The organism is Streptomyces sp. NPDC102406, from assembly GCF_044765725.1.
In the GTDB taxonomy this organism is placed as follows: domain Bacteria; phylum Actinomycetota; class Actinomycetes; order Streptomycetales; family Streptomycetaceae; genus Streptomyces.
The window spans coordinates 602,395-655,722 of sequence record NZ_JBIWKP010000001.1 but is presented as its reverse complement, the minus strand read 5'-3'; the positions used below and the strand labels follow the sequence as shown (position 1 = coordinate 655,722).

The following is a 53,328-nucleotide window of genomic DNA, read 5'->3' as shown; positions in this document are numbered from 1 at the left end:
GAGTCCATCAGGCGTTCGAACTGCGCGAGAGCGAACCAGGCACTTGGGTCGGTGAAATCGAGATTCACCGACTGGAACATGTAGGGCGAAGCCAGATCAACGCTCAGATCGTAGCGGAGTACGGCGGCGTCCCGGGGCGACTCATCGGATTCACCACACTTCCCTGGCAAGTCGACTTCGAGACCCGGAATCCCGCAGAAGAGCGCTCCCTCAAGATGAAGTGGCTCGACTTCGACGACCCTTCCAACGACCACCTCAAAGAATTCAAGGAGAGCCCCTGGATTCTTGATTTCGAGGGAGGAGAGCCGGTCCTTTGCCTCAACTCCTCTTTGGACGGCTTTCGAGGCGTACTCGAAAATGCCGCCACGCAGGAACAGAAGCTTGTTCGCGAGGTCCTCTCTTCTCAGATTGCCACGGAGACCTGGATTTCTCTTTTCAACTCCGCCACATACTACTGCGAGGTCATTGAGGGCGAACCGGTGTGGCCCGGCGGATGGCAGGAAGACGTTCTGCGGAAAATGCTCCCGGATATATTCCCTGCTATGGGTGCCGACGAAGCCCTCTCGGTGCTCGTCGAGGCCCGCATAAATGGCGAGGACGGAACGAATATCCAGCGGCTCGTCGCGCACGCAGCGGGAATCCAGTCCCGCAAATCTCGAAAGGTTACGACCACGCTCCGGGACCTGCGTCGTATGGCGAACCAGAAGGGTGACAAGTAGAAATGGCCAAGACGTTCGAATGTCCCGCCAGGATCGGACGAATCACGGACTCCGTGGCGAACAAGGCCGTCACTCGAAATCTGCTCGACGGAGGTCCCCTTCCAATCGAGATGTTGGTGCGCGGATCGACCGTGACGGCAGACGAATCACCCCGGTGGGAGGCCGCAGACCTGCGGGGGTTGCTCGAGGAAACCATGTCGCGTTTCCGTGATGAGAAACCTTCCGCCTCCGATGCCTGGCTCGCTCCCCGCCTGCATTACACACTGCGCCTCACCAGGGCGGAGGCAGTCGACACCGCGTTGTGGAACTTCATCGCACTGCGAGTTGCCCCAGATTTCGTGCGTTGGCGGTGGGGGAAAGAGAAGGACGGCCGACTGGTAGTCAGTCAAGCCGCTCGATTCAGTGGACCCTGGTACAAGCAGAGTTTCTCCCTCCTGTGGTGGGCAGCGGAGATATTCCGTGACGGTGAAGACTATAGACCTGTCGAAATCGCGTGCCGGAATCAGGACGTTCTCAACACAGCCCTTCGCCTCAACATCTGTCGTCACCGGCCCACCGCTCAGGCCCTGGTGGAACTTCTCGAGGACGAGACTATTCGCACTGGTCGAGAACTCAATGGACTGGTGCGTGCGGTCACCACTGCCGACAGCACGTTGATGTACGAGCGATTGGGGCCGGACCAGCCCAGGGACCCTTCCATCCTTCAGGAGTGGGTCGAAAGTGGCCACCTGGACAGTGTCTACGACCCGGGACGACTCCCTACAGGACCAATGGATGGATCGGTTCCGTATCGATCTGTGGAAGAACTCGCGAAGCTGTACAAGGAACTTTTCAAGGGCGCGCACGTAAGGGGCAGGAAGAACTGAGCCAAGAGGCTGCAGAAACGTTCCCTGGAAATAATTCCAGCACCTCTATTGATTCAGCGAAGTACTGATCCGAGGAAGACGAAAGAGGGGGATGAAATGCGATTCGTTGACGTATGCTCAGGAGGCGGCGGACTTGCTCTGGGGTTGGAGCAGGCGGGTTTCACTCCGGCACTGTTGGTCGACAACAGCAAGGACGCGTGCAACACGCTTCGCGAGAACCGGCCGGAATGGAAGATTCTCGAGGAGGATTTGATCGATTTCGTTCCTGACGAGCACAAGGAGAGCTACGACGTCGATCTGCTTTCTGCTGGACTTCCTCGCGTAAGCGCAGCAACGGCCGCCAAAAAGGGGGAACTCTACGAAGAGGTAAAGCTGCTGGAAGCCACTGCGCTCCTGGTTCACCCTATCCGCCCCAAGGCCCTCCTGGTCGAGAACTCACCGGACCTGGTGGAATCACCACGTTTCGAATCCGTAAGAGCCGTATTTCATGAGGAGTTGGACCATCTCGGGTACCGGTACGAGTGGTTCGTCCTGAATGCCGCTGACTTCGGAGTACCCCAGGACCGAAAGCAGGGCGTTCTGGTGGCGCTGAGGAAGGACTACTTCGACAGCTTCCTGCCTCCGGCTCCCACGGTGACATCGCACACATCTCTCGGTGAGGCCCTACTGCCGTCAATGTCGTCCAAGGGGTGGCAGGGCGCCGAAGATTGGGCTGCTCAAGCCACAAGCCCCGCGCCCACCCTGATCGGCGGATCCAAGAAACACGGCGGTGCCGACCTGGGACAGACCGGCTCGAAGCGTGCGTGGGCGCGCATGGGGATCTGTGGCCTGTCACTCGGGAACGACGTCCCCGAGCCCAACTTCGACTGGAGGCCCAACGGTGACGGCCAGGCCAAGCTCAGGATCACCGTTGATCAAGCGGCCATCCTGCAGTCCTTCCCGCAGGAGTGGACGATCACAGGGAAGAAGACCGCACGCTTCCGTCAGATCGCTCCGGCATGCCCGCCTCCGGTCGGCAGGGCACTCGGAACTGCCATCGCCGCAGCCCTGAAGAGCTGACGAGGCCCCTCGACGGTCCCTTCCTGTCACTGGTTGGCGGAAGGGGCCGAGCACCTTGCCGCGCCGGCTACACTTCCTCCCCATGACCAGCACTCAGCAACATTCACCCCAACCTGCGGATTTCCACATCGTGGACCTCTTTGCGGGACCTGGTGGCCTCGATGTGGCGGCTGACGTGCTGGGAGTCTCGACCGTTGGCATCGAATTCGACGCCAATGCCTGTGCAACTCGAAAACTGGCGGGGCTGCCGACCGTCCACGGCGACGTTCGCAGTTCGGACCCTATTTACTTCCCTAATGCCAACGTGCTTACCGGCGGCCCTCCCTGTCAGACGTTCACCGTGGCGGGCAATGGTGCGGGACGGCGTGCGCTCGACGATGTACTGAAATTCGTTCAGCGAGTAGTTGACCGCGACGCTCCGCAGAATATCGATCTAGACCTTGCAGAAATGGAAGATGAACGGACCGGTCTGGTCCTGGAGCCTCTTCGATGGGCTCTGAAAGCCATCGACGATGAACGACTCTCCCCTTACGAAGCAATCATTCTGGAACAGGTACCAGCAGTACTTCCCGTCTGGGTGGAATACGCCGAGGCGCTGCGCAATGAGGGGTACTGGGCAACTACTGGGATACTGCGCACAGAACAGTTCGGAGTCCCTCAAACTCGACGTCGAGCCGTACTCATCGCCAGCCGTAGAGATGGGCTGACCGGGCTCTCCGAACAAGCCGTCAAGCTCCCCGAAGCCACACACCAGCCGTACCGAAAAGGCGAGGAGCGCTGGCCTCCCGGCTCCAAACCCGAGCCATGGGTCACCATGGGCGATGTCCTGCCGCATCGCCCCAGCCCCTTCAAAGTGGTCTCCAACTACGGCACAGGCGGTGACCCGAAGGCCCGCGGAGAGCGCTACTCCTACCACCCTGCAGCCACGGTCACGGGGAAGATCTCTCGCAACAGGGTTGTGAAGGACGGCATCGATTTGGAGCGCTTCTCAGCCTCTGAGGCAGGTCTGCTTCAGTCATTCCCTGCCGCATATCCTTGGGCGGGCGGGGACATCCCACAGCAGATCGGCAACGCTGTGCCTCCCAAGCTCGCGCTGCATATCCTAAGTACGGCCTTGGGGTTCGGTATGCCCACTGAGGCCACCCTCGAGAAGCTTGCCTCCTGGCGGCCGCCCGCTTGAGAAGCCGGGACCGGAGCCAGATGATGAGTGCTGCGAGGGTGACGGTGCCGAGGTAGCGGGTGGCGACCGCACGGAAGCCTTTCAGGCGGTTGACGGCACGTTCGACGGTGTTGCTTTTCTTGTAGTGCTCGCTGTCGAACCCGGTGGGCCGGCCGCCGCGGGGTACGGCTGTCTGCCGCAACACGGGCTCGAGTTGGGGGCCGTCTGCATAGTGGCCGGGAGTCAGCCGGAGCGCGAGGGGCGGCCGGCACCGTCCGTCGGCGGCGAGATGGATTTTGGTGGTGAAGCCGCCGCGGGAGCGTCCCAGGCATTCGCCGATGCCACCACCTGCTCCAGTCGAGCGGTCAGTTTCCGCAGGACCGGATCGAGTTGGTTCCTCCCCGCGCGGCCCCCTACTTGAGGGGCCGCAGCCGGCGGGGCCTTCCTCGCACCGGCGGCATGCTGGTGGGCTCGCACTGAAGCGGAGTCCACCGACACGTCCCAGTCGATCTCACTTGCCGCGTCCTGGGCGGCCTGGATCCGTGACAGCAGCATCTTCCAGGTGCCGTCGGCCGACCAGCGGCGATGACGCCTATAGGCGGTCCCCCAGGGACCGAACCGCTCAGGCAGATCCCTCCACTGCACACCCGTCCGCACTCGGTAGAGCGGCCCATGCCTCCAGCCTGTCCCCAACAGCACGGTCCGGTCTGGAGATCCGAGACAGCACCTGGGAAACAGCCGTAGAGTCCGTGAGCACCCCGCCTTGCACCATGGCGGGCTCTACCCCGCACCCCGCGCCGCCCCTAGGGTTCCCGCATGACCAACTACCTCCAGGTCGCCACCGCCACCAGCACCCGGGACGAGGCGGTCCAACTCGTCGAGGCAGTCGTCAGGGGGCGACTGGCCGCCGGTGCTCAGGTCATCGGGCCAGTCGTTTCCGCCTTCTGGCATGACGGAGAGTTCGGCACAGGAGAGGAGTACCGCGTCCTGCTCAAGACCCGTACGGACAAGTATCCGGAGCTGGAGGCGTTCATTCTTGAGCACCACCCCTGGGAGCGGCCGGAGTTGAACGCGGTGGAGTTCGTTGAGACGTCCGAGACGTTTCGTGAGTGGACCGACAAGACTCTCGGCTAGACCCCCATCCGCTCCGCGAGTTCATCCACCTCAGGCACTCCGCGAGATCGGGTTCTTCTCTCAGTACGTGGAACGCTGACCGCGAGCGGGCCGTGGGGCGTCCACACCCCACGGCCCCGCCGTCCCGCCTGATACGGCACTTACTCGGCGGACCGCGCCTCCCGCGCGAAGTGCGGCTCCTGGAGCGCGAGTTCACACCACACCGCCTTGCCCGCCTGCGTCAGCAGAATTCCCCATTCCGCGACGAGGGCAGCGATCAGGTGCAAGCCCCGGCCGCACTCGTCGCCGCACTCCGACCGCGTCACCAATGGGATCACAAGGCTCTTGTCGTGGACCTCGACACGGAGCCAGCCGCCCCTCACCTCCAGGATCAGGGTGGCGGCCGCACCCTCTCCCACGTGGTGCAGAACGTTCGTCGCGAGTTCTGTCACCACGAGTTGCGCTTCCTCGACGATGTCGTCGATCAACCATCGCTCAAGCTGCCTGGTCGCCTCATGCCGCAGTCGTCGCATCTCCAGCGGCACCGCCTCGAACGCCAGGACCCGCCGGGCAGAAGGGGCATCGTCGTTCTCGTTGCCGTTGAACATGGCGGGATCCTCTCTGTGCGGTCACACCTGCGACCGTTCCATCGTCATCACCCAGCGTGTCGATGGAACTTCCAAAATGGAACTCCCACAAAGAGGGGTGCGGGAGCAGACCGCGGCTCATGCGCCCCCGGCGCACGCCTTGTTGCCCCCACCCACTTCTGACCAGCACGATCTAGGCGATCGACAGAGAGGCCTCAGACATGACCGTCGGACCGACGACCCGCCGACGCCAGCTCGGCGCCGAGCTGCGCCGCCTGCGTGAGCGCGGTGGGCTCACCCTCGACGAGGCGGGCGCGCGCGTGGGCTCGTCGAAGGCCACCCTGAGCCGTTACGAAACGAAGGAAGGCAGCGTGAAGTGGCCCGTGGTCGACGCGCTATGCCGCGAGTACGGAGCGACCGACGAGGAACGCGCTGCCCTGGTCGAGCTCGCGAAGGGAGCGAAGATCCAGGGATGGTGGCGCTCCCTGGCCGATCCCATCCCCCAGTCCATGAACCTCATGCTCACACTCGAGGACGAGGCGGTCCGCGAGGACCACTACGCCTCCATGTACATCCCTGGCCTCCTCCAGACCCGCGCCTACTCCGAGGCCGTCCACCGCGCATCGGAGATGCGGTGTCCGGAGCAGGAGGTACAGCACATGGTCGACATCCGCATGAAGCGCCAGGAGTTGTTGCTGCGTCCGGACCCTCCGCACCTATGGGCCGTGATCGATGAAGCCGCTCTGCGTCGGCTCGTCGGAGGGCGCGACGTCATGCGCGAGCAGTTGCGCCGTCTCGCGGAGTCCGCGGATCGGCCCGAGGTGACGGTGCAGGTGCTCCCGTTCGCGAGCGGAGCGCACGCAGCGGCCGTCGGCAGCTTCGTCATCCTGGGCGGCCCTGCACCAGAGCTGGATGTCGTATACGTGGATGTCCTGGGTGGAGGACTGTTCATGGAGAAGCCCAAAGAACTCGAACGCTATAGGTTGGCGTTCCAGTATCTGAGTGCCCAGGCCCTCGGACCTGAGGCCTCTGTGGAGCTCATCCACCGTATAAGCAGGGAGTGTTGATGTCCGCGCCGTACGCGCCGCACTGGTTCAAGTCCTCGTACAGCGGCGGCAGTGGAACCGAGTGTGTGGAGACCGCTCGTACCGTGGACGGAATGCTGGTGCGGGACTCCAAGCGATCAGACGGGCCGCGGGTCCGGTTGTCCGCGGCGGCGTGGTCGAGCTTCGTCGCGGCGTCTCCGAGTTGGTGCAAGTACGTAGGAGTGTGATGCGTCCCTACGAGGCACGGCCGCGAGCAGTCGCAAGGAGGCCCGGGGCGAAGCCGACGTTCAGTAACCTCTTCCGTCTGGCCGAGCGGTCCGCAGTGCACCTTGAGATGCGGGACGCGTACATGCAGTCCGATCCGAGCTACCAGGCCTGGCGGGCCGGTGAGCGTAACCGGGTCGAGGACAACGACCCCGCCGCGCGCGCTTGGTTGCGACTGATGGCAGAGACCACCGGGCGCGGCGTTCGAGTTCGCCGGGCTCGGATCTGCTCGGTACCGGAATCGGACTACATCCGTTTCGAGCATCACGTCACGGATGCCAACGTGCGGGCCGGCGAGGAGGTGCGATGGCTACCGCGGCGGTACGCCTCGGATCTCATGGTTCCGGGGAACGATTTCTGGGTGTTCGACGACCGGCTGGTGGTGTTCCTCCACTTCAGCGGTGATGGCGAGCTGTCGCCGGAAGGGGACGAGGAGCGCACGACCGACGCCGCTCTGGTCAGCATGTGCTCCACCGCGTTCGAGGCGGTATGGGCTCGCGCACTACCGCACGGTAAGCACAAGTTGTCCTGACAGGCACCGAACGGTGAGGCACATCGGGAGCGTAGGCCAGAGTTTGCTCCCCGCAACCCACCTGTGTCACTCTCCGCACAATGGGCGTCACCGCCCGCACGCAGAACTTCACACAGGCGACCCCCGCGAGGCGGCAACCTCCGGGGGTCCGGCACCAGGAGACACAAACTCCCTATGCACATTCATCGTATGCCCCGCCATGAGCGGGACTTCACCGTCCTCGCCAACAAAGCCATCCGCGACCCGCGTCTGTCGCATACTGCGCGCGGCATCCTCGTCTACGTCCTGTCGTTGCCCAGCGGCGCGCAGGTCAACGTCCGTACCCTCAGCGACGGGTTTCCGCAGGGGCGGATCGCTGTGGCCAAGGCCGTCAAGGAGCTGCGGGAGCTGGGGTATTGGGTGACCCGGACCGCGCGGGAGCCCGCCACCCGGCGCATCGTGTCCAGTGTTGATGTGTATGAGGTTCCGCAGCAGCCTGCACAGGCGGGCACGCGCCCGGCGCCCCCAACTCCCGTTGTCACCGAGCCGGTTCCCGGTCGGCCGGGAACCGGCGGACCGGGCAGGTTTTTCCCTCGCGGGAAGGACAACCCCTATAACCAGGGGAAGAAGAACCCTCCCTACCCTCCCGCGCAGGCGCTGGCCGCACAGACTCCGGCCGCACCGGCCCCGACCGCCGCAGCCCCGACCGCCGCAGCCCCGACCGCCGCGGCGCCGTCCGCCCGTGAGGGTGAAGGCGCCCGGATTCTGTGGCGGCTCGGCGACGTCGACGCGCGGCTGCGGTTGTCCGAGCGCGGGGTGCGGGAGCTCGTGCCGGAGGTCGTCGCCTGGCTGGAGCGCGGGGCGTCGGCCGCCGAGGTGATCGACGCCGTCACCGCCGGGCTGCCGGACAGGGTGTACTCGGCCGCGCGGCTCGTCGGCGATCGGCTCACGCGTAAGCGGCCCGAACGCAAGCGGGCGTGGCGGCAGGTCTACGAGTGTCCCGAGTGCCGGGATCCGTTGCCGTGGGGGCAGGAGACGGGCGGCTGCCGGTCGTCCGAGTGCCGGGAGGCGGCGGCGCTCCAGCCCGCGTGACGCAGGTCACAGTCGCACTCCCGTCACATCTTTCCGAGCCGCTCCGTCAGAGGGGTGTAACCAGACGGAACGGCTCAGGGAGATCATCATGGAAGCTCGACTCAACCTCTTCGAGAACGCGGTCGCGGGCAAGTTCATGCGGTACATCAACTCGGCCGGGAAGGTCGTCTCCGACTCCGGGCTGCCGCACGCCACGCAGGAGCTCGTGAAGATCCGGGCCAGCCAGATCAACGGCTGTGGCTTCTGCACCGACATGCACACCAAGGACGCCGCCCACGCCGGGGAGACCGCGCAGCGCCTCCACCTCGTCGCCGCCTGGCGCGAGGCCAAGGTCTTCACCGACGCCGAGCGCGCCGCCCTGGAGCTGGCAGAGGAGGGGACCCGGCTCGCCGACGCGGCCGGTGGCGTCAGCGACGAGGTGTGGGCCAACGCCGCGAAGTTCTACGACGAGGACCAGCTCGCCGCCCTCGTCTCGCTGATCGCCGTCATCAACGCCTACAACCGGCTCAACGTCCTCGTGCAGCAGCCCGCCGGTGACTACGTGCCCGGCATGTTCGGCTGAGCCCGACGAAAGCAGGCCGACGAAAGAAGGACGACGAAAGAAGGACGACGAAATGAAGGCCGACGGAAGCAGGCCGGAGTACGAGGGGTGGAGAGCGGGGTGGGGGCCGCGGCCGTATGTCGCGGGCCGCGGCGTAGCTTCGTAGCCGCACAAACGGCGTCGTACGACGTCAGCGGAGACATTGCCGACCTGCCCGGAGGGTTTTATGGCCGCCACCCGTACACCTACCGCCCCCCTCGCCGCCGCGGGGCTCGTCGGCGGGTACGCCACCGCCCGTTTCACCAGGAAGCGGCAGCTCGGCGGCGTCGTGCTCGCCGCCGCCGGGGCCGCCGCCGCCACGCGGTGGAAGCGGGACGCGGGTGGGGCGGTCGCGGGTGCGCTGACCGGGGCGTACGTCGCCGCGTTCGCCGCGTCGCACCCGCTGGCCAAGAAGGTCGGGGCCTGGCCGGCCGTGTTCGGTGTGGCCGGGGCCGTGGCCGCCGCCTCCTACGTCCTCGCCGACCGCCGCGCCGCTTAGGCTCCGCCCCGGCCCGTGTCGGCACCGGCCACGGGCGCGTGACCCAGGACGTTCACGATCTTGCCCTGCGGGTCGCGGACGAAGAAGCGGCGCACGCCCCACTGCTCGTCCCGCAGGTCACGGACGATGTCGGCGCCCGCGGCGAGCATGGCCGCGTACGCCGCGTCGACGTCGCTCACCTCGACGCTCATGTCCGGCACCGTCGGCGCGGGTCCGCCCTGTTCGACGAAGTTGATCTGGGCCGTGGGGTGCGTGGGTGACGCCATCGTCATCACCCAGCCGAGGTCCATGACCTCCTCGAAGCCGAGCGCCCCGTAGAAGGCGCGGTTGGCGGCCAGGTCCTCCTCGCCGTCGACCGCGACGTTCGGTACGGCCCTGCGGACTTCGTTCATCTCGGCCTCGGTCTCCGCCTCAGTCTCACTCATGCGGTTCATCGTCCCCGGAACGTCGCCCGGTACGCCCCCGGCGACACGCCCAACACCGTCTGGAAGTGCCGGCGCGGTGAGGCGCCGGTGCCGAAGCCGGTCTCCGCCGCCACCCGGTCGACCGTGAGATCCCTCCGCTCCAGCAATTCCCTGGCGCGATCGAGGCGTTGGCGCGCCGGCCACGTCATCGGGGTGCGGTCCGTCTCCTTCCGGAAGCGGCGGGGCCTGGCCGTCCTCCCGGTGCGGCGGGACCACCGTGCGGCGCGCCGCCTCGGCGGCGACGGCCGCGCCGTGGTCCGTGCGGATCACCCGTGCCCCCGCGCCCCCGCGCCTTCGGACAAGGCGCTCACACCTGCGACAGGGGCCGTGCCACGTCCTCCAGGGAGCGCTGTTCGGCCCGCACCGCGAACGCCACCGCGACCAGGCCGGCCAGGCACATGAGTGAGGCGCCGATCTGGAACGCGAGCACCGTGTCGGCGACCTTGCCGCTCTCGGTGAGCTTGGCGAAGATCAGGGGCCCGCTGATGCCGCCCGCCGCCGTGCCGACCGCGTAGAAGAAGGCGATCGCCATGGCGCGCGTCTCCATCGGGAAGATCTCCGAGACGGTCAGGTACGCGCTGGATGCACCGGCGGAGGCGAAGAACAGGACCACCGACCAGCAGGCCGTCAGCGTCGTCGCGGTCAGCGAGCCCTGGTCGAACAGCCAGGCCGTGCCGAAGAGGAGCACACCGGAGAGCAGATACGTCGACGAGATCATGATGCGGCGGCCGACCGTGTCGAAGAGCTTGCCGAGCAGCAGGGGCCCCATGAAGTTTCCGGCGGCGATGACGGCGAAGTAGTAGCCGGTCGAGCCTGTCGGCACGTCGAAGAAGGTGGTGAGGATCGCGCCGAAGCCGAACGTGACCGCGTTGTAGAGGAACGCCTGCCCGATGAAGAGGGCGAGGCCGAGCGTGGTGCGGCGCGGGTAGTCGCGGAAGACGGTGCGGGCGATCTCCAGGAAGCCGATGCTCTTGCGCTGGCGAATGGTGATCTCGCCCGCGGGCGGCGGGAGTTCGTCGCCGCCGTGCTGGGCGCGCACCTGCTTCTCGACGTCCGTGACGAGCGCTTCGGCCTCCTCTCCCCTGCCGTGGATGAACAGCCAGCGGGGGCTCTCGGGGACGTTGCGGCGGACGAGGAGGATGACCAGGCCGAGGACGACACCGAGGGCGAACGTGAGGCGCCAGCCGACGTTCATCGCGAACAGGTCCGTGTCGAGCGCGACGATCGACAGGAGCGAGCCGCCGATCGCACCGAGCCAGAAGCTGCCGTTGATGATCAGGTCGACGCGGCCGCGGAAGCGGGAGGGGATCAGCTCGTCGATGGCCGAGTTGATGGCCGCGTACTCGCCGCCGATACCGAAGCCGGTGAAGAAGCGGAAGAGGAAGAACCACCAGGTGGAGAAGGAGAGCGCGGTGAGGGCCGTCGCCACCAGGTAGACGGCCAGGGTCAGCAGGAACAGCTTCTTGCGGCCGAACCGGTCGGTGAGCCAGCCGAAGAACAGTGCTCCGCTACAGGCGCCCGCCACGTACAGTGCGGCGGCCGTGCCGGTGACCTGCGCGGACGAGATCGGCAGTCCGCTGCCGGACTCCGAGAGGCGGCCCGCGATGTTGCCGACGACGGTGACTTCGAGGCCGTCCAGGATCCAGACGGTGCCGAGTCCGATGACCACCATCCAGTGCCAGCGCGACCAGGGCAGTCGGTCGAGGCGGGCGGGGACGGCGGTGCTGAGGGTGCCGGTGGCCGGCGGGCCGGGCTTTTGGTGCTCCAGGGACATGTACGCCCTCCTCGTTGAGGGGATGGACGTCGTACATGTGCCCCGAAAGCCGGTCCGGCACCACCGACCTGCCCGGTCAGGCCCCGAATGCGCGCGAGACGGTGTGGATGAGCAGGCCGACGAGCGATCCGACCACCGTGCCGTTGATCCGGATGAACTGGAGGTCGCGGCCGATGTGCGCCTCGATCTTGCGGGAGGTGTGCTCGGCGTCCCAGCCCGCGACGGTGTCCGTGATCAGGGAGGTGATCTCGGCGCGGTACGTCGTCACGACGTACACCGCCGCGCCCTCCACCCAGCCGTCGACCTTGGCCTGCACCTTGGGGTCGGTCGCCATCCGCTGTCCGAGGGAGAGCAGCGAGGCCCGTACCCGCATCCGCAGCTCGCTGCGCTCGTCCTCGGCGGCGGCCACGATCATCGAGCGGACCGCGGACCAGGTGGAGGCGATGAGGTCCTGGACCTCGGAGCGGCCGATCACCTCGGACTTCAGGCGCTCCACCCGGGCGCGGGTGTCGGTGTCGGACTGGAGGTCGCCCGCGAAGTCCTTCAGGAAGCGGTCCACGGCGCCGCGTGCCGGGTGCTCCGGCATGTCCCGCATCTCGGTGACGAAGCGGAGGAGTTCCTTGTAGACGCGCTCGCCGACCCGCTTGTCGACGAAGCGGGGGGTCCAGCCGGGGGCGCCGCCCTGCACCGCGTCCATGACGGAGTCGGAGTGCAGGACGAGCCAGTCGTGGGCGCGGGTGCACACGAGGTCGACGACGCGCTTGTGGCCGCCGTCGGCGACGACCTTCTCCAGCATCTTGCCGATGCCGGGCGCGATCTCGGCGTTGTCGGCGCGGCGGGTGATGGCCTCGCCGACGACGGCCTGGACGTCGGAGTCGCGCAGCACGGTGAGGGCGCCCCTGAGGGCCGTCGCCAGCTCCGCCGTGACCCGGTCGGCGTGCTCGGGCTCGGCGAGCCAGGCGCCGAGCCTCGATGCGATGCCGACCGCGCGCAGCCGGTCGCGTACGACGTCCCCGGAGAGGAAGTTCTCCCCGACGAACTCGCCGAGGGAGACGCCGAGTTGGTCCTTCTTCGTGGGGATGATCGCGGTGTGCGGGATGGGCAGGCCGAGCGGGCGGCGGAAGAGGGCCGTGACCGCGAACCAGTCCGCCATCGCGCCGACCATGCCGGCCTCGGCCGCCGCCGCGACGTATCCGGCCCACGCGCCCGCGCCGGAGTGCCCCGCCCAGGTCGCCGCGGTGTAGACGAGCGCGACAAGAACGAGGAGGCCGGTCGCCGTCACCTTCATGCGGCGCACGCCGCGCTGCTTCTCCTCGTCCGCGGGGCTGAACTCGCCGGTGAAGCGGCGGGCGGGACGGGGTTGCGCGCGCGCTTGTGACGCGGTCGAACGGGCATACTGCCCTATGCCCGTTTGGCCCGCTTTATCCGTCGCCGACGCGCCCTTGCCGTCCGGCAGGGACGCGCCCTTCCCGCCCCCGTTCCGTCCACCGCGCCCCATGTCGTCGCCTGTGTCGTTCCCTGTGCCACCGGCCATCCGGCCCGCTCCGTCCCGCTCGTCGTCCGCTTCGCGTCCGTGCGCCGCCGCCCTCGTCGTCGGCGTCGGCGTGCGTGCGCCCTCTGTCATCTCCCTCACACATTGTCCCTTTCTGACCTACTCCCGGAACGAACGACAAGTTCCCGGCGTCTGAACGAGCGGAGGGGGGCAGTGTCGGCCCCCTTGTTCGACGGTCCCGACCCATGCCGCATCATGGGATCATCACACCGGAGCCTCGGGCTCCCCCTGTTCGAGGAGACACACCCCGCATGACCAGGCGTCACGGTTATGCCTTGCTGGCCGCGCTCGTCGCGGTCGCCGTAGTGATCTCGGCCGCGATCTACGTCGGTTTCTCCGGTGTCCTGCGCGGCGACGAAGGGCCCTCCCGGGCGGGCGGCGCTCGTTCCCACGGCTCGGCCGCACCCGCCTCCACCGGCACCTGGGCGGCCACCTGGTCCGCCTCCCCCGCGGGCGCAGAGCCCGGCACGGAGACGACCGGCTTCTTCGGCCGCTCCCTGCGCAACATCGTGCACACCAGCATCGGCGGCACCGGTGCCCGCATCACCCTCTCCAACCTGTACGGGCAGCAGCCCCTCAGCATCACGCACGCCTCCGTCGCCGTCGCCTCGGCGCCCAACGACCCGACGGCGCTCGCCGGGACGGTGCGCCGCCTGACGTTCGCCGGGAACACCTCGGTCGTCATCCCGGCCGGGCAGCAGGTCGTCAGCGACGCCGCCCGCCTCCCGGTACCGCGCGACGCGGACATGCTCGTCACCACCTACTCACCGACCCCGTCGGGCCCCGTCACCTACCACCCGCAGGCCCGGCAGATGTCGTACGTGGCCCAGGGCGACCGCACCGAGGACCCCAGCGGCACGCAGTACACCGAGCAGAGCCCGTACTGGCGCTACCTGACCGCGCTCGACGTGCTGAGCCACGACGCCGAGGGCACCGTCGTCGTCCTCGGCGACTCGCTCACCGACGGCATCACCTCCACCATGGGCGCCAATCTCCGGTGGCCGGACGTGCTCGCCGACCGGCTGCGCACCGAGTCGGGTGCCCCGCGCTACGGCGTCGTGAACCAGGGCATCAGCGGCAACCGCGTCCTGTCCGACGGACTCGGCCGCCCCGCGAACAACCCGAGCGGCCTCTCCCGCTTCGACCGCGACGTCCTCGGCCGCTCCGGGGTCCGCGCCGTCGTCATCGACCTCGGCATCAACGACATCCTGCGCAACCCCCAGCAGACCGACCCCGACAGGATCGTCGAAGGGCTGCGGGAACTGACCCGGCAGGCTCACGCGCGTGGGCTGCGCGTGATCGGGGCGACCCTCATGCCGTTCCAGGGCCACCGGGGCTACGAGCCGCACCTGGAAGCCGTCCGCCAGGGCGTCAACGCGGCGATCCGCGGCGGCCGGGTCTACGACGGCTACGTCGACTTCGACAAGGCGCTCCGCGACCCGTACAACCCGCGCAAGCTGCTCCCGCGCTACGACTCGGGCGACCACCTGCACCCCAGCGACGCGGGGTACGCGCGGATGGCGAACTCCTTCGACCTCGCCTTCCTGAAGGGCTCCGCGGGCGCCGAGCTGTGACCCGCCGCGCCCGGGCACTCAGTCCCGGTCGCGGCGGCGCTCCCGGCGTTCCTCCATGCGGTCGAGGTGGTCCTCCAGGCGCTCCCGATGGCGCTCGAACCGGTCCGCGTGCAACGAGCGGTGCCGGTCCTGGCCGCCCTCCAGCTCCCCCCGCCGACCGGCCCTGCGCTCCAGCTTGCCGCGGCGCCGCTCCGCCTTGAGCCGCTGCCGCTCCGCCCGCGTGACCTTCCGCTCGACCCCGACACCGCCCCAGAACGCGAACCCCGTCACCACCACGCGCGGCGCCCCGGGATCACCGGGCACGCCCTCCTCGCTGTGGTCGAAGCCGCCCATGATGCCGATGCCGCGCACCGCGACCTCGACGCCGGGCGGCACCACCACGTTCACCCCGCCCATGACGGCGACACAGTTGACGACGATCTCCCGGTCCTCGAAGTTCGCCTCCCGCAGATCGATCTCGCCGCCGCCCCAGAACGCGAAGCAGTCGAAGCGCCGCGGCGCCGTCCAGCGCCCCTTGCGCTGGAACCCCGACAGCACACCGACACCCCACGTGGACGTCGACCGGCCGCCGATCCGCGCCGGCCAGTCCACGGCCCCCTCGGGCAGCGGCCCCTTCACCAGATTCACCGGGGCGCTCACCCCGGCGCCGGGCAGGTCGTGCGTGAGCGGCTCCAACTCCCGGTACGTACGCGCCTTGTACGTCGCCTCCAGCCGCTCCTCGAACTCCGCCATGTCGAGCCGGCCCTCGGCGAGCGCGTCCCGCAACCGCTCGGCGACCTGCTCCCGATCGGCGTCGGAGGCCCGCAGATCGGGCGCGGCAGGCACATCGGAGCGCTCGGGCAGCGATTCGTCCGTCATACGTCTCAGCCTACGGGCGCAGCGCCCCCGTGGAAGCGCCCTCGGCGTACATCCTGGCGATCACCGCCTCGATGTCCGGCTCCCGCACCGACAGGTCCACCAGCGGGCAGCGCCGCGCGATCTCGGCGACGAGCGGCGCCGCCGAGCGGTCCGCCGGGAACGCCAGCCACTGCCGCGCCCCCTCCACCTTCACGACCCGCGCGAACTCGACGTCCAGCGGCGGCAGTTCACGCTCCAGGTCGACGACGAGCGTCCGCTCGACGGCCCCGCCGCCCACCTGGTGCAGCCCGTCGAGCTCCCCGTCGTACATGAGCCGCCCGTGGTCGATGACCATGACCCGGCGGCACAACTGCTCGATGTCGGTCAGGTCGTGCGTCGTCAGCAGGACCGTGGTGCCCTTCTCCGCGTTCAGGTCCCGCAGAAAACCCCGCACCTTGACCTTGGAGACGACGTCGAGGCCGATCGTCGGCTCGTCCAGATACAGCACCTCGGGGTCGTGCAGCAGCGCCGCCGCGATGTCGCCGCGCATCCGCTGCCCGAGCGACAACTGCCGTACGGGAACCTCCAACAGGTCGGCCAGTTCAAGGAGTTCGACACACCGGGCGAGATTCTCCTCGTAGCGGGCGTCCGGGATCCGGTACATGCGCCGCATCAGCCGGTAGGAGTCGATCAGCGGCAGGTCCCACCACAGCGTCGTCCGCTGCCCGAACACCACCCCGATCCGGTGCGCGAGCCGTGACCGCTCGCGCGAGGGGTCGATGCCCGCCACCCGCAACCGCCCCGCGCTCGGCGTCAGGATGCCCGTCAGCATCTTGATCGTCGTCGACTTCCCCGCCCCGTTCGGCCCGATGTACCCGACCATCTCGCCGCGCGGCACCGTGAAGCTCAGCGCGTCGACGGCCCGCACCGCACGCCGCTCACGCCGCATGAACCCCACCTTGCGCCGTACGTCGAAGACCTTCTCGACACCGTCCACCTCGATGAACGCCTCACCCTCGACCACCCGTGCCCCCTTCGAGTTCAGCTTCCCGTACTGCGGTACGCGCGCAGGGCCCCCCGCCACGCGAAGCCCGCCGCGCCCAGACATCCGGCCGCCACCAGCGGCGGCGTGAACGCGATCCAGGCCGGCAGATCGAGCGGGTAGGGGCGGCCGAGGATGTAGAGCGCGGGCAGCCAGTTCACGAAGGCCAGCGGCAGCACGAAGGTCACGCCCCGCAGCAGGTTGTCGCCGAAGACCGTCGGCGGGTACGCGAGCATGGCGTTGCCGCCGAACGTCGCCGCGTTCTGCACCTCCGCCGCGTCCTGCGCCACGATCTGGAACGCGGCACCCGCCATGAACACGGCCGTGAAGATCCCCGCGCCGCTCACCAGGAGCACCGGCACGAGCAGCGCCTTCGCCGGGCTCCACGCCACGTCCAGGGCGAGCACCGACCACACCATGACGGCCAGCCCCTGCGTGATCCGACCGAGGCGGCGCAGCGCGAACCGGTCGGCGCCGATCTGCGCCAGTATCGGCGCGGGCCGCACCAGGAACGCGTCGAGGGTCCCGTCCCGCACCCGGCTCCCGATCCGCCCGAGGGAACCCGCGAACAGGTCCGCGAGGCCGAACGCGGCGCCCGAGGTCCCGTAGAGGAAGGCGACCTCGGGCAGCGTGTAGCCGCCGAGCCGGTCGACCTGCGAGAACATCAGCAGGATGCCGACGAACTCCAGACCGGTCAGGGCGAAGTTACCGAAGGCCGTCATCAGGAAGGACGCGCGGTAGGCGAGCGTGGAGCGGATCCACATGGCGCTGATCAGGCGAAACGCCCGCGCCCCGCCGCGGACCTGCCCGAGCGGGCCCGCCCCCGGCTCAGCCACCCTGCACCACCACCCGTCGCGTCGCCGTCACCTGGAGGAGGCGGCCCACGAGAAGCAGACCGGCGGCCCACGCGGCCTGGAAGAGCAGACTGCCCGCCACCCCCCGGCCGTGATACGTACCCATCAGGACGTCCGCGGGCACCTGGAGCAGCGCCGACCACGGCAGGACACGGGCCACGTCGCCGATGGCGCCCGGGAAGACGTTCAGCGGCAGCAGCATCCCGCAGAAGAACGTGGCCGTGATCCCGTACATCTGGGCGACACCGCTCACGTCCATGAACCAGAACGCGGACAGCGCCACCAGATAGCGCAGCGCGAAGCTGACGAGCAGCCCCAGCAGCACCGAGACGAGGAAAGCGAGCCATCTCAGCGGGTCGGCGGGCAGCGCCAGCTCGAAGAGGAGCGCCCCGATCGCCATGGGCACGGCACCGCGCCCCAGCAGTTGGAACACCGCCCGCCCCAGGTCCTGCGCCAGCCACCAGCCCTGGAGGTCGGCCGGCCGGTACAGGTCGACGGCGATGTCACCGCTGCGGATCCGCTCCGCCAGCTCGCTCTCGAACCCCGACGGCACCCCGAGCATCATCACCGAGAACAGCGCCTGCCCGACCCAGACGAAGGTGAGCGCCTGCGCCTGGTCGTACCCGCCCAGGTGGGGCCGCTCGTCCCAGAGCGCGATGTACGTGCACGCGATGATCAGGCCGAAGACCGTGTTGGTGAAGACGCCCGCGAAGGTCGCCCCGCGATACGTGGCGTACCGCCGGAAGGCCCCGGCGGCGACGGCCGCGTACAGCCGCACTGCGTGCACGAACGCCCCCTCGATTCGGCCGAGCGCAGGAGCCTAGCCAGTCCGGGCGACGCCTGCCACGCATTTACTCAGTGATGTAGGAGGCTTATGTGTCATACGAGGCGTACGTGACGTACGACGCGAACCAGGAGTACCCAGGACATGAGCAGCGACGAGCCGCCCCAGCCTGCGCAGCCCGAACCCGACCCCGGACCCGGGGCCACGCCCCGCGCCGGGCGCCCCCGGCGCACGGGATGGCGGCGGCTGATCCCGACCTGGCGGACGCTGCTCGCCACGCTGATCGGGTTCGTCCTGCTGTGCATCGGCCTGTTCGCGCTCGGCTACTTCCTCGTACAGATCCCGCCCGCCAAATCGGCGGCGACCGCGCAGTCCAACGTGTACCTGTACGCCGACGGCACCCAGATCGCCCGCGACGGCGAGGTCAACCGGGAGAACGTACGGCTCGCCCAGATCCCCAAGGCCACCCAGCACGCGGTGCTCGCCGCCGAGGACCGCGACTTCTACAGCGAGTCCGCCGTCGATCCGCAGGCGATGCTGCGCGCGGCCTGGAACACCGTCACCGGCAAGGGCAAGCAGTCCGGCTCGACGATCACGCAGCAGTATGTGAAGAACTACTACCTGGCCCAGGAGCAGACGGTCACCCGCAAGGTCAAAGAGTTCTTCATCTCCATCAAGCTCGACCGGGAGGAGTCCAAGAACGACATCCTGGAGGGCTACCTCAACACGAGCTACTTCGGACGCAACGCCTACGGCGTCCAGGCCGCCGCCCAGGCCTACTACGGCGTCGATGTCGAAGACCTGACGGTCACTCAAAGTGCGTACCTGGCAGCACTGTTGAACGCTCCGAGCGCGTACGACGTGATCGCGCACCCGGAGAACAAGCGCCGGGCCCTCGCCCGCTGGAACTACGTCCTGGACGGCATGGTCAAGGAGAAGTGGCTCAGCGCCGCCGACCGGAACGCGATGACGTTCCCCGTGCCGGACCAGGCCAGGGGCGCCGCCGGACTCTCCGGGCAACGCGGCTACCTCGTCCAGGCCGCCAAGGACGCCCTCACCGGCGCGGGCATCCTCGACGAGGACACCCTCGCCACCGGCGGCTACCGCATCACCACCACCCTGGAGAAGAAGAAACAGGACGCCTTCGTCGACGCCGTCGACGACCAGCTCATGTCACGGCTCGACAAGAAGGCCCACAAGGCCGACCGCAACGTCCGCGCGGGCGGCGCCGCCATCGACCCGGCCACCGGCAAGATCCTCGCCATGTACGGCGGCATCGACTACACGAAGCAGTACGTCAACAACGCGACCCGCCGCGACTACCAGGTCGGCTCCACCTTCAAACCGTTCGTGTTCACCTCCGCCGTCCAGAACGCCTCCACCACCCAGGACGGCCGCACCATCACCCCCGACACCGTCTACGACGGCACCAACAAGCGTCCCGTCCAGGGCTGGAACGGCGGCGCCTACGCCCCCCAGAACGAGGACGACGTCTCCTACGGCCCCATCACCGTGGGCACCGCCACCGACAAGTCCGTCAACGCGGTGTACGCGCAGATGGCCGTCGACGTCGGCCCGGCGAAGGTGAAGAAGACCGCCGTCGCCCTCGGCCTGCCGGCGAACACCCCGGACCTGACCGCGTCCCCCTCCATCGCGCTCGGTCCCGCCACCGCCAGCGTCCTCGACATGACCAAGGCGTACGCCACCCTCGCCAACCACGGCCGGCGCGGCACCTACACACTCCTCGCCCACGTCAGCAAGAACGGCACCGACGTCGACCTGCCCGCACGGACCACCCGGCGGGCCGTCAGCCGCGAGGCCGCCGACACCACCACCGCCGTCCTGCGGTCCGTGGTCGACGGCGGCACCGGCACCGCGGCACGGGCCGCGGGCCGCCCCGCCGCCGGCAAGACCGGCACCGCCGAGGAGGACCAGGCCGCCTGGTTCGCCGGCTACACCCCCGACCTGGCCACCGTCGTCGCCGTCATGGGCCAGAACCCGAAGACCGGCGCCCACACCCCCCTGTACGGCACCGCGGGCCAACCACGCGTCAACGGAGGCGGATTCCCGGCCCAGATCTGGGCCCAGTTCACGAAGAAGGCACTGTCCGGCACCAAGGCCACCGACTTCGACCTCGAAGGAAAGGCGACCGCCGAACGGACACCCTCCCCCGCCAGCTCCGCACCCTCGGCCACCGGCTCCGCCCCCACCACCACCGAGGAACCCGGCGACGACACCAGCGCCCCCACCACCGGCACGAACACCGGCAGCACGGACGAAGGCCGCGACCAAGGAACGACAGACGGCGGCGACACACAGAACCCGACACAAGGCTCGACCGACGACGGCGGCACGACCGACGGCGCCACCACGGACGGCGGACCCGACGGCGGACCCGACACGGGCGGCACGGACTTCGGCGGCGACGCCCCCGGAGCCCCGGGCCCCGGCGGCACCCCCGACCCGCTCAATGGCCTGACGTCGCCTTCAAACCGACGATCGCCACAAGCAGCAGAGCGATGAAGAAGACCCGCGCGGCCGTCGCGGGCTCACCGAGGACCAGCATCCCCACGATCGCCGCGCCCGCCGCCCCGATCCCCACCCACACGCCGTACGCCGTACCGATCGGCAGCGACTTGGCCGCGTAGGACAGCAACAACATGCTGGCGACGATCCCGGCACCGGTACCCACGCTCGGCCACAGCCGCGTGAAACCGTCCGTGTACTTCATACCGATCGACCAGGCGACCTCGAGAAGTCCGGCAATCACGATCAGGACCCAGGCCATGACTGGCACCTCCGTCAGTGGTTCTCAACAGGGGTGCGTCGTCTTTGCGAAACCCGGTACGGCGCGTCTCGTCGGGGTCCTTCCACGGTAACAAAAGGCGGCGGCCCGGCCGGGCGGCGGACCACAGGGCCTACAGGTGACCACAGGGCCTACAGGTACAGCCCCGTCGAGTCCTCCGAGCCCTCGAACCGGTCCGCGGCCACCGCGTGCAGATCCCGCTCGCGCATCAGCACGTACGCGGTCCCGCGCACCTCGACCTCCGCCCGGTCCTCCGGGTCGAACAACACCCGGTCGCCGGCCTCCACCGCCCGCACGTTCTGCCCGACCGCGACGACCTCGGCCCAGGCCAGACGCCGGCCGACCGCCGCCGTCGCGGGGATCAGGATGCCGCCGCCGCTGCGCCGCTCGCCCTCCGTGGTGTCCTGCCGGACGAGCACACGGTCGTGCAGCATGCGGATGGGCAACTTGTCGTCGTGATGGGTCTTCTCGCTCACGCCGACGAACCTACCTGCCCCACAGCCGTCCGCGCGCCCCCGGGTCAGCCCTTGCGCCGACGCGAGGACATCGCGAGGAGCCCCACCACACCGACCACGACGAGCGCGACCGGCACGATCCGCTCCAGACGCGGCGCGCCCTCCTCGGACACGAACTGCCCCTTCACGTCGGAGACGAGCCGGTTGGCACCGACGTACGCCCGTCCGAGGGTGTGATCGACGTTCGACACGATCTTGGCCTTCGCGTCACCGACGATCGTCTTCGGGTGCACCCGCACCCCGATCTCGTCGAGCGTCTCGGCCAGGGTCTCCCGGCGGCGCTTGATGTCCGCCTCGATCTGCGCCGTCGTCCGCGTATCCGGCGTATCCGACGTGCTGGACGTGTCCGACACCGCGCTGCCTCCGTGGTCGCTCCGTACCGCTTACCGGTCTTACGGTCCTGCTTCTGATCCTGTACCGCACCCGTCACCGATGCCGCGTGACGGGTGAGGACAGTCTGTCAGCTCAGCGCCGTACGCACCCCACGGCACCCCTATTACTCTCGACCGGAGTTCACCCACCCCGCGAGGAGAGAACACGACATGAGCGAACGACTTCAGCCCGGCGACACCGCCCCGGCCTTCACCCTGCCCGACGCCGACGGCAACGAGGTCTCCCTCGCCGACCACAAGGGCCGCAAGACGATCGTCTACTTCTACCCCGCCGCGCTTACCCCCGGTTGCACCAAGCAGGCCTGCGATTTCACCGACAACCTCGACGTGCTCGCCGCCGCCGGCTACGACGTCATCGGCGTCTCCCCCGACAAGCCGGAGAAGCTCGCCAAGTTCCGCGAGCAGGAGAACCTCAAGGTCACCCTGGTCGGCGACCCGGACAAGAAGGTCCTGGAGGCGTACGGCGCCTTCGGCGAGAAGAAGCTGTACGGGAAGACCGTCACCGGAGTCATCCGCTCCACGGTGGTCGTCGACGCCGACGGCAAGGTCGAGCACGCCTTCTACAACGTCAAGGCCACCGGCCACGTAGCCAAGATCATCAAGGACCTCGGCATCTGACCGCCGAGTGACCAGCCCGGCCGGGTACCCACGTTCGCTGTGACGAAAGTCCCCTCTCCCGGGGACTTTCGTTTGCGGGCGCCATCATCGAGCAAGTGATCCCCTTGGAAGCGATGTATGTCCACAGAAGGGATCGCCATGTCCACCGACACCGCGGAAGGGCCCCAGTCGCCCGACCCGGAGGCGGTCAAGCGTCACCGGGCGCTGTTCCGCGCCGTCAGACGGCGTAAGAACCCGCCCCTGCGCCGTACCGACATCACCGTCACCGACGACGCGGCGGTGAAGAGGGCGGTCAAGGCGGCCTCGCTCGGCAACGCCATGGAGTGGTTCGACTTCGGCATCTACTCCTACCTCGCGGTGACGATCGGACACGTCTTCTTCCCATCCGGGAACGACACGGTCCAGCTCATCTCGTCGTTCGCGACCTTCGCCGTCTCCTTCCTGGTCCGCCCGATCGGCGGCATGGTCTTCGGCCCGATGGGTGACAAGATCGGCCGCAAGAAGGTCCTGGCGATGACCATGATCCTGATGGCGGTCGGCACGTTCGCCATCGGCCTCATCCCGTCCTACGCCACCATCGGCTTCTGGGCCCCCGTCCTCCTCATCCTCTTCCGCCTCGTCCAGGGCTTCTCCACCGGCGGCGAGTACGGCGGCGCCTCCACCTTCATCGCCGAGTACGCGCCCGACAAGCGCCGCGGCTACTTCGGCAGCTTCCTGGAGTTCGGCACCCTCGCCGGATACGTCGGCGCGGCCGGCCTCGTCACCCTCCTGACCTCCCTGCTCGGCAGCGACGGCATGGAGTCCTGGGGCTGGCGCGTCCCGTTCCTCGTCGCGGGCCCGATCGGCCTCGTCGGCCTCTACCTGCGACTCAAGCTGGACGAGACCCCCGCCTTCCAGAAACTGGCCGACGAATCCGCCCACAAGGCGTCCGAGGCCGCGTCCACGGTCGAGACGACCGCCAAGGGCGACCTCGCCAAGATCTTCCGCGACTACTGGCCGACGCTGGTCCTGTGCATCTGCCTGGTCGGCGCGTACAACATCACCGACTACATGCTCCTCTCCTACATGCCGACCTACCTGTCGGACGAGATGGGCTACTCCGAGACGCACGGCCTCCTCATCCTCATCGCGACGATGATCATCCTGATGTGCGTCATCAACCAGGTCGGCAAGCTCTCCGACCACTTCGGCCGCAAGCCGCTCCTCATGACCGGCATGCTCGGCTTCTTCGTCACCTCGATCCCCTCGTTCCTCCTCGTGAAGAACGGCGCCCTCTGGGCGGTCTCGCTCGGCATGCTCATGCTGGGCCTGTCCCTGGTCTGCCTGCTCGGCACCATGTCGGCCGCGCTCCCGGCCCTCTTCCCGACCCAGGTCCGCTACGGCTCCCTCTCGGTCGGCTACAACCTCTCCGCGTCGATCTTCGGCGGCACCACCCCGCTGGTCATCACGGCCCTCATCTCCTGGGCGGGCACCGACATGATGCCCGCGTACTACGCCATGGCCGCGGCCCTCGTCGGCGTCATCGCGGTCGCCTGCATGAAGGAGACGGCCCAGAAGCCCCTGGACGGCTCCCCGCCCTCCGTGGAGACCCAGGAAGAAGCCGCGGAAATGGTCGAGGCCCAGGCCCCGGCCCCCAGGTTCTGACCCCCGCCCCCTCGTTCTGCTAACACCCCTCCCGGTAACACCCCTCCCCCGCTTCCCGGATCGGGCCGTTCCGCATTTCGTGCGTAACGGTCCGATTTTCGGTTCGTTACTCCGTACGAGAAGGCGAACTGAGGGCCGATGGAGGGGGCAGCGATGTCGGTAGGGCGGTACACGCGGAAGCGGCTGGAGGAAGCGGCTCGGGAGGCGGGGGGCTGGGACGAGGCGGTTCGGTGGTTGGGGGGTGAGCCGACGCCGGGGCGCAGGCGCCATCTACGCAAGAAGATGTCCGAGGCGGGCATCGACACCTCCCATTTCCCGGAGCCCCGGGTCCGGCACACGGCTGAACGACTGCGCGCTGTCGTCGCGCAGTCGCACGGCATCAAAGACGTGGTACGTCACCTGGGCATCAGCAACGTAGGGGGCAACCAGGCCCACATCAGCCGCCGGATCGCTGCGCTCGGTCTCGACACCTCCCACTTCACCCAGGCAGGCCGCCGGGCCAAGGGCACGCTCGGGACCACGCTGTCCCTGCGGTCTCCGGACGACGGGCGGGTCCCGGGCAACCGGCTGCGCCGCGAGTTGCTGCGTCGTCATGTTCCGCAACGGTGCGCGGCGTGCGGCCGTACGGAGTGGCTGGGCGAGCCCATCGCGCTGGAGGTCGATCACGTCAGCGGCGAGTGGTGGGACAACCGGCCGGAGAATCTGCGCTTGCTGTGCCCCAACTGCCACGCCGTGACCGACACTTACCGCGGCCGCAAGAGGCGGTCGGCGTGAGCAGGTACCCGCGCGAAGTCCTGGAGGAGACCGCGCCGGTCGCCGACAGCCTGGTGGACCTCATGCGCCGGATCGGTGCCCCCATGGGCAGCAAGCCCCTCAACTACCTGCGCCGTCGGCTCGATCATTACGGCATCGACACGTCGCACTTCCGGGACGAAGCACTGCCCGCGCGGCCGAAACGGTCGTACGCGAAGGAGATCCTGGCAGAGGCAGCCGCCTGCTCCACCAGCATCCGCGAGATGTTCCTGTACATGGGCATCCCGCCGGAGGACGGTCCGTACGAGCACGTGAAGCGGAGCCTACGGAAGTTCGACATCGACACCCGCCACTTCGCACCGCCCCGCAGACGGCACGGCGACGGCCTCTTCCCCGAGGAGGAGTTCACGCGCGCCGTGGCCGCGTCACACGGCATGGCCGACCTGATGCGCCGTCTCGGTCTGCCCGCCTTCCTCGAGTCGGCACGCGCCAGGGCACGGCGCAGCATCGACGAGTACGGACTGTCGACGGAGCACTTCACCGGGCAGAGTCACGGCGCCGGAGTCCCCTCCCCCGCCCGCAAGTCCGCTCAGGAACTCCTCGTTCGGCGCCCCGCGGGCGCTCCCCGGACCCACACAGCCCTCCTGCGCAGAGCGCTCGACGACATCGGGGCGCCGCGCGCATGTGCCGACTGCGGGGGCGGTGAAGTCTGGGAAGGGAGGCGGCTGGTGCTGGAGGTCGATCACATCAACGGGGACCGTCTGGACAATCGTCGCGAGAATGTGCGCTATCTGTGCCCGAACTGCCATGCGCGCACCAAGACCTGGTGCCGCAGGGACCGAACCTCTCCCCTGCCGGACAGTGGCCCCGTACACTGACCAGGCGGTACACGCCGGAAAGGCGTGATGTCCGTTTTGTCGCGGTCGTGGCGGAATTGGCCTACGCGTCGGGTTTAGGTCCCGGTGGGAGAAATCCCTTGAGGGTTCGAGTCCCTCCGACCGCACATGAAGGGGCGCTCCCTACGGAGCGCCCCTTGTCGTTGCCGGTCCGGCGCTCAGCCCACCAACTCCCGCACCACCGGCACCAGCGCCCGGAACGCCTCCCCCCGATGGGAGATCGCGTTCTTCTCGGCCGGGGTCAGCTCCGCGCACGTGCGCGTGTCCCCCTCCACCTGGAGGATCGGGTCGTAGCCGAAGCCGTTCGTGCCCGACGGGGCGTGTCGCAGGATTCCCCGCAACCGGCCCTCGACCACGCGCTGCGTCCCGTCGGGGAGGGCGAGGGCGGCGGCGCAGGCGAAGTGGGCCGTGCGGTGGCGGTCCTCATCGATGTCGCCGAGCTGGGCGAGGAGGAGGTCGAGGTTGGCCTGGTCGTCGCCGTGCTTGCCCGCCCAGCGCGCGGAGAAGATGCCGGGCGCGCCGCCGAGGACGTCGACGCAGAGGCCGGAGTCGTCGGCGACGGCGGGCAGGCCGGTGGCCTTGGCGAGGGCGTGGGCCTTGAGGAGGGCGTTCTCGGCGAAGGTGACGCCGGTCTCGCGGACGTCGGGGATGTCGGGGTAGGCGTCCGCGCCGACGAGTTCGTGGGGCAGTCCGGCGTCGGCGAGGATGGAGCGGAGTTCGACGATCTTGCCGTTGTTGCGGGTGGCGAGGATGAGGCGGGTCATGCCCTCAAGTATCGCGGTGCCGTCAGGGCGTGCAGACCTTGGTGAGTTCGCCGGCCGCGTCCGTGACGGGGGTGATGTCGGGGGTTTCGTCGCCGGTCTTGATGGCCGTACGGACGTTGTCCACGGCCTTGTTGAGGTCGCCGACCGCCTTCGACACGTCGGTGTTGTCGGTCTTGTCGCCGAGTGTGTCGAGGTTCTTGTCGATGGAGGCGAGGGCCTCGTCGGTGCGGCCGGGGTCGTTGGCGGCGTTCTCGACGGCTTGTTGGAGGTCGGTGACGCTGTCGGCGATGGCGTCGGCGGTCTGGACGCAGTCGAGTGCCTTGTCGACGGCTGAGCAGCCGACGACGGCCGGGACGGCGGTCAGTGCGACGGCTGCCGCGAGTACGGCGATACGGCGGTGGCGGCGCGCGGCCATGGTGGGGTCCTCCCCTGAGGTGCGGATGGGTGGGCGGCGGTCGCTCGCGCGTGCCGTCCACCCATCCGTAGTGACGCGGTCGGGGGCTGACTGGTTGCCACCCTGCTTGGGGAGTTCTTTACCTATGCGGGGTTCGCGCCGAGGGTGCTCTCCAGTGCCTTGCGCTGGGCGGCGGCGAGTTCGTCGCAGCCGGCGACGGCGAGGTCGAGGAGGGAGTTGAGTTCGGCGCGGTCGAACGGTTCGGCCTCGGCGGTGCCCTGGACCTCGACGAAGCGGCCGTCGCCGGTGCAGACGACGTTCATGTCGGTGTCGGCCCGCACGTCTTCCTCGTAGCGGAGGTCGAGGAGGGGTACGCCGCCGACGATGCCGACGGAGACGGCGGAGACGGTGCCGGTGAGGGGCTTGCGTCCGGCCTTGATCAGTTTCTTGCCCTGGGCCCAGGAGACGGCGTCGGCGAGGGCGACGTAGGCGCCGGTGATGGCGGCGGTGCGGGTGCCGCCGTCGGCCTGGAGGACGTCGCAGTCGAGGACGACGGTGTTCTCGCCGAGGGCTTTGTAGTCGATGACGGCGCGCAGGGACCGGCCGATGAGGCGGCTGATCTCGTGGGTGCGTCCGCCGATCTTGCCGCGGACGGCTTCGCGGTCGCCGCGGGTGTTGGTGGCGCGGGGCAGCATCGAGTACTCGGCGGTGACCCAGCCTTCGCCGCTGCCCTTGCGCCAGCGGGGGACGCCTTCGGTGAAGGAGGCGGTGCAGAGGACTTTGGTGTCGCCGAAGGAGACGAGGACGGAGCCTTCGGCGTGCTTGCTCCAGCCGCGTTCGATGGTGATGGGGCGGAGTTGTTCGGGCGTGCGGCCGTCGATGCGTGACATGGGGATGAGCCTAGAGCCTGTGGGGTGGGCCGGGGACGGGGACGGCCGCCGCTCCCTGCGGGGCAGGGGGCGGCGGCCGGTCGTGCGGGCCGATCAGTGGTGTCGGCTCACATCATGTCTTCGATGTCGGCGGCGACGGGGTCCGCGTCGGTGCCGATGACGACCTGGATGGCGGTGCCCATCTTGACGACGCCGTGGGCGCCTGCGGCCTTCAGGGCGGCCTCGTCGACCAAAGCCGGGTCCTTGACCTCGGTGCGGAGGCGGGTGATGCAGCCCTCGACCTCTTCGATGTTGTCGATGCCGCCGAGCCCGGCAACGATCTTCTCAGCCTTGGTGGCCATTTCGTTCTCCCTGTTGTTCCCTGGCCCGCCGTATGGGCCGCTTTGTCACGGTAACCCACGGTTGGCCCATCTTCGCGAGCGGTGGGACCACCCGTGCCGAAAGATGACGAGCGATGACCGGGTGCGTGGACCGATCCGTCCCGCAACTGGTCTACACCAGTTTCCGACGACCGCCAAACGTGGCTTGTTCCGGGAGGACGCCCATGAGCGCGAACGCCGCCGCCACACCTCGGCAGAGCCCCTGGGGGAACTTCTTCCAGGGGCTCCAGAAGATGGGGCGCAGCCTTCAGTTGCCCATCGCCGTGCTTCCCGCCGCGGGCATCGTCAACCGGCTGGGGCAGCCCGATGTCTTCGGTGCCGACGGACTCGGCTGGACCAGGGTGGCGAAGGTCTTCGCGGGTGCGGGCGGTGCGCTGCTCGACGCCGATCTGGGGTTGCCGCTGCTGTTCTGCATCGGTGTCGCCATCGGTATGGCCAAGAAGGCGGACGGTTCGACGGCGCTGGCGGCCGTGGCGGGGTTCCTCGTCTACCGGGGTGTGCTGCGGCAGTTCCCGATCGACTGTGCCGACGGGGCGAAGGCCGTGGCGGTGGGATGCCAGGCGGCGGACAACACCGTCTCCGCCTTCCAGTACCAGAATCCGGGTGTGTTCGGCGGCATCATCATGGGCCTGCTGGCCTCGTACTTCTGGGTCCGCTTCCACCGGACCAAGCTGGTGTCCTGGCTGGGCTTCTTCAACGGCCGCCGACTGGTCCCGATCATCATGGCGTTCATCGGCATCCTCTTCGCGGTGCTCTGCCTGTGGATCTGGCCGCCGATCGGTGACGCGCTGGAGAGCTTCTCGAACTGGCTGGAGGGGCTGGGCGCGATCGGTTCGGGCATCTTCGGTGTCGCGAACCGGGCGCTGCTGGTGATCGGTCTGCACCAGTTCCTGAACGTGCCGCTGTGGTTCCAGTTCGGCTCGTACACCAAGCCGGACGGCACGACGGTGCACGGTGACATCAACATGTTCCTGAGCGGTGACCCGAGTGCGGGCATCTATCAGACGGGCTTCTTCCCGATCATGATGTTCGCGCTGCCCGCGGCCTGTCTGGCGATGGTGCACTGCGCGCGGCCGGAGCGGCGCAAGGCGGTGGGCGGCATGATGCTGTCGCTGGCGCTGACCTCGTTCGTCACCGGTATCACCGAGCCGATCGAGTACTCGTTCGTCTTCATCGCGCCGGCGTTGTACGCGGTGCACGCGGTGCTGACGGGTGTGTCGATGGCGGTGACGTGGGGGCTCGGGGTGAAGGACGGGTTCAGTTTCTCGGCGGGGCTGATCGACTACCTGATCAACTGGAGTCTGGCGACGAAGCCCTGGATGATCATTCCGATCGGGCTGTGCTTCGCGGTCGTGTATTACGCGGTGTTCCGGTTCGCGATCACGAAGTTCGATCTGAAGACGCCGGGGCGCGAGCCCGAGGAAGAGGTCGAGGACGTCACCAAGTAGCCCGCCACTCCCCCGCGCGAAGGGCCCCCGGACCTCGGTCCGTGGGCCCTTTGTCTCGTATGAGCTGTGTGCCCTACATATGTCTCAGACCACAGGAATCGCGGGTTCCTTATCTCGCCTTCACCGTGCTACAACAGGTCTACACCACTGAGTGGTGTAGACCACGCGCGCCTCTGTGCCGCGTTCCGAGACGCCGCCGTCCCCCCTTTCCCCCAGGCGGCGCCTGCCTACTGGAGGAAGTTGTGTCCACGGCTAGTGCCGCGCCCGCGGCCGACAAGAAGAAGAAGGGCGCAGGCGCGATGGCTGTCATGCAGCGCATCGGCCGCAGCCTCATGCTGCCGGTCGCCGTGCTGCCCGCCGGCGCGCTGCTCGTCCGCCTCGGCAACAACGACATGCTCGGCCGCGAGTCGTTCCCCGCGTTCGTCACGAAGATCGCAAGCTTCATGGCGGCCGGCGGCAACGCGATCCTCGACAACATGGCGCTGCTGTTCGCCGTCGGCATCGCGATCGGCTTCGCCAAGAAGTCGGACGGCTCCACGGCCCTGGCGGCCGTGACCGGCTACCTGGTCTTCAAGAACGTGCTCGCCACGTTCACCGACAAGAACCTGCCGAAGGTGGCCACGGCCGTCGACGGCAAGGTGGTCATGGTCGACGCCCCGGTGGACGCCAAGGTCCTCGGCGGTGTCGTCATGGGCATAGTCGTGGCCCTGCTGTACCAGCGGTTCTACCGGACCAAGCTGCCCGACTGGGCGGGCTTCTTCGGCGGTCGCCGTCTCGTCCCGATCCTCTCCGCCTTCGCGGGCCTGCTCCTCGGCATCGTCTTCGGTTACATCTGGCCGGTCCTCGGCACGGGCCTGCACAACTTCGGTGAGTGGCTGGTCGGTTCGGGCGCCGTGGGCGCGGGCATCTTCGGTGTCGCCAACCGCGCGCTCATCCCGATCGGCATGCACCACCTGCTGAACTCCTTCCCGTGGTTCCAGGCGGGCTCGTACGACGGCAAGAGCGGCGACATCAACCGGTTCCTCGCCGGTGACCCGACCGCCGGACAGTTCATGACCGGCTTCTTCCCGATCATGATGTTCGCGCTGCCCGCGGCCTGCCTCGCGATCGTGCACTGTGCCCGCCCGGAGCGCCGCAAGGTCGTCGGCGGCATGATGTTCTCGCTCGCCCTGACCTCCTTCGTCACGGGCGTCACCGAGCCGATCGAGTTCACCTTCATGTTCATCGCGCCGGTCCTCTACGCGATCCACGCGGTGCTCACCGGTGTCTCGATGGCGCTGACCTGGGCGCTCGGCATGAAGGACGGGTTCGGTTTCTCGGCGGGCCTGGTCGACTTCCTGCTGAACCTGGGCATCGCCTCCAAGCCGTGGCTGCTGGTCCTGGTCGGTCTGTGCTTCGCCGCCCTCTACTACGTGATCTTCCGGTTCGCGATCACGAAGTTCAACCTGCCGACGCCGGGCCGCGAGTCCGACGAGGAGCTGGCGGAACTGCTGAAGGCCGAGGCCAAGTAGGCTCCCCCGCCCGAGGTACGACGAAGGCCCCGACGACCGCGCTGGTCGCCGGGGCCTTCGTCGTACGCCACGTCAGATCTCGTACGCCGTCCCGGCTGCGGCCAGCTCGACGGGGCCGTCGTAGACGTCCCGCGCGTCCGCCAGGTTGACCTGCGGGTCGGTCCACGGCGGGATGTGGGTGAGGACCAGTCTGCGGGCGCCCGCGCGCCGCGCCGCGTCGCCCGCCTCGCGCCCGTTGAGGTGCAGCTCCGGGATGTTCTCCTTGCCGTGCGTGAACGCGGCCTCGCAGAGGAACAGGTCGGTGTCCGTGGCGAGTTCGTCGAGCGCGGCGCACGGCCCGGTGTCCCCGGAGTACGTCAGGGAGCGGCCCCCGTGCTCGACGCGGATCGCGTACGACTCGACCGGGTGGCAGACCTTCTCCATGCGTACGGAGAAGGGCCCGATGTCGTACGAGCCCGGCTTGACGGTGTGGAAGTCGAAGACCTCGCTGAAGGCGGAGGCGGAGGGGGTGTCTGCGTGCGCGGTGGTCAGCCGCTGCTCGGTGCCCTCGGGTCCGTAGACGGGGATGGGGTCGCAACGGCCGCCGTCGTGGCGGTAGTAGCGGACGACGAAGTACGCGCACATGTCGATGCAGTGATCCGCGTGCAGATGACTGAGGAAGATCGCGTCGAGGTCGTAGAGACCACAGTGGCGCTGCAACTCGCCGAGGGCGCCGTTGCCCATGTCGAGAAGCAGCCGGAAGCCGTCGGCCTCGACGAGGTAGCTCGAACAGGCCGAATCCGCGGACGGGAACGACCCCGAGCAGCCGACGACGGTGAGCTTCATAAGAGCCGGAACCTCCGCGCTGGCGGTCGGGAAGCGGGTGTGGAGCGGGACTGGGGGGTCCGTCGAGCGTAAGGCGCGAAAGGGCGGGTCGCTCCTCCGTCGCGGGCCGTTGTGGGGGAACTCACCTGCGCTGTCACCGGTTCGGGGGGCGCTCGGCCGGTGCGGCGGCCCGCGCGCCCCACCGGTACCGTCGTGCCCATGAACACGACATGGTGGCTGGCGTTCGCGGCCGTCGTGCTGCTCGCGCTGGTGGCGGCGCTCGTCGACGGATGGGGCCGGGGTTCGCGGCGGCGACGGTTGCGCTCCGGCTCAGCGGCGGTGGGCGAGGGGCCGGGCCCGGGCGAGATCTGGTGGGCGCTCGTGCCCTACGAGGACGGGCCCGGCGGCAAGGACCGGCCCTGTCTGGTCCTGTCGCTGCGGGGCGACACGGCGCTGGTCGCGAAGATCACCAACCGGCACCACGAGGAGCGGCCCGGGGTGATCGCACTGCCGCCCGGCGCGGTGGGCGATGCGCGGGGGCGGCGCAGCTTCCTGGAGACGGACGAGCTGCGGGATGTGCCGGTGCGGGACTTTCGGCGGCGGGCGGGTGAGGTGGACCCGGCGCTGTGGAAGCGGGTGCGGCACCTGGGGTGAGTCAGGGCAGATCCAGCCCTCCGGCGATTGAGGAGCGGGGCCCGGGCGGAGCCCCGCGACCTCGGCCGCGGAGGGGCTGGATCTCACCGGACCTGGGCGGCGACCTGGGCGGCAGGCTCAGGCCCGCGAACTCAGGCCCAGAGCTGCCCGTGCAGGACCTCGATCGCCTCTTCCGTCGTCGCGGCCGTGTAGACGCCCGTCGACAGGTACTTCCAGCCGCCGTCGGCGACGACGAAGACGATGTCCGCCGACTCCCCCGCCTTGACGGCCTTGTTGCCGACGCCGATCGCCGCGTGGAGCGCGGCGCCGGTGGAGACGCCCGCGAAGATGCCCTCCTGCTGGAGGAGTTCACGGGTACGGGTCACCGCGTCGGCCGAGCCGACCGAGAAGCGGTTGGTGAGGACGGAGGCGTCGTACAGCTCGGGGACGAAGCCCTCGTCGAGGTTGCGCAGGCCGTAGACCAAGTCGTCGTAGCGCGGCTCGGCCGCGACGATCCTGATGTCGGGCTTGTGCTCGCGCAGGTAGCGGCCGACGCCCATGAGCGTGCCGGTGGTGCCGAGGCCGGCCACGAAGTGGGTGACCGAGGGGAGGTCCGTCAGGATCTCGGGGCCGGTCGTGGCGTAGTGCGCGCCCGCGTTGTCCGGGTTGCCGTACTGGTAGAGCATGACCCAGTCGGGGTGCTGCTCCGCCAGTTCCTTGGCGATGCGGACGGCCGTGTTGGAGCCGCCCGCGGCGGGCGAGGGGATGATCTCCGCGCCCCACATGGCCAGCAGGTCGCGCCGTTCCTGCGAGGTGTTCTCGGGCATGACGCAGACGATGCGGTAGCCCTTGAGGCGGGCGGCCATCGCCAGGGAGATGCCGGTGTTGCCCGAGGTGGGTTCGAGAATGGTGCAGCCGGGTGTCAACCGGCCGTCCTTCTCGGCCTGTTCGATCATGTGGAGCGCGGGGCGGTCCTTGACCGAGCCGGTCGGGTTGCGGTCTTCCAGCTTCGCCCAGATCCGTACGTCCTCGGAGGGCGAGAGCCGCGGCAGGCGCACCAGGGGGGTGTTGCCGACCGCGGCCAGGGGGCTGTCGTAACGCATACGTCGCTACGTCCCGCTCAGCGCATGCCGCCGGCCACGGCCGGCAGGATCGTGACGTTGTCGCCGTCGGTCAGCTTGGTGTCGATGCCGTCGAGGAAGCGCACGTCCTCGTCGTTCAGGTAGACGTTCACGAAGCGGCGGAGCTGGCCCCCGTCCACGATGCGGGCGGCGATGCCCGCGTGGCGGGTGTCGAGGTCGGCGAACAGCTCGGCGAGGTTGTCCCCGCTGCCCTCGACGGCCTTGGCGCCGTCGGTGTAGGTGCGGAGGATGGTCGGGATGCGGACCTCGATGGCCATGCTGGTGCTCCTGTCAGGAGTCGGAAGTCGTGTGGGTGGCGCGCGGCGGCGCTCCCGTACGGAACCGCGGTGGTGCCGTACGGCGTGCGGCTCAGCGCGGACAGATGGCGCCGGCGAGGCGGCACAGGTCGACGTGCAGCCGCGCCACGAGCAGCGTGCCCGGCGTCTTTTCGCTCACGTCGTGGGAAACCATGGGCTCATCGTAACGATTCCCGGTCGGGTTCCCCGAGTGTGATCTCAGCATGCGGTCGAAATCCGTCCGGCCTGCGAGACCGCTTCCGGATCACGCCGTGACCTCGACCTCTTCCTCCGTCACCTGGCCCTCGACGATGCGGAACGAGCGGAACTGGAAGGGGCCCGCGTCGTCGGTGTCGGCGGTGGAGACCAGGACGTAGTGGGCGCCCGGCTCGTTGGCGTAGGTGATGTCGGTGCGGGACGGGTAGGCCTCGGTGGCCGTGTGGGAGTGGTAGATGATCACCGGCTCCTCGTCGCGGTCGTCCATGTCGCGGTAGAGCTTGAGCAGGTCGCCGGAGTCGAACTCGTAGAAGGTGGGCGAGCGGGCGGCGTTCAGCATCGGCACGAAGCGCTCGGGGCGGCCCTCGCCCACGGGTCCGGCGACGACGCCGCACGCCTCGTCGGGGTGGTCGGCGCGGGCGTGGGCCACGATCTGGTCGTACAGGGCCTGGGAAATCGTCAGCATGCGGCCAGGATAAGCAGGAGGGCCGTCGCGTACCGGAGTCCGGTACGCGACGGCCCACATGATGGGACGAGCCGCTACGAGCGCTTGGCGAACGCGGCGCTCTGCGGGTTGCGCCTGCGCAGGAAGAAGTAGGCGACGCCGAGGATGACGCCCCACACGGGAGCCGCGTACAGGGAGACGCGGGCGTCCTTGTCGATGCCCATCATGACGATGACCATCGCGATGAAGGCCAGCGAGAAGCCGCTCGCCCAGACACCGCCGGGGGCGCGGAACTCGGACGTGGGGAGTTCGCCGCGGTCGGACTTGAGGCGGTAGCGGATCTGGCAGATGAGAATGACGATCCAGGCCCACATGCCGGAGATGGTGGCGAAGGAGACGACGTAGTTGAACGCCTCGCCGGGCCACTGGTAGTTGATCCAGACGCCGACGAGCATCATCGCGGCGGAGACGGTCGTGCCGATGAGGGGCAGGCCGTTCTTGGTCAGCTTGGTGAAGAAGCCCGGGCCCTGGCCGTTGAGCGCGAGGTCGCGCAGCATGCGGCCGGTGGAGTACATGCCGGAGTTGCAGGAGGACAGGGCGGCGGTGAGCACGACGAAGTTGACGATGCCCGCGCCCGCGGCCAGGCCCATCTTCTCGAAGGCGGCGACGAAGGGGCTGACGCCCGGCTGGAAGTTCGTCCACGGCACGACGGAGAGGATCATGATGAGGGCGCCGACGTAGAAGACGGCGATGCGCCACGGCACGGTGTTGATGGCCTTGGGCAGGACCTTCTTCGGGTCCTTGGACTCGCCCGCGGTGACGCCGACCAGCTCGACGGCGAGGAAGGCGAACATGACCATCTGGAGGGTCATGAGGGTGTTGCCGATGCCGTGCGGGAAGAAGCCGCCCTGGTCCCACAGGTGGGTGACGGAGGCGGTGTCGCCGGCGTCGGAGAAGCCGAGGGTGAGGATGCCGGCGCAAATGAGGATCATGCCGACGATGGCGGTGACCTTGACCATGGAGAACCAGAACTCCAGCTCACCGAAGAGCTTCACGGAGATCAGGTTGGCGCCGTACAGGATGACGGTGAAGACGAGCGCGGACACCCATTGCGGGATGTCCCACCAGTACGTCATGTAGGTGGCGGCGGCGGTGACCTCGGTCATGCCGGTGATGACCCAGAACAGCCAGTACGTCCAGCCGGTCACGAAGCCCGCGAAGGGGCCGATGAACTCGCGCGCGTACTCCGAGAACGAGCCGGAGACCGGGCGGTACATGAGGAGCTCGCCGAGCGCCCGCATGATGAAGAAGATGACGAGGCCCGCGATGGCGTACGCGAGGATCAGGCTGGGGCCCGCCTTGGAGATGCCCTTGCCCGCGCCGAGGAAGAGACCGGTCCCGATGGCGCCGCCGATGGCGATCATCTGGATCTGCCGGGAGCCGAGGCCCCGCTGGTAGCCCTCACCGCCCTCGGCGGTGTCGCTCACGGCCTCATTGCCGGCTTTGTGCTTGTCGACCTGCACTGAGGTCATGATGCTGCGCCTTTCTCCATGCCGATCCGTGCCGTCGGTGGCTCGGATCGACTGTGACGATCCTTGGGGGCTGGGCCCCTGGATGGATGGAGCTGTGCCTGCCGGCGGTCGGCCGACAAGGGCGCCCCCGGCGGACAGGGGTGGCGTCCGTCAGGTGGTCGTGAAGATTTATCACGGCGTTCACGCCGCCCCAACCCCCCGCATGTGACACGGACCACTGGAAAAAGGGGACAAAGTGCGCCGACCGTCGCAAGGGGGGCCAGGGTGGTGACGCGATCGTTATACGGATTTGAGTGACCGCTGAGCGAACATAACCCGGCGTGATCAGGGCATAAGCGTTTCGACCAGGGTCTCCTGGAGCCCGCCCAGCCACAGGTACGCCATCACCATCGGCTTGCGCGGGTCCTCGTCCGGGAGGCGGTAGAGGAGGTCCGTGTCCTCCTCGTCGGTGATGTCGAGGCGGGTGCCGATGGCGAGCCGCAGATCGTTCAGGGCCCGCATCCACTGGACCGACTCGTCCTGGGAGAGCTTCAGGACCGCGCCACCGCCGCCGCCCGGGCTGAGCGCGTCCAGCGAGCGGACGACGGCGAGGGCGTCCTCGCGCTTGCCGGCCCGCAGATCGTTCTCGGTGAAGCGGCGGAACTCCGAGGAGTAGGCGCGCAGCTCGTCCTCGTCCGCGCCGGAGGGTCCGCCCGGACCGCCGTACGCGTCCGGGAGCAGGCGGCGCAGCACCGCGTCGGTGGGCGGCTCGCTGGGTCCTTCGGCGAAGAGTTCGGCGAGCGGGTCGTCCGAGATCTCGCCGCCGGGTCCTGGCCCGATCAGCTCCAGGAGCTGCACGGCGAGCGAGCGGATGATGGAGATCTCGACGTCGTCGAGGGCGACGGCCGCGCCGCCGCCGGGGATCGGTTCGAAATGCCCGGGCATCAGAGCGACGTACCCCTCACGTACCGCATGGAACGCACGTACCGCGTCAGCACGTGCCTACTTCCGATCCTGTTGCAGCGTGGCCCACAGGCCGTAGCCGTGCATGGCCTGGACGTCCCGCTCCATCTCCTCGCGGCTGCCGGTGGAGACCACCGCGCGCCCCTTCTGGTGGACGTCCATCATGAGCTTCGTGGCCTTCTCCTTGGAGTAGCCGAAGTAGCTCTGGAAGACGTACGTCACGTAGCTCATCAGGTTGACCGGGTCGTTGTGGACGAGCGTGATCCAGGGGACGTCCGGCTCGGGGACCACGGAGAGGTCCTCCGTCGTCTCCGGGTTCTCGATCTCAAGAGGTGCTGGAGCCGTCACATGGCCCATGCTGCCACCACCGGGCGTCGGGCGCACAAACGGGCCGCTCGCGCCGGTTCGCGCGAACGGGCGTCAGAAATCGTCACCCTGACGCTAATCGGGGGTAGCATCCATTTCATGAACACAGCGGACCTTGGCCTGCCGGTGGACGTTCCGTCGACAGCGCTTTTCACCGACCATTACGAGCTGACGATGCTTCAGGCCGCTCTGCACGGAGGCGCCGCCGACCGGCACTCGGTCTTCGAGGTCTTCACCCGCCGCCTGCCGGAGGGCCGTCGCTACGGCGTCGTCGCGGGCACCGGGCGCGTCCTGGACGCCGTGGAGAACTTCCGCTTCGACGCGGGCGTGCTCGGCTTTCTGCGCGAGCGCGGCGTCGTCGACGAGCCGACGCTCCAGTGGCTCTCGGAGTACCGTTTCTCCGGCGACATCTGGGGCTACCCGGAGGGTGAGGTCTACTTCCCCGGCTCCCCGGTCCTGCGCGTCGAGGGCTCCTTCGCGGAGTGCGTGCTCCTGGAGACGGTGATCCTCTCCATCCTCAACCACGACTCGGCGATCGCCGCCGCCGCCTCCCGGATGGCCTCGGCCGCCGGGGACCGGCCGCTGATCGAGATGGGCGCGCGGCGCACGCACGAGCTGGCCGCCGTCGCCGCCTCGCGCGCCGCGTACGTGGGCGGGTTCGCGACGACGTCGGACCTGGCGGCCGGGTTCCGCTACGGCATCCCGACCGTCGGCACCAGCGCCCACGCCTTCACGCTGCTGCACGACACCGAGCGCGACGCGTTCCGTGCCCAGGTCGACTCCCTCGGCGAGGGAACGACGCTGCTCGTGGACACCTACGACGTGCAGGAGGCGGTCCGCACGGCCGTCGACATCGCCGGGCCGAAGCTCGGCGCCGTCCGGATCGACTCGGGCGACCTGCTGCTCGTCGCGCACCGCGTGCGCAAGGAGCTCGACGAACTCGGCGCCAAGGACACCAAGATCGTGGTCACCTCCGACCTCGACGAGTACGCCATCGCCTCGCTGCGGGCCGCGCCCGTGGACGCGTACGGCGTCGGTACGCAACTGGTGACCGGCTCCGGGCATCCGACCTGCTCGATGGTCTACAAGCTGGTCGCGCGCGCCGAGTCCGCCGATCCGAAGGCGCCGCTGGTGCCGGTCGCGAAGAAGTCGGCGGGCGGCAAGACGTCGATCGGCGGCCGCAAGTGGGCCGCGCGCCGGCGCGACGAGAACGGGGCGGCGGAGGCCGAGGTCGTGGGCACCGGCGCGGTGCCGGACGAGCTCGTCGACCACCAGCTCCTGGTCGAGCTGGTCAGGGGCGGGGAGGTGCTGGCCCGCGAGCCGCTGGACGCGGTGCGCGAGCGGCACATCGCGGCCCGCGACGGGCTGCCGCTGTCGGCGACGCAGCTCTCCCGGGGCGAGGCCGTCATCCCCACCGAGTACGTGTGAGCCCGCGGGGTGCGGCCGGACGCCCCGGTCGCCCCCTCCCGCTCCGCGCCCGGAGCTTCTACGCTCGTCATTCCCGAGCCCACCACGGCATACCCGAGTGAGGACACCGACCATGCGCCGCGCCCTGATCGTCGTAGACGTGCAGAACGATTTCTGCGAGGGCGGCAGCCTCGCGGTGGCGGGGGGTGCCGATGTCGCTGCCGCTGTCACGGATCTCATCGGGCAGACCGCCGGCAGCGGGTACCAGCACGTCGTCGCCACCCGCGACCACCACGTCGACCCCGGTGAGCACTTCGCCGCGCCGCCGCACTCCCCAGACTACGTCCGGAGCTGGCCCGCGCACTGCGTCGCCGGGACGGAGGGCGTGGGCTTCCACCCGAACTTCGCGCCCGCGGTCGCCTCCGGCGCCATCGACGCGGTGTTCGACAAGGGGGCGTACGCCGCCGCCTACAGCGGGTTCGAGGGGGCCGACGAGAACGGGGTCACCCTGGCCGAGTGGCTGCGGGCCCGGGACATCGCCGAGGTGGACGTGGTCGGCATCGCCACGGACCACTGCGTACGGGCCACCGCGCTGGACTCCGTCCGCGAGGGTTTCCGTACGCAGGTGCTGCTGGACCTGACCGCGGGGGTCGCCGCCGGTACGACCGAGGCGGCGCTGGAGGAGATGCGGGCCGCCGGGGTCGAACTCACCGGGAAGCCTGCCGTGGCTTAGGACCGGGGCTCAGCAGCGCCCGTATCGGGTGCCACAGCTCGCCCGCCGTCGCGTTCGGGGCCCGGCGCCACAGGAGGCCGTCCGGGTGGTGCAGGACCGCGGTGATCTCGTCGGGGGTCGGCGGGTGCGCGTTGCCCCGCAGGTAGACCGCGCGCAGGCCCAGGTTGCGCAGCCGGGTCAGGGCCCTGGCCCGGTTCGCGGCGTGCACGAGGATGCGGACCGCGCCCTCGCCGACGCCCGGCGCGGGCAGCGTCATGGCGACCACCACACTGCCGCCCGGCAGCTTGCAGAACCCTCCTGCGGACATGCGGTCACACCCCCGTAAGACGTCGCGTCAATAAGGAACCCACGGGACGCACTCAAACACGATCGGCCGCGACCCGCCAGGGGGTCGCGGCCGATACGCTTGTGACCTGCGGTTCTACCCGCTACTTCACCGAGGGGCCGACCTTGATCGTCATGGCGGAGCCGTCGAGCGGCTGGCTCACGATCGAGATTCGGGTGTTGGTGTCAGTTGTCTGGACACTGCCCGTCGGGTTCTCCTTGTACCAGTAGGTGCCCTTGTGGTCGTCGAAGACCGGGACGCCGAGCTGCGCCGGGATCTTCGTCTCGACGCCCAGCTTGTGCAGCTTCATGCCCGGCACCGGGTACCAGCCGAAGGCGGCGTCGTACGGCGTGATCTTGTTGGTGATCAGCTTGCCGTCCGCCCACTTCAACGGCTTCGCGTGCGCGTCGACCGGGAGGACCAGACCCTTGCCGGGGTGCTGGCCGACGTTGTTGTTGCGCTGCGAGGTGTCCCACTGCCAGACGACGAGTCCGGGGCGGTACTGGTAGTGCTCCACCCAGGCGTTCTTCGCGCCGCCGTCGCGCCAGCCGAAGTTGTACGGGCCGACCTTGAGGGTCTTGTCGTAGCTGACGTACTGGCGGTTCTCGGCGAGGTAGAACTGCGGGTAGTCGCCGCTGATGGAGGCGCCGACGCGGGAGAAGCCGCGCGGGGTCCAGCCGTTGTCGTCGCCCTCGGCGTCGTCCGTGAAGACGGCCGAACCGTCCGCCACGACCTTGAGGTTGTCGGCGGTGAAGCCGAGGCCGCCCGCGCCGCCGTCGGTCTTGTAGCGGAACCGGACGTCGATCTTGGTGCCCGCGTACGCGTCGAGCGGGAAGACCAGGTGCTGGAACGTGGTGGAGTCACCGGTCAGGGCGGGCTTGTCGCCGCCGTCGCGCGGGATGGTGACGCCGTCGGCCGTGCCGTCGATCGACTTCCAGCTCGCGCCGCCGTCGGTGGAGACCTGCGTGTACAGGTAGTCGTAGTCCTTCTCGATGTTCCACCAGCCGTCGAGCTCCAGCGACGCCTTCGCCTTGCCGGTCAGGTCGACCGGGCGCGCGAGGGTGTTGTCGAGGTCGTCGCCGTAGTCCGACCACCACTGCTTGGAGCCCTGGGCGGGCTTCACGATGTCGGTGGTGACGTTCTTCTCGGGCAGTTCGACGACGAGCGCCTGCTTCAGCTTGGTGTTGTACTCCGCCACACCGAGCCTGTGCGTCGACTTGGTCGCCGCCTTCGCCTTGTCGTAGTTGAGCCAGCCGAGCTGGAGCTTGTCCCAGGCGGTCATGTCGCCGGGCAGGTCACCGATCTCGTTCTTGCCCGTGCCGAGCCAGGAACCGGCCGACATCAGCGACCAGAAGCCGACCGAGTTCTCGGCCTGGTTCGAGGTGTCGTACAGGTCGGGCAGGCCCAGGTCGTGGGCGTACTCGTGGGCGAAGACGCCGAGGCCGCCGTTCTCCGGCTGCATCGTGTAGTCGCCGACCCAGATGCCGGTGTCGCCGACGGGGGTGCCGCCCGCCTTGAAGCCCGCGGGGCCGGTGTCGCCGTCGTCGCGGCTGTAGGCGTAACCGCGGTGCGCCCACAGGGAGTCGCCGCCCTGCGCACCGCCGCCGGCCGACCCGTCCTCGCCCGCGTGGACGATCTGGAAGTGGTCGATGTAGCCGTCGGGCTCGTTGAAGTTGCCGTCGTTGTCGTGGTCCGTGCGGTCCCACTGGTCGTACTGGGCGAGGTCGGCCTTGATGTCGGCGTCGGACTTGCCGGCCGCCTTCTGCTGCTCGACCCACGCCGTGATGCCGTCGCGGACCAGGTCCTCGACGTTCGGGCAGTTGTCGGCGCCGCAGTAGTTCGAGCCGTAACGGGCTTCGTTCCAGGGGACCTTGACCCAGTCGGAGACCTCGCCGTCGACCGAGTAGCGCCCCGACGACGTCTTCTCGTAGTACGTCTTGAGGGAGTCGACGCCCTTGCCGGACCCGAAGTAAAGGTCCTTGTAGTGCTGGGAGTTGTAGTCCTTCTGCCAGGCCGTGCTGTTGTCCTTCGCACGGTCCGGCTCGGCTATCCGGTTGTGCAGCGGACCGGCCGTGCCGCCGTACTTCGGCTTCAGCTCGGTGGTGTTGTCGTCGGCGCGGTCCACCAGCGTGGTGTTGTCGATCTTGTCGCCGAACTCGGTCAGGATCGTGAAGATCTTGTCCGTGCGCTCGCGGCCCAGCTCGACGTACTTGCCCTTGCCGAGGTCGACGACCTTGGAGCCGTACCGTTCCTGGACCTTCGACGTGCCCTGGAGGACGTTCTGGAGGGCCGTCCGGCGCTGCTGCTCCTGCTGCTTGCTGAACGGGCCGTCCATCACATGGCCCTTGCCCCCGTACGTCTTTCCGGAGGTCGTGCTCGTCGCGGCCGGCGTGTCGGCCTGCGCGGTCGTCGCCGCTATGGAACCGGTGGCCGCGGTGGCGGCCAGGGTCACGAGCACGGCGGCGGATCGCAACGCGCGTCTCTTCGTGGTCACTTGGGTGGTCCCCTCCTCCGTGGCGCGTCGGCCACGTGTCACAAGTGACGCCATTTGACCGGAGGTAGAGGAGAAATAACAGCCCTTGACGATGACGTTTGCGTTGCACTATCCAGGGGGGCGGATCCGGAATCCGGACAAGCGCGGCGATACGCACGGCGCGTCGGGCAGTCCATCTGGTGGACCGGATGATTCCGTGCGCCCCCCATGCACCTGCACTGTGGGTTAGGTCATGCTTACTGGCCGTTCCACTCGGGCACAGGTCCGAATAGAGTCGGGACCGACACGGTGTGACCCACCGGGTTCGCCCTTCTCGCGCTCCCCCGATGTCACGAGGACGGATACCGCCATGCCTCGACCCACCGTCGCACAGCTCCTCTACGGTTCCGCCACCGTCGTCTGCTCCACCCTCGCCATGCTGCTGCTGTCCGAGACGGACTCGGGCCCCGGAGTGCCCGTGATCGCCGTGTCGGCCCTCATCCTCGGGGTGTTCGTGGCGTTCTCCGTGCCCCGGCGCGGACCGGCCCCCACCGCCGCGCCCAAGGCCGCCCGGCGGGCCGAGCGGATGCCGACGCGACACATCGCCGCCCCGGCGCGCACGAGCGAGCCCGCCGTCAGGGAACGCGAACCGGCGGGCCCGTGAGGAACGGACCCGCCGGTTCGGCCATACGTCACCGCGTCCGAGAGCCCGCCTCTCAGGCGCTGCTGACGACCACCGTCTTGGCGGCCTTGTCGTGCAGGCCCTGCTTGTAGGGCTTGTCGAAGAAGCTCCAGCCGCCGCAGATCGCCGTCCAGACGCAGGCGCAGCAGAACACGGCGGGGATCCACAGGACGAGCGCGCGGATCAGGTTGGTCTGCACGCTGGGCGTCGCCCCGTTGTCGAGGTTGGCCACGCGCAGCTTCATCAGCTTCTTGCCGAGAGTCTGGCCGGTCTTCGCCGTCATGATGGTGTCGTAGCCGATGTAGAGCACGGCCGCGAGCAGTGACTGACCGAACTGCCGGCCGTACTGGATCTTGTCGGGGTCCGTCTCGTACTCGGAGGTCCCGAAGGCCCACGACAGCAGGCCGACGACGATCCCGACCAGGATCAGGTCGATGATGCGCGCCAGGACGCGCTTGCCGCTGTCGGCCGGTGGCGCCATCCCGGCCAGCGGGTCGGTGCCGCCGGGCCCGTACGGGTCACCGCCGTACGGAGGGGGTGGGCCGCCGCCGTACGGGGGCGGGGTGCCCCCGCCCGGCGGGGGCGTCGCGCCATAGGGATTCTGCGGGGAGTCGTACGGGTTCTGGCCCGGTGAGCCCTGGGGGCCGCTCGGACCGTCGTACGGGGAGCCGCCGCCCGGCTGGGCCGGGGGCGGCTTGCGGAACGGGTCGTCGTCCGGCGGTGGGCCGGATCCGTTGGGCGGCGGTTCGCTACTCATGGCCCGAGTGGACCGCGAACGCCCGCGCGACGCACCCGGCGGGCCGCCGTCCGGATGACCCGGACGGCGCTATCCGGCCACGAACGTGCGGGCCGCCTTGTCGTGCAGGCACTGGTGCCAGGGCCGGTCGACGGCGCCCCACAGCACACCGAAGAGGCCGATACCGAGCACGCCGGGCACGCAGTAGACGAGCCAGCGGCGCAGGGCCGCGCCGAACGACGGGGAGTCGCTGCCCTCGATCTCCCGCACGCTCAGGCCCATCAGCCGCTTGCCCAGCGTGTGGCCCCATTTCGCGGTCGGCAGCGCCTCGTAGAGGACGCCGAAGACGAGCAGCACGGCGAGCACGATGCCGAGGTACGTCGCGGTCGTGCCGTCGAGCAGCCAGACCGTGACCTGCCGGCCCGACGCCTTCGCCGCGTCGATCTTGCTGTCGATGTGGTCGGCGGCGCGGACACCGAGCGGCAGGCCCGCGGCGGCCGTGACGGCGAGCAGGACGACCGAGTCGATGAGGCGGGCCACGAACCGCTTGCCGAGCCCCGCGGGCCGTGCGGACGCCTGCGCCTGGGCGGCGGCGAGGAACGGGTCCGAGGCGACCGGCTTGAACGGGGTGACCGGGCCGTTCGCCTCCGCGGCCTGCGGTGTCGCGAGCTGGTGCACCTGCTGCGCCCAGGACGGCGAACCGCCGCCGGGCCCCTGGGTGACGGGTGTCGGCACGGCGGGCTGCGGATAGCCGTACGCGGGCGCGGACTGCGCGGGCGGGGGGTAGCCGTAGCCGGGCCGGTTCGCGGCCGGAGCCGGGCTCGGCGTCGGCGTCGGCGTCACGGGCTGGGGCTGGGGCTGTGGCTGTGGCTGTGGGGCGGCGGGCGGATACCCGTATCCGGGGGTGGGCGCCGGGGTCTGCGCGGCGGCGGGTGCGGGCGCCGGGGTCACGGCCGGGGCCGGTCTTTCCGCCGGGGCGGGCGTCCGGGTCGGTGCGGGTTCGGATGCGGGTGCGGGTTCCGGGGCCTGCTTCTCGGCGGGCGTCTGCTGCGGGACGGCCCTGATCGTCAGGGTGCCCTCGCGGCGCGGGGACGGCTCGGCGCCGGGCCGCACGGCGCGGATCGCGACCGTGCCGTCGGACCGCTCGGGGGCCGGGGCCGGGGTGGCCGGGGCGGGGGCGGGGGCGGCCGGGGCGTCGGTGGCTTCCCCGGGCTCCTCGTCGGGGCCGTCCGCTCCCCAGGAGACCCGGCGGTCCTGGTCGCCGCCGAAGCCGGTCTGGTGGGAGGTGTCGGCGGCCCAGGCGGAGGCGGGCTCGGGCGAGTCCGGCTCATCGGGGCCCGTCTCCGTACGCACGGAGGGTTCCTCGTCGAGGAAGACGGGGCCGGTCTCCTCCACCGGGGCGGGCGAAGGCGCCGAACCCCGCGGGGTCGGCAGGGTCTCGCCTTCCGACGGGGCGGGGCGGCTGGTGCCGGGGACCCAGGCGGCTCCGTTCCAGTACCGGACATATCCGGGAATGGACGGGTCGGGGTAATAGCCTTCGCGGGGCCTGTCGTCACCGGGGGCCGGGGTTGGGGCGCTCATGTCCGTCGTCCCGTATCTGCTCGGGGGTCTTGTTGTGACCTCCACATCTATCAGACCGCCGCGCCCGCCCGTGCCGGTCCGCCGGTACGCCCCACTTTCCGGGCAACGAACCGGCAACGTGACGGGGGCCCATGGGCCGGCGTAAATACTTTCCCGAACTCGCGTAATGCCGACGGGACAGCGCGCTCTCACCTTGTACGGGCCCGCTCCCGGGCCGCGTACAGAAGAAAGGAAGCGCCCGACATGCACACCGTGGTGGAACGCGAACTCGAGCTGAAACTGGTGCTGTCGCCCGAGCGGAGCATCCCCGTACCGGCCCGCCTCACCTACCGGGCCGACGACCCGTACGCCGTCCACATCATGTTCCATCTCGGTTCGGAGCATCCGGTCCACTGGACGTTCGCCCGCGAACTCCTCGTGGAGGGAGTGTTCCGGCCGTGCGGGCACGGGGACGTGCGGGTGTGGCCGACGAAGACGGAGGGGCGCAACGTCGTCCTGATGGCGCTGACCTCACCGGACGGCGACGCGCTCCTGGAGGCGCCCGCCGCGCCGGTCTCGGCCTGGCTGGAGCGGACCTTGCGGGCGGTCCCCCCGGGCTCTGAGGGCGAGCAGCTCGGGATCGACGACGGCCTCGCCGAGCTGCTGGCCACGACCCCGGCCGACGACCTCTACCCGCGCGACCCGTGGTCGTCGGACGACTCGTCCGACGACCGGTGAGGCGCCGCGCGGACCGCGGGAGCCTCGGTCAGAACAGCTTGCCCGGGTTGAGGAGGCCGAGCGGGTCGAAGGTCGCCTTGACCGCCCGCTGTACGTCGACGCCGACCGGGCCGAGTTCGCGCGCCAGCCACTCCTTCTTCAGGACGCCGACGCCGTGCTCGCCCGTGATGGTGCCGCCGAGTGCGAGACCGAGCGCCATGATCTCGTCGAAGGACTCGCGGGCGCGGCGGCCCTCGTCGGCGTCCAGGGCGTCGAAGCAGACGGTGGGGTGGGTGTTGCCGTCGCCCGCGTGGGCGCAGACCCCGATGGTGAGGGCGTACTTCTCGGCGATGCGCTCGACGCCTTCGAGGAGCGCGCCGAGCTTCGAGCGCGGCACGCACACGTCGTCGATCATCGTCGTGCCTTTGACCGCTTCGAGGGCGGTGAGGGACAACCGGCGCGCCTGGAGCAGCAGTTCGGACTCGGCGGCGTCCTCGGCGGGCACGACCTGGGTGGCGCCCGCGGCCTCGCACAGGGCGCCGACGGCGGCGAGGTCCTGGGCCGGTTCCGGGGTGTCGAAGGCGGCGAGGAGGAGCGCTTCGGTGGTCTCGGGCAGACCCATGTGCGCCATGTCGTTGACCGCCTTGACGGTCGTGCGGTCCATCAGCTCCAGGAGCGAGGGGACGTGGCCGCCCGCCATGATGGCGCAGACGGCGTCGCAGGCCGCGGCCTGCGACGCGAACTCGGCCGCCAGGACGAGCTGTCGGGGCGGCTTCGGCTTCAGCGCGAGCGTGGCCCCGACCACGATGCCGAGGCTGCCCTCGGAGCCGACGAAGAGGCGGGTGAGGTCGTAACCGGCGACGCCCTTCGCGGTGCGCCGTCCGGTGGAGAGCAGGCGGCCGTCGGCGAGGACGACGTCGAGGCCGAGCACGTACTCCGCCGTGACGCCGTACTTCACGCAGCACAGGCCGCCGGAGGCCGTGCCGATGTTGCCGCCGATGGTGCACATCTCCCAGCTCGACGGGTCGGGCGGGTAGTACAGGCCGTGTTCCTCGACGGCGCGGGACAGCGTGGCGTTGATGACGCCCGGCTCGACGACGGCGATCCGGTCGACCGGGTTGATCTCCAGGATGCGGTCCATCTTGACGAGCGAGAGCACGATGCAGCCGTCGGAGGCGTTGGCGGCGCCCGACAGGCCCGTGCGCGCGCCCTGGGGGACGACGGGGACGCGCAGCGCGGTGGCGGTGCGCATGACGTGCTGGACCTGTTCGACGGTGCGGGGCAGGACGACGACCGCGGGGCTTCCGGCGTCGCAGAAGCTCGCCATGTCGTGGGCGTAGGAGGCCGTGATGTCGGGGTCGGTGACGAGCGCCTCGGCGGGCAGCCCGTCGCCGAGGAGGGCGATGAGGGTGCGGCTCATGATCACAGCCTGGCACTCGGGGCCATCGGTGTGAACCCGCCCGCGGGGTCGGACCCGGGCCGGAATGGCGCCCGGGCACGTTCCTCGCGGGGCCGCACAGTGGCCGCCATGGAGCACGCCCTGGCATACCCGGAGCCGCCGGACTTCGCTGCGGACACCACGGGGCCCGGCGTGCCGTCCGCGTTCAGCACGCCGCGCCGCCGCCTGACCCCCGCCCTGCGGCGCACCCTCGCCGTGTGCGTCACGGGGTGCTTGTTCCTCGGCGGTGCGCTGCTGCGGCCGGACGGGGACGTGCGGGCGCCCTCCGCGCTGCCGGGGCCCGCCGGGCGGGCGGTGATCGCGGCCTCAGCCGGGGCGCCCGCCGCGCTGCCCGACCTGACCGCGCTGATCGCCGAGCGGGAGGCCGCGCTGCGGGCGCACCCGCGGGCGGACCGGACGTGGGCGGCGCTCGGGGCCGCCTACGTGGAGCGCGGGACGCGTACGGCCGACCCGGCGTCCTACACCGCGGCCGAGCGGGCGCTGCGCCGTGCGCTGGCGCTGCGGCCGCGCCGGAACGTGGCGGTACTCGACGGTCTCGCCGAACTGGCCGCCGCGCGGGGCGACTGGCGCTCCGCCCGCGGGTGGGGCGAGGCCGCGGTGAGGCTGGCGCCGGACCATTGGCCCGCGTACGCGGCGCTGGTCGACGCGTGTCAGGGCCTCGGGGACGACAAGGCGGCCGGGCGGAACCTGGAGAAGCTGTCCGGGCTCACAGCGGGGACGGCGGTGTCGCTGCGTACCGCGGCCGTGTATCGAGGCCGGGGCTGGCGGGAGGATGCCGCGGCGGTGCTCGCCGACGCGGCGGCGCGGGCGGGGACGCCCACCGAGCGGGCCGCGCTCCTGCACCGCGGGGGCGAACTGGCCTGGGAGCGCGGCGAATCCGCCGACGCGCTGCGCCACTTCGACGCGGCGCTCGCCGCGGACCCGAGGTACCCCGCCGCGCTGGCGGGCCGGGCCCGGGCCCTCGCCTCGCTGGGCCGTGCGTCGCAGGCGGCCCAGGCGTACCGGCGGGCCTTCGCCCAGCGTCCGGCGCCCGAATATGCCCTGGAGCTGGGCGAGTTGTACGAGTCCCTGCACCTGACCGGAGCGGCCCGCGCCCAGTACGGCGCGGTGCGGGCCCGCGCGGCGGCGCGGAGGGCGCACGGGGTGGACGACGCGCTCGTGCTCGGCCGCTTCGAGGCCGATCACGGGGATCCGGCGGCAGCGGTGCGGGGGCTGCGCGCGCGGTGGCGGCGGGCGCCGGGGGTCGAGGCGGCGGACGCGCTGGGCTGGGCGCTGCACCGGGCCGGGCGCGACACCGAGGCGGTGGAGTGGCTGCGGCGGGCCGCGGACCGGCGCAAGGCCGGAGGCCCGAGGAGCGGCCTGATGATGTATCACCTGGGCGTGGTGGAGCGCCGGTTGGGCCGGTACGGGGCCGCTCGGCGCCATCTCGGTGAGGCGCTGCGGATCAATCCGGCGTTCTCCCCCCTGTTCGCGCCGCGGGCCCGGCAGGCGCTGGCCGCGCTCGGGGAGCCGCCCGGGGGCGGGCCCGCGCAGATGTGGCCGCCGCGCCCACGCACCGCCGCGCCGGCCCGGCCGAAGCCGGGCCGGGCGGTCCCTCACCGGCAGGCGGCCGAGCGCCGCTGAGGGTGCTCGCCGCCCACGCGGGTCAGAGGTTGCCGCGCTTCTCCTGCTCCCGCTCGATCGCCTCGAACAGGGCCTTGAAGTTGCCCTTGCCGAAGCCCATGGAGCCGTGCCGTTCGATCATCTCGAAGAAGACGGTCGGCCGGTCCTGGACCGGCTTGGTGAAGATCTGCAGCAGGTAGCCGTCCTCGTCGCGGTCGACGAGGATCTTCAGCTCGCGCAGCGTCTCGACGGGGACGCGGGTCTCACCGGCCCACTCGCCGAGCGTGTCGTAGTAGGAGTCCGGGGTGTCGAGGAACTGGACGCCGGCCGCGCGCATGGCGCGTACGGAGGCGACGATGTCGTTGGTGGCGAGCGCGATGTGCTGGACGCCCGCACCGCCGTAGAACTCCAGGTACTCGTCGATCTGCGACTTCTTCTTGGCGACGGCCGGCTCGTTGATCGGGAACTTGACCTTGAGCGTGCCGTCCGCGACGACCTTCGACATCAGCGCGCTGTACTCGGTCGCGATGTCGTCGCCCACGAACTCCTTCATGTTCGTGAAGCCCATGACCTTGTTGTAGAACGCCACCCACTCGTTCATGCGGCCGAGTTCGACGTTGCCGACGCAGTGGTCGATGGCCTGGAAGGTGCGCTTGGCCGGGGGCTCGACGATCGGGGCGGCGGCGACGAAGCCGGGCAGGTACGGGCCGTCGTAGCCGGAGCGCTCGACCAGGGTGTGGCGGGTCTTGCCGTACGTCGCGATGGCGGCGAGCACGACCGTGCCGTGCTCGTCCTTCACCTCGTAGGGTTCGGCGATGCCGCGGGCGCCGTGCTCGACGGCGTAGGCGTACGCGGCGCGCGCGTCCGGCACCTCGATGGCGAGGTCGACGACGCCGTCGCCGTGGGCGGCGACGTGGTCGGCGAGGAAGTGCCCCCACTCGGTGGACGCCTTGATGACGGAGGTGAACACGAAACGCGCGGAGCCGTTGGTCAGGACGTACGCGGCGGTCTCGCGGCTGCCGTTCTCCGGTCCGGAGTAGGCGACCAGCTTCATGCCGAAGGCGGTGGAGTAGTAGTGCGCCGCCTGCTTGGCGTTGCCCACGGCGAAGACGACCGCGTCCATGCCCTTCACCGGGAAGGGGTCGGCCTGCCGGGCGGTGTCGGGAGCGTTCTGCGAGGACGAGTGTGTGGTCTGCGTCATGGGGGGAGGCTCCCGCCGTTCCGCAAGATGCGCAACAGTTCGCGTTTTCGCTGGGCAATCTGTTCAGGGAGTCGGCGGTTCCGGCAGACTGATTGCGCAGGATGACCACCCGGGAGGCGCGCATGCCGATCGATCATCTGGACGGGCGGCTGATCGTGCTGCTGGCCCAGGAGCCACGTATCGGGGTCCTGGAGATGTCCCGGCGCCTCGGCGTGGCGCGCGGCACCGTGCAGGCCCGTCTCGACCGGCTCACCTCGAACGGAGTCATCCGCGGCTTCGGCCCCCAGGTGGACCCGGCGGCGCTCGGCTATCCGGTCACGGCGTTCGCCACGCTCCAGATCCGGCAGGGGCAAGGAGCCGACGTCAGAGCGCACTTGGACGGTGTTCCCGAGGTCCTGGAACTGCACACGACGACCGGTGGCGGGGACATGCTGTGCCGGCTCGTGGCCCGCTCCAACGCGGATCTGCAGCGGGTGATCGACCTGGTCGTCGGTTTTGACGGCATCGTCCGGGCCTCCACGGCGATCGTCATGGAGAACCCCGTTCCGCTGCGGATCATCCCGCTGGTGGAGCAGGCGTCGGGAGATACCTGACGCCGGGCCCGGGTCGGAGCCGAGGCGCGACGAACTTCTGGGACCACCTGGTCAACCGGCACCAGCAGTTGCTTTCCGACTTCTACCAGCATGCCGGCGCCGTCTTCCAGTGCGTGGTCGTCGCCACCCTCGTCGGCATCGTCGTCGCCGTCGTCACCTGCCGCGGCGACTGGGCCGGGAGCCTCGCGACCACCGCCACCTCGACGATCCTGACCATCCCCTCGCTCGCCATGGTCGGTCCGCTGATCCCGCTGATCCCGCTGGTCGGGCTCGGCGTCGCCCCGACCGTCATCTCGCTGCCCCTGTAGGGGCTCCTGCCGATCGTGCGCAACGCCATCGTGGGCCTGCGCGGCGTCGACCCCACGCTGATCGACGCGGCGAAGGGCATCGGGATGTCGCGGATCGCCCGCCTGTTCCGGGTGGAGCTGCCGCTGGCGTGGCCGCCGATTCTGACCGGCATCCGGATCTCCACGCAGATGCTCATGGGCATCGCGGCGATCGCCGTGATCGCCGCGTACGCCTCGGGCCCCGGGCTCGGCAACGAGATCTTCCGCGGCATCGCCTCCCTCGGCAGCGCCGACGCGCTCAACCAGGCGCTCGCGGGCACCCTCGGCATCATCGTCCTCGCCCTGATCTTCGACGCCGTGTACGTCCTCATCGGACGGCTGACCATCCCGAGAGGCATCCGTGTCTGCATCCGTGTCCGCGCCACAGGCGTCCGGGGCGAGCATCGAACCGGAGAACCTGACCGAGCACTACCCGGGCTCGTCCGAGCCGGCCGTGGACAGCGTCACCATGGAGATCAAGGCGGACGACCGGCACTTCTTCCCCGGCTACACCGCGGCACCCGAGATCAACACCGAGTCGCTGAAGAAGTACCCGAAGATGGCCGGGGTCCTCGCCCCCATCACGAAGAAGCTCGACAACACCGTCGCCCAGGAACTCAACGCCAAGGTCGACGTCGACGGCCAGGACCCGCACGACGTGGCGAAGGACTGACTGGTGCGGCAGGGCTTCGTCAAGGAGTGAGCCGCCGGGGCACGGGTCTCAGCAGGAGGGCACGGAGCCGGAGTCCCGCTCCAGATCCGTCAGCGCGGTCACCGCGCCCTTGAGCGTGGAGACCGGGATCAGCCGCATCGACTTCGGCGCCGACGCCTTCGCGTCCGAGCACTCCGCCCTCGGTACGAGGAAGACGGTGGCGCCGTCCCGGTCGGCGGCCTGCACCTTGAGCGAGACCCCGCCGACAGCGCCGACCTTGCCGTCACCGTCGATGGTGCCGGTTCCCGCGATCGACTTCCCGCCGGTCAGGTCACCGCCGCTGCCGTCGCCGTCGAGCAGGTCGACGATGCCGAGCGAGAAGAGGAGGCCCGCGCTGGGACCACCGACGTCACCGAGCTGCAAGGCGACCTTCACGTCGCCCGTGTTACGGCCCTCGTCGCCCAGATAGGCGAGCGCGGCCTCGGTGGCGGCGTCCTGGGACCCTTTCATCTCCTTCTTGTTGTGCCGCTCGATCTCCTTGGTGGTGTTCCCCTCCGGGTAGACGGAGTCCCGCGGCATGATCGCGCGGTCCTCGGCGAACCACCCGTCGAGCACATCACCGAGATGCACCGGGGCATCGGGCCCGGTCGCCACGATGGTCACCGCGCGGAGCGCTCCGCGCGTGTCCCGGGTGGGGGCCCCGGTGACCTTGATGACGGGCTTGCCGCCGTCGTCACCGAGCACGTTCGTGGTGGGCCCGGGCTGCGCCACCGAGAACGGCAACGGGGCGAACCCCGCCACCGCGAGCAGCGCGACAACGGGGAGCGCGCAAAGGGCGAGGGCAACGGGACGACTGAGGCGGTTGAGCACGCCCCTAATCTACGCGGCACCTCCGGGGCGGGGGCGCGGTGGGCGCCCGCGAGTACGAGGACGCACGCAGGGCGCATCCCAGGGGAGCGGGAGATGCCGCACGCAGTGCGCATCTCAGGGGCGCGGGGAACTGCGCGCCCAACCCCCACCGAGGCGGCGGCCGGGCAAGACCCTCGGCCCCGCGGCGAGATGGCCGCACAAAGCGGGGCGGCTGCGGGGGCGCGGTGGGCGCCCGCGAGTACGAGGACGC

56 protein-coding genes, 1 tRNA gene, 4 pseudogenes and 1 riboswitch (1 of these 62 only partly in view) are annotated in these 53,328 nt (G+C 69.6%); of the genes and pseudogenes, 29 read left to right on the top strand and 32 right to left on the bottom strand.

The window, feature by feature from the left end:
* The 4 genes from ACIRF8_RS03140 to ACIRF8_RS03125 all read left to right on the top strand — a co-directional run.
* A protein-coding gene (locus ACIRF8_RS03140; protein WP_404210267.1) for a hypothetical protein crosses the window boundary here: on the top strand, nt 1-719 show its 3' portion. It extends 262 nt beyond the left edge of the window; 719 of the gene's 981 nt are visible here — the last part of the coding sequence; the start codon falls outside the window, past its left edge; the stop codon is at nt 717-719.
* A gap of 2 nt (nt 720-721) precedes the next feature.
* Nucleotides 722-1,585 (top strand): DUF6339 family protein, encoded by an 864-nt coding sequence (locus ACIRF8_RS03135; protein ID WP_404210265.1) that lies wholly within the window; start codon nt 722-724, stop codon nt 1,583-1,585.
* 96 nt (nt 1,586-1,681) lie between these two features.
* Nucleotides 1,682-2,644 (top strand): DNA cytosine methyltransferase, encoded by a 963-nt coding sequence (locus ACIRF8_RS03130; RefSeq protein WP_404210263.1) that lies wholly within the window; start codon nt 1,682-1,684, stop codon nt 2,642-2,644.
* Between the two features lie 82 nt (nt 2,645-2,726).
* Nucleotides 2,727-3,824 (top strand): DNA cytosine methyltransferase, encoded by a 1,098-nt coding sequence (locus ACIRF8_RS03125; RefSeq protein WP_404210261.1) that lies wholly within the window; start codon nt 2,727-2,729, stop codon nt 3,822-3,824.
* Nucleotides 3,825-3,831: 7 nt separating this feature from the next.
* Here ACIRF8_RS03125 and ACIRF8_RS03120 read toward each other — a convergent pair.
* A pseudogene (locus tag ACIRF8_RS03120) lies at nt 3,832-4,478 on the bottom strand (IS5 family transposase); the annotation flags it as partial.
* 141 nt (nt 4,479-4,619) lie between these two features.
* Between ACIRF8_RS03120 and cutA the strand changes: the two are divergent.
* Nucleotides 4,620-4,937 carry a divalent-cation tolerance protein CutA gene (gene cutA / locus ACIRF8_RS03115; RefSeq protein WP_404210259.1) on the top strand — a complete coding sequence of 106 codons (318 nt, stop codon included), beginning with the start codon at nt 4,620-4,622 and terminating at the stop codon, nt 4,935-4,937.
* 140 nt (nt 4,938-5,077) lie between these two features.
* Here the strand turns inward: cutA and ACIRF8_RS03110 are convergent, their stop codons facing one another.
* A complete protein-coding gene (locus ACIRF8_RS03110; RefSeq protein ID WP_404210257.1) occupies nt 5,078-5,524 on the bottom strand; it encodes an ATP-binding protein in 447 nt (148 codons plus the stop codon).
* Between the two features lie 200 nt (nt 5,525-5,724).
* Here ACIRF8_RS03110 and ACIRF8_RS03105 point away from each other — a divergent pair, with 200 nt between their 5' ends.
* From ACIRF8_RS03105 to ACIRF8_RS03080, 6 genes are all read left to right on the top strand, one after another.
* On the top strand, nt 5,725-6,570 hold the full coding sequence (locus ACIRF8_RS03105; protein ID WP_404210255.1) for a helix-turn-helix domain-containing protein: 846 nt from the start codon (nt 5,725-5,727) through the stop codon (nt 6,568-6,570).
* Nucleotides 6,570-6,776 carry a DUF397 domain-containing protein gene (locus ACIRF8_RS03100; protein ID WP_404210253.1) on the top strand — a complete coding sequence of 69 codons (207 nt, stop codon included), beginning with the start codon at nt 6,570-6,572 and terminating at the stop codon, nt 6,774-6,776. The genes ACIRF8_RS03105 and ACIRF8_RS03100 overlap by 1 nt, the downstream gene beginning before the upstream one ends.
* The gene (locus ACIRF8_RS03095; protein ID WP_404210251.1) at nt 6,776-7,345 is read left to right on the top strand and encodes a DUF6879 family protein; all 570 of its coding nucleotides are present in this window, start codon (nt 6,776-6,778) and stop codon (nt 7,343-7,345) included. Before ACIRF8_RS03100 ends, ACIRF8_RS03095 begins: the two co-directional genes overlap by 1 nt.
* Nucleotides 7,346-7,534: 189 nt before the next feature.
* A complete protein-coding gene (locus ACIRF8_RS03090; protein ID WP_404210249.1) occupies nt 7,535-8,416 on the top strand; it encodes a hypothetical protein in 882 nt (293 codons plus the stop codon).
* Between the two features lie 88 nt (nt 8,417-8,504).
* Nucleotides 8,505-8,978 (top strand): carboxymuconolactone decarboxylase family protein, encoded by a 474-nt coding sequence (locus ACIRF8_RS03085; RefSeq protein WP_404210247.1) that lies wholly within the window; start codon nt 8,505-8,507, stop codon nt 8,976-8,978.
* Nucleotides 8,979-9,183: 205 nt separating this feature from the next.
* Nucleotides 9,184-9,495, top strand: a complete 312-nt coding sequence (locus tag ACIRF8_RS03080; RefSeq protein ID WP_404210245.1) for a hypothetical protein — start codon at nt 9,184-9,186, stop codon at nt 9,493-9,495.
* On the opposite strand, the gene ACIRF8_RS03075 is transcribed toward ACIRF8_RS03080, so the two are convergent.
* The 4 genes and pseudogenes from ACIRF8_RS03075 to ACIRF8_RS03060 form a co-directional block, all read right to left on the bottom strand.
* On the bottom strand, nt 9,492-9,920 hold the full coding sequence (locus ACIRF8_RS03075) for a VOC family protein (protein WP_404210243.1): 429 nt from the start codon (nt 9,918-9,920) through the stop codon (nt 9,492-9,494). The genes ACIRF8_RS03080 and ACIRF8_RS03075 overlap by 4 nt on opposite strands.
* Nucleotides 9,921-9,925: 5 nt before the next feature.
* Nucleotides 9,926-10,229 (bottom strand): annotated as a pseudogene (locus ACIRF8_RS03070) (helix-turn-helix domain-containing protein); the annotation flags it as partial.
* A gap of 37 nt (nt 10,230-10,266) precedes the next feature.
* Nucleotides 10,267-11,733: an MFS transporter gene (locus ACIRF8_RS03065; RefSeq protein ID WP_404210241.1), complete on the bottom strand. Its 1,467-nt coding sequence runs from the start codon at nt 11,731-11,733 to the stop codon at nt 10,267-10,269.
* A 76-nt stretch (nt 11,734-11,809) separates the two neighbouring features.
* On the bottom strand, nt 11,810-13,267 hold the full coding sequence (locus ACIRF8_RS03060) for a DUF445 domain-containing protein (RefSeq protein ID WP_404212248.1): 1,458 nt from the start codon (nt 13,265-13,267) through the stop codon (nt 11,810-11,812).
* Nucleotides 13,268-13,536: 269 nt separating this feature from the next.
* On the opposite strand from ACIRF8_RS03060, the gene ACIRF8_RS03055 reads away from it, so the two are divergent.
* Complete coding sequence (locus ACIRF8_RS03055; RefSeq protein WP_404210239.1) at nt 13,537-14,859, top strand: SGNH/GDSL hydrolase family protein; 1,323 nt, start codon at nt 13,537-13,539, stop codon at nt 14,857-14,859.
* Nucleotides 14,860-14,877: 18 nt separating this feature from the next.
* On the opposite strand, the gene ACIRF8_RS03050 is transcribed toward ACIRF8_RS03055, so the two are convergent.
* From ACIRF8_RS03050 to ACIRF8_RS03035, 4 genes are all read right to left on the bottom strand, one after another.
* Nucleotides 14,878-15,717: a DUF1707 domain-containing protein gene (locus tag ACIRF8_RS03050; RefSeq protein WP_404210237.1), complete on the bottom strand. Its 840-nt coding sequence runs from the start codon at nt 15,715-15,717 to the stop codon at nt 14,878-14,880.
* A gap of 10 nt (nt 15,718-15,727) precedes the next feature.
* Nucleotides 15,728-16,804, bottom strand: a complete 1,077-nt coding sequence (locus ACIRF8_RS03045) for an ATP-binding cassette domain-containing protein (RefSeq protein WP_404210235.1) — start codon at nt 16,802-16,804, stop codon at nt 15,728-15,730.
* Nucleotides 16,738-17,502: an ABC transporter permease gene (locus ACIRF8_RS03040; RefSeq protein ID WP_404212246.1), complete on the bottom strand. Its 765-nt coding sequence runs from the start codon at nt 17,500-17,502 to the stop codon at nt 16,738-16,740. Before ACIRF8_RS03040 ends, ACIRF8_RS03045 begins: the two co-directional genes overlap by 67 nt.
* Before the next feature lie 64 nt (nt 17,503-17,566).
* Nucleotides 17,567-18,370 (bottom strand): ABC transporter permease, encoded by an 804-nt coding sequence (locus ACIRF8_RS03035; RefSeq protein WP_404212244.1) that lies wholly within the window; start codon nt 18,368-18,370, stop codon nt 17,567-17,569.
* A gap of 150 nt (nt 18,371-18,520) precedes the next feature.
* On the opposite strand from ACIRF8_RS03035, the gene ACIRF8_RS03030 reads away from it, so the two are divergent.
* Nucleotides 18,521-20,899, top strand: coding sequence for a transglycosylase domain-containing protein (locus tag ACIRF8_RS03030; RefSeq protein ID WP_404210233.1), 2,379 nt, complete (start codon nt 18,521-18,523; stop codon nt 20,897-20,899).
* Here ACIRF8_RS03030 and ACIRF8_RS03025 read toward each other — a convergent pair.
* From ACIRF8_RS03025 to ACIRF8_RS03015, 3 genes are all read right to left on the bottom strand, one after another.
* Complete coding sequence (locus tag ACIRF8_RS03025; RefSeq protein WP_404210231.1) at nt 20,844-21,164, bottom strand: DMT family transporter; 321 nt, start codon at nt 21,162-21,164, stop codon at nt 20,844-20,846. The genes ACIRF8_RS03030 and ACIRF8_RS03025 overlap by 56 nt on opposite strands.
* A 32-nt stretch (nt 21,165-21,196) precedes the next feature.
* Nucleotides 21,197-21,266, bottom strand: a riboswitch (guanidine-III (ykkC-III) riboswitch).
* A 47-nt stretch (nt 21,267-21,313) separates the two neighbouring features.
* Nucleotides 21,314-21,658 (bottom strand): GroES family chaperonin, encoded by a 345-nt coding sequence (locus ACIRF8_RS03020; protein ID WP_404210229.1) that lies wholly within the window; start codon nt 21,656-21,658, stop codon nt 21,314-21,316.
* Between the two features lie 44 nt (nt 21,659-21,702).
* Entirely contained in the window at nt 21,703-22,050 is a 348-nt protein-coding gene (locus ACIRF8_RS03015; RefSeq protein ID WP_404210227.1) for a DUF3618 domain-containing protein, read from the bottom strand.
* Between the two features lie 189 nt (nt 22,051-22,239).
* On the opposite strand from ACIRF8_RS03015, the gene bcp reads away from it, so the two are divergent.
* The 5 genes from bcp to ACIRF8_RS02990 all read left to right on the top strand — a co-directional run bounded on the left by bcp (nt 22,240) and on the right by ACIRF8_RS02990 (nt 26,107).
* Nucleotides 22,240-22,707 carry a thioredoxin-dependent thiol peroxidase gene (gene bcp / locus ACIRF8_RS03010; RefSeq protein WP_404210225.1) on the top strand — a complete coding sequence of 156 codons (468 nt, stop codon included), beginning with the start codon at nt 22,240-22,242 and terminating at the stop codon, nt 22,705-22,707.
* Between the two features lie 138 nt (nt 22,708-22,845).
* The gene (gene proP / locus ACIRF8_RS03005) at nt 22,846-24,351 is read left to right on the top strand and encodes a glycine betaine/L-proline transporter ProP (protein WP_404210223.1); all 1,506 of its coding nucleotides are present in this window, start codon (nt 22,846-22,848) and stop codon (nt 24,349-24,351) included.
* A 282-nt stretch (nt 24,352-24,633) separates the two neighbouring features.
* Nucleotides 24,634-25,125: an HNH endonuclease gene (locus tag ACIRF8_RS03000; protein ID WP_404210221.1), complete on the top strand. Its 492-nt coding sequence runs from the start codon at nt 24,634-24,636 to the stop codon at nt 25,123-25,125.
* Nucleotides 25,122-25,982: an HNH endonuclease gene (locus ACIRF8_RS02995; protein ID WP_404210219.1), complete on the top strand. Its 861-nt coding sequence runs from the start codon at nt 25,122-25,124 to the stop codon at nt 25,980-25,982. Before ACIRF8_RS03000 ends, ACIRF8_RS02995 begins: the two co-directional genes overlap by 4 nt.
* A gap of 41 nt (nt 25,983-26,023) precedes the next feature.
* A tRNA-Leu gene (locus ACIRF8_RS02990) sits at nt 26,024-26,107 on the top strand.
* 51 nt (nt 26,108-26,158) lie between these two features.
* Here the strand turns inward: ACIRF8_RS02990 and rdgB are convergent.
* The 4 genes from rdgB to ACIRF8_RS02970 all read right to left on the bottom strand — a co-directional run bounded on the left by rdgB (nt 26,159) and on the right by ACIRF8_RS02970 (nt 28,389).
* The gene (rdgB, locus tag ACIRF8_RS02985) at nt 26,159-26,764 is read right to left on the bottom strand and encodes an RdgB/HAM1 family non-canonical purine NTP pyrophosphatase (protein ID WP_404210217.1); all 606 of its coding nucleotides are present in this window, start codon (nt 26,762-26,764) and stop codon (nt 26,159-26,161) included.
* 22 nt (nt 26,765-26,786) lie between these two features.
* The gene (locus ACIRF8_RS02980; RefSeq protein WP_404210215.1) at nt 26,787-27,179 is read right to left on the bottom strand and encodes a hypothetical protein; all 393 of its coding nucleotides are present in this window, start codon (nt 27,177-27,179) and stop codon (nt 26,787-26,789) included.
* Nucleotides 27,180-27,301: 122 nt separating this feature from the next.
* A complete protein-coding gene (gene rph / locus ACIRF8_RS02975; protein ID WP_404210213.1) occupies nt 27,302-28,048 on the bottom strand; it encodes a ribonuclease PH in 747 nt (248 codons plus the stop codon).
* Between the two features lie 107 nt (nt 28,049-28,155).
* Complete coding sequence (locus tag ACIRF8_RS02970) at nt 28,156-28,389, bottom strand: glucose PTS transporter subunit EIIB (protein ID WP_404210211.1); 234 nt, start codon at nt 28,387-28,389, stop codon at nt 28,156-28,158.
* 203 nt (nt 28,390-28,592) lie between these two features.
* Between ACIRF8_RS02970 and ACIRF8_RS02965 the strand changes: the two genes are divergently transcribed.
* Together ACIRF8_RS02965 and ACIRF8_RS02960 are read left to right on the top strand one after the other, a co-directional pair.
* Nucleotides 28,593-29,876, top strand: coding sequence for a PTS transporter subunit EIIC (locus tag ACIRF8_RS02965; RefSeq protein ID WP_404210209.1), 1,284 nt, complete (start codon nt 28,593-28,595; stop codon nt 29,874-29,876).
* A gap of 242 nt (nt 29,877-30,118) precedes the next feature.
* Nucleotides 30,119-31,387, top strand: a complete 1,269-nt coding sequence (locus ACIRF8_RS02960) for a PTS transporter subunit EIIC (RefSeq protein WP_404210207.1) — start codon at nt 30,119-30,121, stop codon at nt 31,385-31,387.
* 72 nt (nt 31,388-31,459) lie between these two features.
* Here the strand turns inward: ACIRF8_RS02960 and ACIRF8_RS02955 are convergent, their stop codons facing one another.
* A complete protein-coding gene (locus tag ACIRF8_RS02955) occupies nt 31,460-32,212 on the bottom strand; it encodes an MBL fold metallo-hydrolase (RefSeq protein ID WP_404210205.1) in 753 nt (250 codons plus the stop codon).
* A 198-nt stretch (nt 32,213-32,410) separates the two neighbouring features.
* On the opposite strand from ACIRF8_RS02955, the gene ACIRF8_RS02950 reads away from it, so the two are divergent.
* A complete protein-coding gene (locus ACIRF8_RS02950) occupies nt 32,411-32,845 on the top strand; it encodes a type II toxin-antitoxin system PemK/MazF family toxin (RefSeq protein ID WP_404210203.1) in 435 nt (144 codons plus the stop codon).
* A 131-nt stretch (nt 32,846-32,976) separates the two neighbouring features.
* Here the strand turns inward: ACIRF8_RS02950 and ACIRF8_RS02945 are convergent, their stop codons facing one another.
* The 7 genes from ACIRF8_RS02945 to clpS all read right to left on the bottom strand — a co-directional run bounded on the left by ACIRF8_RS02945 (nt 32,977) and on the right by clpS (nt 37,733).
* Nucleotides 32,977-33,927, bottom strand: a complete 951-nt coding sequence (locus ACIRF8_RS02945) for a PLP-dependent cysteine synthase family protein (protein ID WP_404210201.1) — start codon at nt 33,925-33,927, stop codon at nt 32,977-32,979.
* A 17-nt stretch (nt 33,928-33,944) separates the two neighbouring features.
* Nucleotides 33,945-34,223: a MoaD/ThiS family protein gene (locus ACIRF8_RS02940; protein ID WP_404210199.1), complete on the bottom strand. Its 279-nt coding sequence runs from the start codon at nt 34,221-34,223 to the stop codon at nt 33,945-33,947.
* A 91-nt stretch (nt 34,224-34,314) separates the two neighbouring features.
* Nucleotides 34,315-34,416, bottom strand: a complete 102-nt coding sequence (locus ACIRF8_RS02935) for a putative leader peptide (RefSeq protein ID WP_404210197.1) — start codon at nt 34,414-34,416, stop codon at nt 34,315-34,317.
* 90 nt (nt 34,417-34,506) lie between these two features.
* Nucleotides 34,507-34,923: a Mov34/MPN/PAD-1 family protein gene (locus ACIRF8_RS02930; RefSeq protein WP_404210195.1), complete on the bottom strand. Its 417-nt coding sequence runs from the start codon at nt 34,921-34,923 to the stop codon at nt 34,507-34,509.
* Nucleotides 34,924-34,997: 74 nt separating this feature from the next.
* A complete protein-coding gene (locus ACIRF8_RS02925) occupies nt 34,998-36,434 on the bottom strand; it encodes an amino acid permease (RefSeq protein WP_404210193.1) in 1,437 nt (478 codons plus the stop codon).
* Nucleotides 36,435-36,758: 324 nt separating this feature from the next.
* Nucleotides 36,759-37,358, bottom strand: coding sequence for a DUF2017 domain-containing protein (locus ACIRF8_RS02920; RefSeq protein ID WP_404210191.1), 600 nt, complete (start codon nt 37,356-37,358; stop codon nt 36,759-36,761).
* A gap of 57 nt (nt 37,359-37,415) precedes the next feature.
* Nucleotides 37,416-37,733 (bottom strand): ATP-dependent Clp protease adapter ClpS, encoded by a 318-nt coding sequence (gene clpS / locus ACIRF8_RS02915; RefSeq protein ID WP_404210189.1) that lies wholly within the window; start codon nt 37,731-37,733, stop codon nt 37,416-37,418.
* A gap of 108 nt (nt 37,734-37,841) precedes the next feature.
* On the opposite strand from clpS, the gene ACIRF8_RS02910 reads away from it, so the two are divergent.
* Together ACIRF8_RS02910 and ACIRF8_RS02905 are read left to right on the top strand one after the other, a co-directional pair.
* Nucleotides 37,842-39,170 carry a nicotinate phosphoribosyltransferase gene (locus ACIRF8_RS02910; protein ID WP_404210187.1) on the top strand — a complete coding sequence of 443 codons (1,329 nt, stop codon included), beginning with the start codon at nt 37,842-37,844 and terminating at the stop codon, nt 39,168-39,170.
* A gap of 112 nt (nt 39,171-39,282) precedes the next feature.
* Nucleotides 39,283-39,882 carry an isochorismatase family protein gene (locus tag ACIRF8_RS02905; protein ID WP_404210185.1) on the top strand — a complete coding sequence of 200 codons (600 nt, stop codon included), beginning with the start codon at nt 39,283-39,285 and terminating at the stop codon, nt 39,880-39,882.
* On the opposite strand, the gene ACIRF8_RS02900 is transcribed toward ACIRF8_RS02905, so the two are convergent.
* Together ACIRF8_RS02900 and ACIRF8_RS02895 are read right to left on the bottom strand one after the other, a co-directional pair.
* Nucleotides 39,857-40,189 carry a hypothetical protein gene (locus ACIRF8_RS02900; protein WP_404210183.1) on the bottom strand — a complete coding sequence of 111 codons (333 nt, stop codon included), beginning with the start codon at nt 40,187-40,189 and terminating at the stop codon, nt 39,857-39,859. The two genes, ACIRF8_RS02905 and ACIRF8_RS02900, sit on opposite strands and share 26 nt — an antisense overlap.
* A 121-nt stretch (nt 40,190-40,310) precedes the next feature.
* Nucleotides 40,311-42,701 carry an immune inhibitor A domain-containing protein gene (locus ACIRF8_RS02895; protein ID WP_404210181.1) on the bottom strand — a complete coding sequence of 797 codons (2,391 nt, stop codon included), beginning with the start codon at nt 42,699-42,701 and terminating at the stop codon, nt 40,311-40,313.
* A 349-nt stretch (nt 42,702-43,050) separates the two neighbouring features.
* On the opposite strand from ACIRF8_RS02895, the gene ACIRF8_RS02890 reads away from it, so the two are divergent.
* Nucleotides 43,051-43,344 carry a hypothetical protein gene (locus tag ACIRF8_RS02890; RefSeq protein ID WP_404210179.1) on the top strand — a complete coding sequence of 98 codons (294 nt, stop codon included), beginning with the start codon at nt 43,051-43,053 and terminating at the stop codon, nt 43,342-43,344.
* A gap of 52 nt (nt 43,345-43,396) precedes the next feature.
* On the opposite strand, the gene ACIRF8_RS02885 is transcribed toward ACIRF8_RS02890, so the two are convergent.
* Nucleotides 43,397-44,119 (bottom strand): RDD family protein, encoded by a 723-nt coding sequence (locus tag ACIRF8_RS02885; protein ID WP_404210177.1) that lies wholly within the window; start codon nt 44,117-44,119, stop codon nt 43,397-43,399.
* Between the two features lie 69 nt (nt 44,120-44,188).
* Complete coding sequence (locus ACIRF8_RS02880; RefSeq protein WP_404210175.1) at nt 44,189-45,679, bottom strand: RDD family protein; 1,491 nt, start codon at nt 45,677-45,679, stop codon at nt 44,189-44,191.
* A 243-nt stretch (nt 45,680-45,922) separates the two neighbouring features.
* Here ACIRF8_RS02880 and ACIRF8_RS02875 point away from each other — a divergent pair, with 243 nt between their 5' ends.
* On the top strand, nt 45,923-46,396 hold the full coding sequence (locus ACIRF8_RS02875; protein WP_404210173.1) for an SsgA family sporulation/cell division regulator: 474 nt from the start codon (nt 45,923-45,925) through the stop codon (nt 46,394-46,396).
* A gap of 28 nt (nt 46,397-46,424) precedes the next feature.
* Here the strand turns inward: ACIRF8_RS02875 and ACIRF8_RS02870 are convergent, their stop codons facing one another.
* Nucleotides 46,425-47,795, bottom strand: a complete 1,371-nt coding sequence (locus ACIRF8_RS02870; protein WP_404210171.1) for an FAD-binding oxidoreductase — start codon at nt 47,793-47,795, stop codon at nt 46,425-46,427.
* Between the two features lie 108 nt (nt 47,796-47,903).
* Here ACIRF8_RS02870 and ACIRF8_RS02865 point away from each other — a divergent pair, with 108 nt between their 5' ends.
* Nucleotides 47,904-49,457, top strand: a complete 1,554-nt coding sequence (locus ACIRF8_RS02865; protein ID WP_404210169.1) for a tetratricopeptide repeat protein — start codon at nt 47,904-47,906, stop codon at nt 49,455-49,457.
* 22 nt (nt 49,458-49,479) lie between these two features.
* On the opposite strand, the gene hppD is transcribed toward ACIRF8_RS02865, so the two are convergent.
* Nucleotides 49,480-50,637 (bottom strand): 4-hydroxyphenylpyruvate dioxygenase, encoded by a 1,158-nt coding sequence (hppD, locus tag ACIRF8_RS02860; protein WP_404210167.1) that lies wholly within the window; start codon nt 50,635-50,637, stop codon nt 49,480-49,482.
* A 122-nt stretch (nt 50,638-50,759) separates the two neighbouring features.
* On the opposite strand from hppD, the gene ACIRF8_RS02855 reads away from it, so the two are divergent.
* The 3 genes and pseudogenes from ACIRF8_RS02855 to ACIRF8_RS02845 form a co-directional block, all read left to right on the top strand.
* On the top strand, nt 50,760-51,230 hold the full coding sequence (locus ACIRF8_RS02855) for an Lrp/AsnC family transcriptional regulator (RefSeq protein WP_404210165.1): 471 nt from the start codon (nt 50,760-50,762) through the stop codon (nt 51,228-51,230).
* Nucleotides 51,227-51,919: pseudogene (locus ACIRF8_RS02850) on the top strand (ABC transporter permease); the annotation flags it as partial. The gene ACIRF8_RS02855 and the pseudogene ACIRF8_RS02850, both read left to right, overlap by 4 nt.
* Nucleotides 51,920-52,034: 115 nt before the next feature.
* Nucleotides 52,035-52,229, top strand: a pseudogene (locus ACIRF8_RS02845) (glycine betaine ABC transporter substrate-binding protein); the annotation flags it as partial.
* A gap of 48 nt (nt 52,230-52,277) precedes the next feature.
* Here the strand turns inward: ACIRF8_RS02845 and ACIRF8_RS02840 are convergent.
* A complete protein-coding gene (locus ACIRF8_RS02840; protein WP_404210163.1) occupies nt 52,278-53,078 on the bottom strand; it encodes a S16 family serine protease in 801 nt (266 codons plus the stop codon).
* Nucleotides 53,079-53,328 lie beyond the last annotated feature (250 nt).

What these genes read in the sequence shown, in the direction of transcription:
- ACIRF8_RS03040 (WP_404212246.1), bottom strand. Translation starts at nt 17,502, where the DNA reads ATGTGGATCCGCTCCACGCTCGCCTACCGCGCGTCCTTCCTGATGACG.
- ACIRF8_RS02940 (WP_404210199.1), bottom strand. Translation starts at nt 34,223, where the DNA reads ATGGCCATCGAGGTCCGCATCCCGACCATCCTCCGCACCTACACCGAC.
- ACIRF8_RS03060 (WP_404212248.1), bottom strand. Translation starts at nt 13,267, where the DNA reads ATGGCCGGTGGCACAGGGAACGACACAGGCGACGACATGGGGCGCGGT.
- cutA (WP_404210259.1), top strand. Translation starts at nt 4,620, where the DNA reads ATGACCAACTACCTCCAGGTCGCCACCGCCACCAGCACCCGGGACGAG.
- ACIRF8_RS03080 (WP_404210245.1), top strand. Translation starts at nt 9,184, where the DNA reads ATGGCCGCCACCCGTACACCTACCGCCCCCCTCGCCGCCGCGGGGCTC.
- ACIRF8_RS03075 (WP_404210243.1), bottom strand. Translation starts at nt 9,920, where the DNA reads ATGAGTGAGACTGAGGCGGAGACCGAGGCCGAGATGAACGAAGTCCGC.
- ACIRF8_RS02935 (WP_404210197.1), bottom strand. Translation starts at nt 34,416, where the DNA reads ATGGTTTCCCACGACGTGAGCGAAAAGACGCCGGGCACGCTGCTCGTG.
- ACIRF8_RS03095 (WP_404210251.1), top strand. Translation starts at nt 6,776, where the DNA reads ATGCGTCCCTACGAGGCACGGCCGCGAGCAGTCGCAAGGAGGCCCGGG.
- ACIRF8_RS02880 (WP_404210175.1), bottom strand. Translation starts at nt 45,679, where the DNA reads ATGAGCGCCCCAACCCCGGCCCCCGGTGACGACAGGCCCCGCGAAGGC.
- ACIRF8_RS03055 (WP_404210239.1), top strand. Translation starts at nt 13,537, where the DNA reads ATGACCAGGCGTCACGGTTATGCCTTGCTGGCCGCGCTCGTCGCGGTC.
- ACIRF8_RS03025 (WP_404210231.1), bottom strand. Translation starts at nt 21,164, where the DNA reads ATGGCCTGGGTCCTGATCGTGATTGCCGGACTTCTCGAGGTCGCCTGG.
- bcp (WP_404210225.1), top strand. Translation starts at nt 22,240, where the DNA reads ATGAGCGAACGACTTCAGCCCGGCGACACCGCCCCGGCCTTCACCCTG.
- ACIRF8_RS03100 (WP_404210253.1), top strand. Translation starts at nt 6,570, where the DNA reads ATGTCCGCGCCGTACGCGCCGCACTGGTTCAAGTCCTCGTACAGCGGC.
- ACIRF8_RS02900 (WP_404210183.1), bottom strand. Translation starts at nt 40,189, where the DNA reads ATGTCCGCAGGAGGGTTCTGCAAGCTGCCGGGCGGCAGTGTGGTGGTC.
- ACIRF8_RS03045 (WP_404210235.1), bottom strand. Translation starts at nt 16,804, where the DNA reads ATGTCTGGGCGCGGCGGGCTTCGCGTGGCGGGGGGCCCTGCGCGCGTA.
- ACIRF8_RS02925 (WP_404210193.1), bottom strand. Translation starts at nt 36,434, where the DNA reads ATGACCTCAGTGCAGGTCGACAAGCACAAAGCCGGCAATGAGGCCGTG.
- ACIRF8_RS02890 (WP_404210179.1), top strand. Translation starts at nt 43,051, where the DNA reads ATGCCTCGACCCACCGTCGCACAGCTCCTCTACGGTTCCGCCACCGTC.
- ACIRF8_RS02885 (WP_404210177.1), bottom strand. Translation starts at nt 44,119, where the DNA reads ATGAGTAGCGAACCGCCGCCCAACGGATCCGGCCCACCGCCGGACGAC.
- ACIRF8_RS02950 (WP_404210203.1), top strand. Translation starts at nt 32,411, where the DNA reads ATGAACACGACATGGTGGCTGGCGTTCGCGGCCGTCGTGCTGCTCGCG.
- hppD (WP_404210167.1), bottom strand. Translation starts at nt 50,637, where the DNA reads ATGACGCAGACCACACACTCGTCCTCGCAGAACGCTCCCGACACCGCC.
- ACIRF8_RS03065 (WP_404210241.1), bottom strand. Translation starts at nt 11,733, where the DNA reads ATGTCCCTGGAGCACCAAAAGCCCGGCCCGCCGGCCACCGGCACCCTC.
- ACIRF8_RS02905 (WP_404210185.1), top strand. Translation starts at nt 39,283, where the DNA reads ATGCGCCGCGCCCTGATCGTCGTAGACGTGCAGAACGATTTCTGCGAG.
- ACIRF8_RS02870 (WP_404210171.1), bottom strand. Translation starts at nt 47,795, where the DNA reads ATGAGCCGCACCCTCATCGCCCTCCTCGGCGACGGGCTGCCCGCCGAG.
- ACIRF8_RS03110 (WP_404210257.1), bottom strand. Translation starts at nt 5,524, where the DNA reads ATGTTCAACGGCAACGAGAACGACGATGCCCCTTCTGCCCGGCGGGTC.
- ACIRF8_RS02920 (WP_404210191.1), bottom strand. Translation starts at nt 37,358, where the DNA reads ATGCCCGGGCATTTCGAACCGATCCCCGGCGGCGGCGCGGCCGTCGCC.
- ACIRF8_RS03105 (WP_404210255.1), top strand. Translation starts at nt 5,725, where the DNA reads ATGACCGTCGGACCGACGACCCGCCGACGCCAGCTCGGCGCCGAGCTG.
- ACIRF8_RS02965 (WP_404210209.1), top strand. Translation starts at nt 28,593, where the DNA reads ATGAGCGCGAACGCCGCCGCCACACCTCGGCAGAGCCCCTGGGGGAAC.
- ACIRF8_RS02945 (WP_404210201.1), bottom strand. Translation starts at nt 33,927, where the DNA reads ATGCGTTACGACAGCCCCCTGGCCGCGGTCGGCAACACCCCCCTGGTG.
- ACIRF8_RS03000 (WP_404210221.1), top strand. Translation starts at nt 24,634, where the DNA reads ATGTCCGAGGCGGGCATCGACACCTCCCATTTCCCGGAGCCCCGGGTC.
- ACIRF8_RS03125 (WP_404210261.1), top strand. Translation starts at nt 2,727, where the DNA reads ATGACCAGCACTCAGCAACATTCACCCCAACCTGCGGATTTCCACATC.
- ACIRF8_RS02970 (WP_404210211.1), bottom strand. Translation starts at nt 28,389, where the DNA reads ATGGCCACCAAGGCTGAGAAGATCGTTGCCGGGCTCGGCGGCATCGAC.
- ACIRF8_RS02930 (WP_404210195.1), bottom strand. Translation starts at nt 34,923, where the DNA reads ATGCTGACGATTTCCCAGGCCCTGTACGACCAGATCGTGGCCCACGCC.
- ACIRF8_RS03030 (WP_404210233.1), top strand. Translation starts at nt 18,521, where the DNA reads ATGAGCAGCGACGAGCCGCCCCAGCCTGCGCAGCCCGAACCCGACCCC.
- ACIRF8_RS02955 (WP_404210205.1), bottom strand. Translation starts at nt 32,212, where the DNA reads ATGAAGCTCACCGTCGTCGGCTGCTCGGGGTCGTTCCCGTCCGCGGAT.
- ACIRF8_RS02980 (WP_404210215.1), bottom strand. Translation starts at nt 27,179, where the DNA reads ATGGCCGCGCGCCGCCACCGCCGTATCGCCGTACTCGCGGCAGCCGTC.
- ACIRF8_RS03090 (WP_404210249.1), top strand. Translation starts at nt 7,535, where the DNA reads ATGCCCCGCCATGAGCGGGACTTCACCGTCCTCGCCAACAAAGCCATC.
- rdgB (WP_404210217.1), bottom strand. Translation starts at nt 26,764, where the DNA reads ATGACCCGCCTCATCCTCGCCACCCGCAACAACGGCAAGATCGTCGAA.
- rph (WP_404210213.1), bottom strand. Translation starts at nt 28,048, where the DNA reads ATGTCACGCATCGACGGCCGCACGCCCGAACAACTCCGCCCCATCACC.
- ACIRF8_RS03050 (WP_404210237.1), bottom strand. Translation starts at nt 15,717, where the DNA reads ATGACGGACGAATCGCTGCCCGAGCGCTCCGATGTGCCTGCCGCGCCC.
- clpS (WP_404210189.1), bottom strand. Translation starts at nt 37,733, where the DNA reads ATGGGCCATGTGACGGCTCCAGCACCTCTTGAGATCGAGAACCCGGAG.
- ACIRF8_RS03135 (WP_404210265.1), top strand. Translation starts at nt 722, where the DNA reads ATGGCCAAGACGTTCGAATGTCCCGCCAGGATCGGACGAATCACGGAC.
- ACIRF8_RS02875 (WP_404210173.1), top strand. Translation starts at nt 45,923, where the DNA reads ATGCACACCGTGGTGGAACGCGAACTCGAGCTGAAACTGGTGCTGTCG.
- ACIRF8_RS02865 (WP_404210169.1), top strand. Translation starts at nt 47,904, where the DNA reads ATGGAGCACGCCCTGGCATACCCGGAGCCGCCGGACTTCGCTGCGGAC.
- proP (WP_404210223.1), top strand. Translation starts at nt 22,846, where the DNA reads ATGTCCACCGACACCGCGGAAGGGCCCCAGTCGCCCGACCCGGAGGCG.
- ACIRF8_RS03085 (WP_404210247.1), top strand. Translation starts at nt 8,505, where the DNA reads ATGGAAGCTCGACTCAACCTCTTCGAGAACGCGGTCGCGGGCAAGTTC.
- ACIRF8_RS02910 (WP_404210187.1), top strand. Translation starts at nt 37,842, where the DNA reads ATGAACACAGCGGACCTTGGCCTGCCGGTGGACGTTCCGTCGACAGCG.
- ACIRF8_RS02855 (WP_404210165.1), top strand. Translation starts at nt 50,760, where the DNA reads ATGCCGATCGATCATCTGGACGGGCGGCTGATCGTGCTGCTGGCCCAG.
- ACIRF8_RS03130 (WP_404210263.1), top strand. Translation starts at nt 1,682, where the DNA reads ATGCGATTCGTTGACGTATGCTCAGGAGGCGGCGGACTTGCTCTGGGG.